We start from the raw sequence: 55,177 nt of genomic DNA on the forward strand, positions 1-55,177 counted from the left end.
AAACGAAGTCGAACTGGTTATAGGTTTCGACCATCATGCCATCCTTGAACCGCGCCATGACCTGGCCGGTCACCTTCAGGGGGGCTCCGTTGTCCGCTCGCGATGTGCTGACATGCAGGATGGCCGACACCCAATCCCCGTTTTCCATGATCTTGGGCAAATCCACCTTGATATCCCCCAGCACGTGCCGGAAGGCCATGACCAGATCGCGAAAATCATCTGCTCCGACCTGCATTTCGGGGATCAAACCCTCAGCCACCGTGTCCGGGGCGAAAAACCGATCGATTGCGTCGGTGTTCCCCTTCTCCCAAACCTCGGAATACCACGCCCTGAGTATGTCTGAATTCGTCATCCCGGCTCTCCTGTCTGTCCGATGCGACATTGGCAAACAGGGGTGAACAAACCCTGAATACGAACACAAAAAGAGTTAAGCTCAGACAAAATGGGGAGAGTGCAGGTTTCTGTTGCCAGGTACCTGCGAACCCCGCCTTACGCGGCTAGGCGCAAGGGCTTAAGTTTCGGTCTTGCTACTGCTTACGCAGCAACTGCAACCGGAGCACGATTGTCATTTGCAATTGTACTGTTTTCGCCGGTAACGGTGGCAGACCGCCGAGACAAAGCTAACCCCTTTAGACGTTCGTCGATCCTGTTTCGGCCCCCCGATTCTGACGAGATCCTCAAATGAAGGATACCTCCAGAAGGTATATGGTGGAGCCGCCGGGTACCGCCCCCGGGTCCGATCCGCTTATTACGAGCGCGTTTATGTCCATAGTCCCGAAGGACAAGACTTATATAGGTGAGGTGATGGCCGGATGCAAACCCGGATTGATGCCAGTCAGTGTGTTGAATACCAGTACTTTAGGTGGTTCTGTTGATGTTTGCCGCAATCAGCCAGACGGCCAGAACAAGTTCGATTCCACCAAAGGTCAGCGCTTTGACCAGTGGCGGGTTGTCCAGAGCGACCGAGACAAACCGGCCCAGGGCTGCCCCGGCGTAGACGACCCCAAGCATGGTATAGGCCATCGGGGCATTGAGCCACAGAACCGCGACGCCGGTGACAACGAACAGGCCACCGACCGAGGCGCGCATTTCACTCAGCCCCATGGTGCTGTTTGTCGGGGCAAGGTCCAGCGCCGAGGCGGTGTAGGCCGGTGCCAGAAAGCCGAACATCCCGAAGCCTATCGTCAGAAGTGCCGCAATCACATTGAGGGCTGTAACCATTCTATCCTCGCCTCCTCCGGTTCGACTGTGAACGTAATCCACTGACGAATAAAGAAAAGCACCTAAATCGCCGACCACAAGCCCAATACGCCGACAAGGATCAGGCTCAGTGCCCAAACCAGCTCCAGATTGAACCAGCTGCGCGACAGGAATTGCAGACCAAGCCAGCGGTAGACGGCATAGGCCAGAACGCCACCGCCCAGGACCATCGCCGCCGTGTGGATGGCCGCGACCGCCAGAACCAGCAGGCCATTGGTGGTCATGATCTCCGACACGGCGCGGTGCCCGGTGTCCAGTTCATCCAGCCCGCACAGACCCAGATAGATCGGCACCAACATCAGGGCGGCACCATGCGCCAACGCAACGAGAAATGACCACAGGGCCAGTTTGCTGGGCGGGATGCGGGACAGCATACGCGGATGGCGGCGCGTGATGGCGATGTAGAGGCCCATGGCAATGACGATGAGGGCGGCGCCGATGCGGATTTCCTGTTGGTAATCCACCAGTACCGTCATCAATGCAAAGGGTAGCAACACACCCAGCATTGCCACAAAATGCCCGCCTGCCAGGGCGGCCAGCGCCCGCCACAGGGCGGACTGCCGTTGCTCCATCAGCGCTGACGACACCGCCAGCGGCCAGCCCATTCCGGGGTTTAACCCGTGATAAGCTCCGCTGAGCACAACGGCCAGCCAGAGGCCGGCCGTCGATGTCATCAGCCATTCCAAATCAGACGGACGGGTAGCAGAAGCTGTCCGTCGAGCAATCGCCGCCTTCCAGACGGATCTGGTGCGCGCGGTACCCGTCCGGGAAATCGACCCAGAACTTCGGGTCCAGTGTCAGCCCACCGTTCTCGCCCACATCCGCCTTGACCATGGCTGCGCCACGCTCGCCGGGATAAAACTGATCATCCCACGTGGAATACAGCGAGTTGGTCCAGTAGACCCGTTTGCCATCGCGGCTGATCTCGACCATCTGCGGGCCGTAGCCAAAATCCTGACCATTCGGATGCTTGGTTTTCTTGACGATGCCGCCGATCTCGACCTTGCCCGCAAGAGTCGGGTTCATCGGGTCCGAGACATCATATTGATGCATCTCACCGGTGCCCCAGCACGCGACATAAAGGTACTTGTCATCGAGGCTGAGGTCGATGTCGGTGACCAGGGGAGGCACCGCAGAGAACCCTTTCAGCAGCTCTGGCAGGTCATCCGGATCGGCAGGTTGCGGGTCGATTGTGATCGTCTTCTTGGCCTCGAACGTGCCGTCATCATTGCGCCACCAGGTGAAGATCGCGCCCTGCAGGTTGGTCGTGTCGACAACCACGCCGCAGAACCCGTATTGCTTGACCGGATCATGCGCGGGCCGGATCTCCAAGGCCATCTGGTGGTTTTCCCCAAGGTCGATGGTCTGGATATTGGTGCGGCTGCGCAGGTTCCAGAAATGGATGCTGTGCCCGTATTTGTTGGACAGCAAGTCTTCGGCCACGATCCCATTCTCGAACTGAGGCGGAAGACCCCATTCCGAGCTGACCATGTAGTCGCGGGGCAAGTTCCACCAGAAATCATAATGCTTGTCCTGCACCCCGCGTTCGATCTCATAGCGACCGATGATTTCAAAGCTCTCGCAATCCATGATGAAGATACCCGGAGGCCCGTCGGTGCCGTCCTCGCCACCGCCGCCAAGGGTGCTGACATAGATCCCTTCGGGTCCGCAATGGATAGTGTGCGGGCGGGAATATCCTGTCTTTGCAAAGACTTCTTCGGGTTCGATGATCTTGTGGATCTTCGCCTCCAGCGGGCTCTTGACGTCAATGATGTAAATCCGGCTGGACCGTATGCCGGGGACGATCAGATACCGGCGCTCCAGAAACGCATGTCCGCTGAGCGGGGACAGAGACGAGGAACAGGCATTCCATCCGAAATGGTGAAACTCATCGCCTTTTTCGGGCATGATCACCTGATGCACGATCTTGCCGAAATCATCCGACGTCGGATCGACATTCACAACCGCCAGCCCGTCAGGTTGCGAAAAGTCAGGACTGAGCATCAGCGTGAAAGCAAGCGTCTCAGTCGGGCCCTCCATCGCCAGCTTGGCCGATGGATAAAAGGTAGGGTCCGGTCTTTGGTTCATAACGTCCTCCCGTAAGTATTTGATATTCAAACTATAGTGAGAGTTCCGATCTTGATGCCGGATGTCATGCTGCCTGCTCTTGCTTCCTTTTGCCTGTTGGTCTGCGTCAAGATCTCGGGGCTCGGCACCTACGCGGGTTTGCGCCGTCGCTGCGCCACGTCGTGGGCAAGTTGCCTTGTATAGGTTTCCAGTGCCGCCAGTGTGTCATCCACGGTTTGAGCGTCGCGGGCCTCCAACGCGTCGGCGATCGTGGTGTGAAGGGCGATGATTTCCTCGCGCGAGCGTGCGGTGAAGGTAATCATATTCATCAGCGGTTGCATGGCCTCGACCGCGCCGGCCAGTTGGTAGGACAGAACCGGGTTGCCGGCGCCGTCGACCAGCGCGCGGTGAAACGCCACGTCCGAGGCGCAGAACGCCTCATCCGTCAGCCCGGGCTGCGCCTGACGAAAGATTTCGGCCCGCATCGTGGCCAGTTGGTCCGCCGTCCGCCGCTCGGCCGACAACGGCGCGCAGGCGCGTTCCAGCGCATAGCGCGCCTCGCATGCGGTGTCGAAACTGACCGCGTTCATCGACAACAGCAACGTCGAGGTGGTGATCTGCTGAGAATACGCGTCTTCAAAGTTCAGCCGATTGACAAATGCGCCTCCCGAAGCACCGCGCTGTGTGCGGATCAGGGACTGCGCCGCCAGACGCTTGAGTGCTTCCCGCACGGTGGGGCGGGACACCTGAAATTGATCGGACAGTTCCGCCTCGGACGGCAGGCGCGCATCCACGATCAACTCGCCCGAAACGATCGCGTCCCGAATGGCCTGCGCAATTTGTGCAGAGAGGTCAGCAGGCTTCTGCGGGTCTATCTTCATCTGCCGGAGGCCTTCGATTACGATTTTATTTGTCTGACATTTAAAAGTCTGACATTTGAAAAGCAAGAGATGAGTCGGGAGGATCACGTGAGTCGCGCCATTCTACGCAGCGGTTTATGGCTGGGCTTTTATGTCCTGATCCTGTGGGCATGGTGGCTCATGTTCTCGATGAGCCGCGACATGGACCTCGACTGGATCGGTCGGCCAGGCCCGATGGGACAGGCGATGGCGGCGATGGATCCCCGCATGGACATGTACATGCCGATGGCCGAGTTTGGCCCGCTGTTCTGGATGTGGGCCATCATGATGGCGGCCATGATGTTGCCGACACTGGTGCCGACTTTGCGCAGCTACGACGATCTGATCCGCAGCGCCGATGGCACGCGGGTGGGGTGGCTGGGCGCTCTAACCGGATACTTCATCGTCTGGGTCGGATTTGCCGCGCTGATCACCGGCGTCCAACTGGCGTTGTTGTTCGGTGGGGTTGTGGACATGCTCGGCATTGCAAAGTCTTCGCTGGTTGCAGGCGGTCTGCTGATTGTTGTGGGTGCTTTCCAGTTCACCCGCGTGAAAGAGGTTTGTCATGGCGTCTGCCATGCCCCGATGACGTATTTCCTCGGTCACTGGAGAACCGGATTCGGTGGTGGTGTGCGCATGGGTCTTGGGCTGGGTGCATTTTGCGTTGGCTGTTGCTGGGGCTTCATGGCGCTTGGTTTTGTCGGCGGCGTCATGAGCCTGCTGTGGATGGGTCTCGCAACCCTTTTCATGGTATTGGAAAAGCTTCCCCAGGTCGGTCATGTTGTGACCCGACCGATGGGTTTCGTGTTGATTGCGGGCGGCGTCGCCCTGCTGATCTATCCTATTGCATTCGGAGGATAAGCCTATGGCCAAGAACAGAAAACCAGAAGCCGACAGGTTGCCCGTCAGCCAGCGGATCGACAGCCGCATGCCCAACCCCAAACGGCGTGAGATGAGCCCGACGGAATGGTCCATCAAGGGCGAGTTGATCCTGAACTGTTCCTGCGATGTGTTCTGTCCCTGCGTGGTGTCCTTGGGTGCGCATCCGCCGACCGAGGGGCATTGCCATGCCTGGATGGGCGTGATCATCGACCAAGGCCATTTCGAAGGCGAGGATCTGTCGGGTCTGAACGTCGGCCTGCTGGTCGACATTCCCGGGCGCATGGGCGAGGGGCAGTGGAAAGTCGCGGCCTATGTCGATGAACGGGCCAGCGGAAAGGCCTATAACGGTCTGCTGCAGATCTTCAGCGGTCAGGCCGGGGGAACTACGGGCCTGTTCACCATGCTGGTCAGCGACATCATCGGAGCCGAACGCGCACCTGTCGAGATCGAGCGCGACGGCACCAAGCGCCGCATCATGATCGGGCGCAAGATTCAAGGTGAGATCGAAATGCTGGCGGGCAAGGACCCGGAACACCCGGTGATGGTGTCCAACTCGAAATACTGGATGGGTCCCGACATCATCGTGGCACGCGGCACCAAGTCCAGGGTGCGCGACTATGGCCGGGTCTGGGATTTCGGTGGCAAGTCCGCTGAAATCTGCCCCATCAACTGGCACGGGCCAAAGTGATGATCACCGGCGCCTATGCCCGCGAAATGGCACGTTACAACCGCTGGCAAAACAGTCAGTTGTCAGAATTTCTTCAAGCATTAACCACCGAAGAACTGACCCGCGAACGGGGTGCTTTCTTTGGATCAATTCTCGGCACGGCAAACCATCTGCTGTGGGGTGACTGGATTTGGATGTCGCGCTTTGACAAGGGGCCGGGACCGGAAAGCAATACGCACCGGCCTGGGGGTGGCATTCACGAGAGTGTTTACCTTTGCGTCGATCTTTCCGCGTGGTTACCGCTGCGTGAGACGGTTGACACCCGGATAGACACCTGGGCCGATACACTTGGCGATGCCCCTCTGACCGGCCCGTTCACATGGTATTCTGCCGCGAAAGAATCCGATATTACATTGCCTTACGCGCAATGCGTGATGCATTTTTTCAACCACCAGACCCACCACCGGGGACAGTTGCACAAGATGCTGACAGAGACCGGATCGCAAGCCCCGGTCAGCGATCTTGTCTTTATGCCAAGGGGGAATTGAATGCCGCAGATTTCCTTGTCGCGCCGCCTGCGACGCACCCCATTTTCCGACGGGGTCGAGGCCGCAGGGGTTAAGGCATATACGGTCTATAACCGCATGCTCTTGCCCACGGTGTTCGAAAATGTCGAAGCGGACTACCGGCATCTGAAAACCCACGTTCAGGTCTGGGACGTGTCTTGCGAGCGGCAGGTCGAACTGCGTGGTCCGGATGCGGCACGCCTGATGCAGATGCTGACACCGCGCGACCTGCGGGGCATGTTGCCCGGCCAGTGCTACTATGTGCCGATTGTCGATGAAACCGGCGGCATGCTGAACGACCCGGTGGCAGTAAAACTGTCCGAAGACCGCTGGTGGGTCTCGATCGCTGACAGTGATCTGTTGCTGTGGGTCAAGGGGTTGGCCAATGGCTATCGCCTGGATGTTCTGGTCGATGAACCGGATGTCTCACCGCTTGCGATACAGGGGCCCAAGGCTGACGAGCTGATGTCGCGCGTATTCGGGGATCGGGTGCGGGATATCCGTTTCTTCAAGTTCGACATGTTCGAATTTGAAGGGCGTGATCTGGCGGTTGCCCGGTCGGGGTACTCCAAACAGGGCGGGTTTGAAATCTATGTCGAAGGCAGCGATATCGGAATGCCGTTGTGGAATGCCCTGTTCGCAGCAGGCGCGGATCTGCAGCTGCGCGCGGGATGTCCGAACCTGATCGAGCGGATCGAGGGGGGGCTGTTGTCCTATGGCAATGACATGACAGACGACAACACGCCGCATGAATGCGGTTTGGGCAAATTCTGCAACACGCACACGGCCATCGGTTGCGTCGGTCGGGACGCGTTGCTGCGGGTTGCCAAGGAAGGTCCGGTCCAGCAGATCCGCCCGATTTCCATCCAGGGCGACCCGGTGCCACCTTGTGAACAGCCCTGGCCCGTATACGCTGACGGCAAGCGCGTGGGGCAGGTGACCTCGGCGACCTGGTCGCCGGACTTTGGGACCAATGTCTCGATCGGCATGTTGCGCCTGAGCCATTGGGATCCGGGCACGGCACTGGAGGTTGAAGCGCCGGATGGCATGCGCTCTGCGACAGTGCAGAAGCAGTTTTGGATTTAACAGGCAGCAGGGTGGCCCCGCAGCCGTCAGTTTTTGGCCAGGCACGTATCTGAACTGGTCGCCTCGGAACGAAAGGAATGTGCATATGTTCAACGCATTGGTGATGGAAAAAGACGAAGAGAGCGGTCTGGCGAGCGCCTCGGTGCAGCAACTATCGCCGGACGCCCTGCCGAATGGTGACGTGACCGTGGCGGTCGAATATTCCACGGTGAACTACAAGGATGGCCTGTGCCTGTCGCCCAAAGGTGGCGGGTTGGTGCGCTCTTACCCCCATGTGCCGGGTATCGACTATGCCGGCACGGTCGAGGCGTCCTCGGACGATCGATACAAACCCGGTGACAAGGTTGTTCTGACCGGCTGGCGCGTGGGCGAGGCCCATTGGGGGGGCTATTCGCAAAAGGCCAATGCGCTGGCGGACTGGCTGGTCCCATTGCCCGATGGGCTGGATGCACGTCAGGCCATGGCCGTCGGCACCGCCGGGTTCACAGCAATGCTGGCTGTCATGGCGCTTGAGGATCACGGTCTGACGCCGGATCATGGTCCGGTGCTGGTCACCGGCGCTGCGGGTGGTGTGGGATCGGTTGCCACAGCGATTCTGGGCCATCTGGGGTATGAGGTGGCCGCCGTCACCGGGCGTCCGGAAACCGGCGATTACCTCAAGTCTCTGGGTGCGACCACAATCGTTCCGCGCGAAGACCTGAACGAGACGACAAAGCGCCCGCTGGAAAGCGAAAGCTGGGCCGGCTGCGTCGATGCGGTCGGTGGCGCAATGCTGGCCCGTGTTTTGGGACAGATGAAATACGGCTGTTCGGTTGCTGCGGTTGGTCTGGCCGGCGGAGCGGCACTGCCCGCAACCGTGATTCCATTCCTTCTGCGGGGTGTGAACCTGTTGGGGATCGACAGCGTCATGCAACCCTATGACAACCGCGTCCGCGCATGGCAGCGGATCGCCACCGATCTGCCCATGGACAAGCTTGAAGCCATGATTCAACCCGCCACCTTGTCCGATCTGCCGCAACTGGGCGCCGATATCCTGCAAGGTCACGTCAAAGGCCGGGTCGTTGTCGATGTAAACGCCTGACGCAAGGCTGGATTGACAGGGGCCGACCGATGCACTGCAGCGGTCGGCCCACACGTTTTCCGGATGGCGCGAAATGGCCGAAACAACCGTGGCCATTGCCACAATTCCTGACCAAGATTGCTATACATCCCATTTGTGATGGCTTATGACCCATCCAAACATCACTTGAATACGGGGAGTGAGCAGCATGTCTGACGATTTCGAACTCGACACCGATGATCTGAAACGCCGCATGGACGGCGCGATGGCCAACCTCAGAACCGAATTTGCCTCCCTGCGGACCGGACGTGCCTCGGCCTCGATGCTCGAGCCTGTGATGGTCGATGCCTATGGCGCAATGACCCCGATCAATCAGGTCGGCACAGTCAACGTGCCCGAACCCCGGATGGTAACCGTCAATGTCTGGGACAAGGGGTTGGTTGGAAAGGTTGAAAAGGCGATCCGGGAAAGCGGATTGGGCATCAACCCGCAACTGAACGGCACGATCATCATGCTGCCGATCCCTGAGTTGAACGAAGAACGCCGCCGCGAGCTGGGCAAGGTCGCCGGGCAATATGCCGAAAGCGCCCGCGTTTCGATCCGCAACGTGCGCCGCGATGGCATGGACCAGATCAAGAAGGCCAAGGCCGACGGCCTGTCCGAAGACGATCAGCATTTCTGGGAAAGCGAAGTCCAGGAACTGACGGATGAGATGATCAAATCCGTTGACGCCGCGCTTGAGACCAAGCAGGCCGAAATCATGCAGGTCTGAGCCGTCAGCATGCCCGATGATCCCCAAACCGCACCGGGTGCCGGCCCGCGTCACGTCGCCATCATCATGGACGGGAACGGCCGCTGGGCACAGGCGCGTGGACGGCCCAGGCTGTTCGGCCATCATGCCGGTGCGCGCCGCGTCCGCGAGGTGGTCGAGGCTTGTCCGGGGCTGGGCATCAAGTACCTGACCGTGTTTGCGTTTTCGACCGAGAACTGGAAACGCACTCAGGTCGAGGTGGCCGGTTTGATGAGCCTGTTCCGCCGCTACATCCTGAAAGAAACCAAGACACTGGCTGAAAACGGCATCCGGGTGCGGTTTATCGGGGATCGGGTCCGCTTGGATGCTAAGCTGACCGACCTGATGGACACGCTGGAAGAGGCCACAAAAGGCAACGATCTTGTCCACCTGACCGTTGCGTTGAACTATGGCGGCCGAGACGAAGTGGCGCGGGCCACCAAGAGACTGGCCCGCGACGTGGCCGAGGGGCGTTTGCGCCCGGAAGATGTAGACGAAGAAACCCTGCCCAAATACCTGGACACACGCGTCTTGCCGGATCCGGACCTCGTCATTCGCACCAGCGGCGAGGCACGGATTTCAAACTTTCTGCTGTGGCAATCGGCCTATTCGGAATACGAGTTTATTGACACGCTGTGGCCTGATTTTACGGCGGCCGAGTTGGAAAAACTGTGCCACAGTTTCGGCTCTCGCGATCGGCGGTTCGGAGCGGTTCCGGCATGAGCGACGGCCGATGGTCTGATCTGACCACGCGGGTTCTGTCTGCTGTGGTTCTGGTTGCAATTGGCTCGGTCGAGGTCTGGCTGGGCGGTATCTGGTTCGAAATCTTCATCGCTGCCGCCTGTGGCCTGATGGCCTGGGAACTGGTGCGCATGATCGACCCTGACCGGCCCGGTGTCGCCATTCAGCTTGGCCTTCTGACCGGCGTGGCCGTCATCCTGAGTTATCATCTGCCACCCCTGTACACCGTGCCGGTTTTGCTTGCACCAGCGCTGGTCGGGGCAGGGCAGGTCAGTCGCGCGCGCGGGCTTTATACCCTGTTCGCCCTCTGGATTGCGGCCGCAGGTCTGGGTTTCATCTCGATCCGCGAGAATATGGGATTCGGCTGGATGGTCTGGCTGATCACGGTGGTGGTGGCCACCGATGTGGCGGGGTATTTTGTGGGCAAGACCTTTGGCGGCCCTAAGTTCTGGCCCAAGGTCAGCCCCAAGAAAACATGGTCGGGCACGGCGGGGGGATGGGTGGCCGCCGCTGGTGTCGGACTTGTATTCGCTGTTCACGGCGGTTTTGGCGCGGCGTTCGTGCTGATCTCGGTTCTGGCCTCGATGGCCAGTCAGGCCGGTGATATCGTGGAAAGCGCCGTCAAACGGAAGTTCGGGGTCAAGGACAGTTCCAACCTGATCCCGGGACATGGCGGTTTTCTGGACCGCTTTGACGGCATGATGGGCGCCGCCCTGTTCGTCCTAATCGCGGGGCTGTTCTATGCGCCCGGGGCGATGTGATGCGTAAAGTATCGATATTCGGGGCAACCGGTTCGATCGGGCAGAACACCATCGACCTGATTGCCCGGAACCCGGCAGATTATGATGTCGTGGCCCTGACTGGTGGCACCAATATCGGCAAGCTCGCCGAAGATGCCAGACGTCTGCAGGCCGATCTGGCGGTCACGGCCCATGCGGACCGGTTGCCCGAACTGCGTGATGCGCTTGCCGGCAGCGGCGTTGAGGCCGCTGCAGGTCACACGGCTTTGATCGAGGCCGCGGCCCGTCCGGCGGATTGGGTCATGTCTGCGATTGTTGGCGCTGCCGGGCTGGCGCCGGGGATCGAAGCGCTAAAGCAAGGGGCCACACTGGCGCTGGCGAACAAAGAGACGCTGGTCTGCGCTGGCGCTTTGGTTCTGGACACGGCGTGCACCCATGGCGCACAGCTTTTGCCCGTCGACAGTGAGCACTCGGCGGTGTTTCAGGCACTGGTGGGCGAAGATATGCGCGCGGTTGAGCGTGTGATTATCACCGCAAGTGGCGGCGCGTTCCGCGATTGGCCGCTTGAGGATCTGGGCACCGCCACCGTCGAGCAAGCCTCAAGCCATCCCAACTGGAACATGGGTCAGCGCATAACCATCGACAGCGCATCAATGTTCAACAAGGCGTTGGAAGTGATTGAAACCAAGGAATACTTTGGCATCCATCCGGATCGGATCGAAGTGTTGGTTCACCCGGAATCCATTGTGCACGCCATGGTGGGGTTTCTGGACGGCGCGGTGATGGCCCACATGGGTGTCCCGGATATGCGTCATGCCATTGGGTACGCCCTGCATTGGCCCGAACGACGCGACCTGCCGGTGCCGCGACTGGACCTTGCAGAACTCGGTCGATTGCATTTCCACACGCCGGATGAAGCGCGCTATCCGGCCCTGAAACTGGCCCGTGAGGTCATGGGGCGCGGAGGACTGGCGGGGGCGGTCTTCAACGCGGCCAAGGAGCGCGCGCTGGATCATTTCATAGAACGTCGGATCGGATTTCTGAACATGGCCGACAGTGTGGCTGCGGTTCTCGACCGGTTCGACGCCGCGGAAGGCCTTATTGACGCCCCTTTGACACTTGATAACGTGCAGCAAACGGACCATCTGGCACGTAAGTGGGTAGATGAAGCCGTGGTTGAACGAGCAGGATAGACACTTGGATTTACTTTCTCTCATTCCACAATTCGGCAACTTGCTTTACACGATTGTGGCCTTTGTGATTGCACTCTCCGTCATTGTGGCGGTGCACGAGTACGGCCATTACATCGTCGGTCGCTGGTCCGGCATTCATGCCGAGGTTTTCTCGATCGGGTTTGGCCCGGTGCTGTGGAGTCGAACGGATAAACGCGGAACCAAGTGGCAGATCGCGCTTTTGCCCTTTGGCGGCTACGTGAAGTTCCTTGGTGATGCCAACGCCGCATCCGGGAAAGACCAAGATGCGATGGCCGAGATCGTCGGACAAAGCCCCGAGGAGTTGCGCCGAACCATGCACGGAGCGCCACTGTGGGCACGGACGGCCACCGTTGCCGCAGGCCCCGCATTCAATTTTGCCATGTCCATCCTTGTCTTTGGCCTGATCTTCTGGTCGCAAGGCGTGTCACGGGAACCGCTGACCGTTGGCGAGCTGCATCCATTGCCGGGCACGGTGCAGGAGTTGCAGGACGGTGACGAGATCGTGGCCATAGCCGGGATACCGACGCCCGATTTCGACCAGGAAGGCGCGTGGAGCGATTTCACCGACGCTCTGCCGGTCGAACCCGTTCTGGACTACACGGTGATCCGCGACGGTGTCACCCTGGATGTTGCTGCACCCTGGCTGTTTCCGCCATTGATTCAGCAGGTTGCTCCGCGCAGCGCTGCAATGGATATTCAACTGGCCTCGGGCGATGTGATCACTGCGGTAAACGGTGAGCCCATTTTCGCGTTTGAACAGCTCAAGGAGTTCGTCGAAGGGTCTGATGGCCGTGTCCTTCTGCTGAACGTATGGCGCGATGGTGCGGATCTGGAATTCGCGCTGGCCCCACGCCGCACGGATGAGCCGCAACCGGATGGCGGATTTGTAACGCATTGGCGGATAGGCATTGTCGGCGGAATGATGCTGGACCCTGCGACTGAGCCGGCCGGGGTTTTGGACTCGTTGTCGGGCGGCGTTCAGCAGACGATGCGCATCATCGAAGGATCGCTTTCGGGGCTCTGGCATATGGTGACAGGGGCGATCAGCACCTGCAACATCTCTGGACCAATCGGCATTGCTGAAACGTCGGGTGCCATGGCCAGCCAGGGTGCCCAGAACTTCATCTTTTTCATTGCCGTTCTGTCTACGGCGATTGGCCTGCTGAACCTGTTTCCCATTCCGGCGTTGGACGGCGGTCATCTTGTGTTTTATGCCTATGAAGCGATCGCCGGGAAGCCGCCCAGCGACATGGCATTGCGGGTTCTCATGGGGGCGGGAATCACCCTGATACTGGGGCTGATGCTGTTTTCGGTCACCAACGATCTGTTCTGCTGACTATGGCAACCCGCCCACATTAAAGCCGCAATATCGCCGCATTCCGGAGCTATGTTGTTGACGTAGTTTCCAGGGGCAAACCATGACCAAAGCGCTTCAGAAATCATACGGTGGCTTCAGCTGCCTGCTGATGCTGAACTGGGATGTGCTTTTGAGCTTTGCCGTCACCGCCCTGGCACTTGGCATTGGCGCCTATCTGGCCGGCTTCTGATTCTAAAATCTGTACTTTGAGGGTCCAAGCGCAGCCCATTCATTGGGTGTGCCTTTTGGCCTTTTGACAAGCCCATCCATTCCCGCTACTCAGCATAAAAGTTCTAAATTCTAGGTAGAGAACAAAATGACTGACCGGCGAGGCGCGGGCACATCCTGCGGGGGGCAAAAGTCGACAAACAAGATTTTGTGGCGGACGCTGACTTTTCTTTTCCTTTTTGCTGCCGCGAGCTTAGTGGCATTACCACATGCGGCACAGGCGCAGAACTTCACCATCAATTCGTTTGAGGTCGACGGCAACCGGCGCATCGAAACCGGAACCATTATCGCGCGCACGGGGATCGAGCCGGGACAGACCGTTACCGCCGGGCAATTGAATGACGCCTACCAGCGTTTGCTTGACAGTGGTGTTTTTGAGACAGTCGAACTCACACCGCGTGGAACCACGCTGGTTATCGAGGTTCAGGAATACCCGACGATCAATCAGATCAGCATCGAAGGCAATCGCCGCGTCAAAGATGATGTACTGATCGAAGTGATCCAGTCCCAGCCCCGGCGCGTCTTCACACCGCAGGTGGCCGAAGCGGACGCAGATCTGATCGCCGAAGTGTATTCGGCACAGGGCCGCGTGTCGGCCACCGTAATCCCGCGCATTATCCGCCGCAGCGAGAACCGTGTCGATCTGGTCTTCGAAGTGGCCGAAGGCACAACCATCGAGGTTGAGCGGGTCAGTTTCGTCGGCAACCGGGCGTATTCCGACCGGCGCCTGCGTCGCGTCCTGGAGACCAAGCAGGCCACGTTTCTGCGCACATTCTTTCGCAACGATACATTTATCGGAGACCGGATTGAATTCGACAAACAGGTCATTCGCGATTTCTACCTGTCCCGCGGATACATCGATTTCCGCGTCAACAGTGCAAATGTGGAATTCACCCGCGAACGGGATGCCTTCTTTCTGGTGATGAATGTCACGGAAGGGCAAAAATATTCTTTTGGCAATATCACCACCGTCAGCGAGATCCCGGGTGTGGATGCCGCACCCTACCAGCAAGCGCTCAAGATCAAACCGGGCGTCACATACTCTCCCACATTGATTGAAAACTCCATCGCCCGTCAGGAACGGCTGGGTTTGAAACAGGGTGTGGACTTCCTGCGGGTAGAGCCCCGCGTGACCCGAAATCCCCGCAATTTGACGCTGGATATTGAGTTTGTTCTGACAAAAGGTCCACGAATTTTCGTGGAACGTATCGACATTGAGGGCAACACAACCACGCTTGATCGCGTGATCCGCCGCCAGTTCGATACTGTGGAGGGGGACCCGTTCAACCCGCGCGAAATCCGTCAGGCCGCTGAACGCATCAACGCTCTTGGATTTTTTGCTACTGCAGACGTTGAACCCCGAGAAGGATCTTCACCCAGTCAGGTTATTCTGGATGTGGATGTCGAAGAACAGCCAACGGGCTCCCTGAGTCTTGGCGGTAGCTACTCGGTATCCGATGGTTTTGGGATCGCAATTGGTTTGAACGAGTCCAACTTCCTTGGACGCGGACAGAATCTAGGTGTTACACTGAACACATCTCAGGACTCCGAGCAGTACACGATCAATTTCACTGAACCCTATCTGCTGGGACGAAAGTTGAGATTTGATCTTGGACTTGGCTTGGCAAACACGAACTCAAGCTTTGCGAGCTATGACACCGAGAGCATCTTCTTCAATCCTCAGTTAACCTACGCAATTGGCGAATTGTCGTCAGTCCGACTGCGGTACGGCTGGAACCGCAGCGAGATGAAACAACAGGACAACGAAGTGAACGGCGCCGTTATCGCTTCGGAAATCGCGCAAGGCGAACGGGTCAGCAGTACATTGGGTTTGTCTTACATTTATGACAGCCGTTTGGGTGGCCTGAATCCTAATGCCGGTGTGTTGTTTGAAGTCGGGGTGGATGCCGCTGGCCTGGGTGGCGACAACGAATTTTTCAAGACAACCGCACGCGGTATTGCACAAACTCGTGTTTGGAATGAAGAGGTTATTTTGCGGGCTACTCTGGAACTCGGCGCGTTGCATTGGAGCGGCAATGATTTCAGCCGAACCTTGGATCGCTTCGTTCTGGGGCCGAACACCTTCCGCGGGTTTGAGCCCGCCGGCCTTGGTCCGCGCGATTTGTCCAACGGTCAGGATGACGCAATCGGCGGCAACTATTACTGGGTCGCCCGGTTTGAAACCGACTTCCCGCTGGGCCTGCCCGAGGAACTGGGACTGCGGGGTGGTTTGTTCTATGACGTGGGCAACCTGTACAATATCGATAATGTGAACACGGCCGGTGCGGACATCGTCGGCGCAAATGGATCGATCCGTCACGTTGTCGGGCTTTCAGTGCTGTGGGAAACACCTTTTGGTCCTTTGCGCTTCAACTTCTCGAAGGCTTTGAAAAAGGAAGACTTCGACAAAGAGCAGAACTTTGACCTGACCATTCAGGCGCGGTTCTGACCAACGATGCTGAGTGTTTCACGGTCGAGAAGACAGGGCCCGATCCGGGCCCTGTGTTTTTTGTTTTGCATGATCGTCGCATCGCCGGCGCTGGCGCAACAACTCGGCGTGACGCAGTCAGGTGTCATAACGATATCCAGCGAACGGCTGTTTACCGGCTCTGATTTTGGTCAGCGGGTCCTGAGTGAAATCGAAAGTGAAAGCGCTCTGCTGGCTGAGGAAAACGAGCGTATCGTCGCTGAACTCAGCAAAGAAGAAAAAGACATCACCGAAAAGCGCGCCGATCTTGAACCGGACCAGTTTCGCCCGCTGGCCGAAGCCTTTGACAGAAAGGTGCAGTCCCATCGCGAAGGTCAACGGGCCAAGCTTGATGCCCTGGCCCGGCGCAGCGAAGAGGCTCGGCAGACGTTCTACGAACTGGCGCGCCCGGTCCTGATTGATCTGCTGCGGGAAACAGGCGCCTCGATGATTCTGGAACGATCGAGTGTCTTTCTGAGCTCGGACACATCGGACGTGACCGACCTTGCGATCACGCGGATCAATGCGGCGATTGGCGATGGCAGCGGGTTACAGGACGGACGAGGCGAATAGCTTCGCTTGCCCTCGGGTTCCGGTGTTGCTAACCACGCTGAAAATGAGAAATCCAAAACGGGACATCGACACTATGACGACGGATACAAAAAGCGCCGACATTCAGCTGATCCAGCGGATATTGCCGCACCGCTATCCGTTCCTGCTGGTCGACAAGGTGGTCGATATCTCGGGTTACCAATCGGCTGTCGGCATCAAGAATGTTACCATGAACGAGCCGCATTTTCAGGGGCATTTTCCGGGCACGCCGATCATGCCGGGCGTCACGATTGTCGAGGCGATGGCACAAACCGCTGGTGTAATGCTGGGGGTTGGCATGGATGTCGTCGACACAGAGCTGCTGATTTACTTCATGAGCATCGACAAGTGCAAGTTCCGCCGCAAGGTGGTGCCGGGCGATGTGCTCGAAATGCATGTTGAGACCCTGCGCGGCAAGAAGGGCGGCAAGCTCTTCAAGTTCGGAGGCCGTGCGACCGTAGAGGGTGAGGTGGCCGCCGAAGCCGAGTTTTCGGCCTATGTCGACTGGGAGATGGAAAAGACGACATGAGCGGTATTCACCCCAGCGCAATCATCGAAGACGGTGCGCAGATCGGCAATGACTGTGCAATAGGGCCGTTCTGCTACATTGGCGCGCAGGTCAAGCTGAGGGACCGGGTTGAACTGAAATCGCATGTTGTCGTGACCGGGGATACGTCGGTTGGCGAGGACACCGTCATCTTCAATTTCTCGGTCATCGGTGAGATTCCTCAGGATCTCAAGTTTGGCGGTGAAAACACCCGGCTGGAGATCGGCAAACGCAATCGCATCCGCGAGCATGTGACCGTCAATACCGGCACGGATGGCGGCGGCGGCGTGACCCGGATCGGTGATGACTGCTTGTTGATGGCCGGGGTGCATGTGGCGCATGATGTTCAGATTGGCGACCGTGTGATCATGGTCAACCACGCTGGCGCGGCCGGGCATTGCATCATCGAAGACGACGCCATCATTGGCGGTATTTCCGGACTGCATCAATTTGTTCGGGTGGGCCGCGGCGCGATCATTGGTGCCTTGACCATGGTGCCGAATGACGTGATCCCATATGGCCTCGTTCAAGCTCCGCGCGGAGAGTTGGACGGGCTGAACCTGGTCGGCCTGAAACGCAAGGGTGTTCCGCGCGAGGATATCTCGGCGCTGCGCGCAGCCTTCCGTGAATTGTCCGACGGCGACGGTACCTTCATGGATCGGGCGGAAAGAGTCGGTCAATCCAATAACAGCGAATACGTGCAGCGGATCGTTGATTTTGTGACCGGGCACAGTGATCGTTCATTCCTGACACCGGGGAAGTAAACCATGCTGGCGCTGATCGCAGGAACCGGCGCACTGCCGACCCAATTGGCGACCGAATTGTCCGAGCGCCCGGTGATCTGTGCAATGGAAGGGTTCCTTCCTGATGACCTGACAGCGGATCTGGTGTTTCCAATTGAACAGCTGGGCAGCTTCGTCGCCGATCTTCGCGCGCGCGGCATCACCGAAATCTGCATGGCGGGTGCTATACAGCGCCCCCCGATTGATCCGAGCCGCATTGACGCAGCAACACTGCCGCTGGTCCCGGTTCTGCAAAAGGCGATCCAGGCCGGGGATGATGGCGCTCTGCGCGCCGTGATCCAGATTTTCGAAGAGGCGGGTTTGCAGGTGCGGGCTGCGCATGAGATCGCGCCGGGTCTGCTGCCGCCATTGGGATGTCTGACCGAAGCGCAGCCATCGCAAAGTGACCTGTCGGATGCGGACCGGGCCGTGGGAATTCTGCGCGCGATGGGGGCCGCGGATATTGGCCAGGCCTGCGCCGTATCCAAAGGGCAGGCGGTGGCCATCGAAGGTATCTTTGGGACCGCGTGGATGCTGCAGTCGCTCACGCAGCGCCCCGATGCGGGCGGCGGCATTCTGTTTAAAGGGCCAAAACCCGATCAGGACCGACGCGCAGATTTGCCCGCCATTGGACCCGACACGGTGACGGGTGCGGTGGCCGCCGGATTATCCGGGATAATCATCGAGAAAGATGGCGTGATTGTTCTGCAGCGCGACCGTGTTGTCGCGGACTGCAACCGTCTTGGCCTGTTCCTTTACGTGCGCGAGCGGGCCGTCTGATGCGCGTGTTTCTGGTCGCCGGGGAACCCTCGGGGGATCGGCTGGGCGGCGCGCTGATGGACGGGCTCAAAACCCTTGTTCCGGGGATCGAGTTTGACGGCGTTGGCGGCGCTTCGATGCAGGCGCAGGGGCTGGTCAGCCGATTTCCGATGTCGGAACTCAGCGTCATGGGCCTTGTCGAGGTATTGCCCAAGTTCTTTCATCTCAAACGTCGGATTGCCGAAACGGCGCAGGCCGTCCTCGACACCAAACCGGATGTGCTGATCACCATCGACAGCCCGGATTTCTCTCTGCGAGTTGCCAAACTGGTCAAAGCCGGCAGCGATATTCGCACCGTCCACTATGTCGCCCCCAGTGTTTGGGCCTGGCGGCCGGGGCGCGCGGATAAGATGGCCAAGGTCATCGATCACGTTCTCGCGTTGCTGCCGTTTGAGCCCCCCTATATGGAACGCGCCGGGATGGAGTGTGATTTCGTGGGCCATCCGGTTGCCAGCGAACCCGTCGCAACACCGCAGGAAATCGCGACGTTTCGGACAATGTTCGATCTGGGGGACGCGCCGATCCTGCTGGCCTTGCCGGGGTCGCGCCGCGGTGAAATTGAGCGTCTGTCGGAGTGTTTTGGCCAAGCGCTGCACCGGTTTTGCGCAGAGCGGCCCGAGGTCCGTGTCGTTGTTCCCACCGTTGGTGCGGTGACCGATCTGATCAACACCATCGTGCCGGGATGGCCCGGTGACCCGCTGGTCTTGGACCCACGCCATATCGGGGAGGTTCAGGCCAACGCGTACAAACGGGCCGCGTTTGGTGCCGCTGATCTGGCTCTTGCAGCGTCGGGAACCGTGTCCTTGGAACTTGCGGCGCAGAGCACACCGATGGTGATTGCCTACAAGCTGAATTGGCTGACCCAGAAAATGGCTGAGCGGCTGGTCAAGCTGGACACCGTGACGCTGGTCAATCTGGTGTCCGAAACCCGGGCGGTTCCGGAATGCCTTTTGGATGACTGCCAGCCCGACAAGATCGCCTCTGCCCTGAAACAGGTGGCAAACGACCCGGATGCGCAACGTCAGGCGATGGACCTGACAATGGAGCGTCTGGGGCGGGGTGGGGAGGCTCCGGGCCTGCGGGCCGCCAAGGCGGTTCTGGCGCGGATGCAGCACTGATGCTGGACTATGCGGTCTTTGCGTTATCCGCCTTCATGGCGCAGGTTTTGACAAACCTGGACAATCTGGCCGCGTTGCTGGCCCTGATGCTTGTATCAGGCCCAAGACGGTCGGTTCTCGGCTTTCTTCTGGCGCAGATCCTGATCATCGCCGCCGCCTACTTCGTCGCCATGGGTGTTGACGATGTCATTCCCAACTGGGCCGGGTATCTGGGGCTGATCCCTCTGTCCCTCGGGCTATTCGGGGTGATCAAACAGCTTCGCGGAACCGCAGTGGACACCGAGCCCAGGATTGAAACCGGTGCGTCGGCCATCGTGATCTCGATGCTGTTTGTCAGCCTGTCGATGGACACATTCGCGGTTCTTGCGCCGCTGCTGGCCGACTCGGCCCCCGGGTTCCGGATGGCCGGGCTGATCGGGGCCGGGGCCGCCGCGCTCGGGCTGGCGTTCGTGGCGTTGCTGGGATCCAGAGCGCCGTTCATGACCGGGGCGCTGGCGCACAGGCTGGAACGGTTGGTGCCCTATGTGATGATCTGTGCCGGGCTATACATTCTCAGCAATTCCTGGACCGACGCGGTTTAGTAACCGCGCCAGATCCAGCCGCCGCCGAAAATGCGACTGCCGGTGCTTTCATAAAACACGCAGGCCTGACCGGGTGAAATCCCTTCCTCGGGCGTCAGCAACTCGACCTCTGCCGTGGTGTCCGACAGGGGCCGAACAATCGCTTCGCGCGGGGGGCGGGTCGAGCGGACTTTCACCGACAGGTGCCATTCGGATTGCGAGGTGAAGGGGTCATCCCCCAGCCAGTTGATCTCGCGCACGGGAATGGTCCGGGTGGCCAGCATCTCCTTGGGCCCGACGACGACCTGTTTCTTGTCGACATCCAGCTTGACCACATAGAGCGGCTCGCTCAGCCCGCCGATGCCCAGACCGCGCCGCTGACCGATCGTGTAGTGGATCACGCCATCGTGCTGTGCCAGAACGCGCCCGTCAGCATGAACAATCTCACCCGGTTCCGCCGCGCCCGGACGCAGTTTCTCGATCACGCTGGCATAGTTGCCGTTGGGCACAAAGCAGATGTCCTGACTGTCCGGCTTGTCCGCCACAGACAGGCCGTACTGCGCCGCCATCTCGCGCGTTGCGTCTTTTGACGGCAGATGTCCCAGCGGGAAACGCAAAAACGACAACTGCTCGGGCGTCGTCGAGAAAAGAAAGTACGACTGATCCCGATTGGCATCCTCGGCGCTGTGCAACTCGGGACCATGAGTACCGATCTTGCGCTGGATATAATGACCGGTGGCCATGCAATCGGCTTCGAGGTCCTTGGCCGTTTCCAACAGGTCCTTGAATTTCACACGCTCATTGCAACGAATGCAGGGCACCGGTGTCGCGCCCGCCAGATAGCTGTCGGCAAACTCGTCGATCACTGCATCCTTAAAGATGTTCTCGTAGTCCAGAACGTAATGAGGAAACCCGCGTTCCTCGGCCACGCGGCGCGCGTCATGAATATCGATCCCTGCGCAACAAGCCCCTTTCTTGGCCAGCGCTGCGCCATGGTCATAGAGCTGCAGAGTGACACCCACGACATCATAGCCCTGATCGGCAAGATGCGCCGCGACCACGGAACTGTCGACCCCCCCGGACATGGCCACAACCACCCGCGTTTCCGAGGGAGGTTTAGCAAAGCCAAGCGAGTTCAGCGGTGTCTCGGCATCGAGGGCCATTCGTGATTCCAGTGCGGGTTAAAGAAGACCGGCAGAATATAGGAAAATTCTAAGCACTCTCAAGAGGCGGTTTCACCGGGAATTAAGTAGGCTGATGACAGCTTTGTCGCAGCAGGAAAAGGGTAGAAAGATGTATTTGCACAAAGTCGAGGGCCCCAGGTCCGTTACCTTGCCGGACGGAACGGTTTTGTCCCGCGCCGATCTTCCACCGGCAGACACCCGACGGTGGGTCGCGTCCCGAAAGGCGGTTGTCGTACGCGGCGTGCTGTATGGGCTGATCACATTGTCGGACGCAAAAAAACGCTATGGCATCAGCGATGAGGAATTCAACACCTGGGTCGCGGCGGTTGCCGAATACGGCGTGGACGCATTGAAAGTGACGGCACTAAAAAAATATAGACAACCAAAAGTAGAAAGCGAATAAATGAATCAATGGTAACGTCAGATTAACCATTCTTGGTCAGGGTCATTTCAGAATGGAATAGTTGACCCGAATTGGAGCAGTGAAATGCGAATACTTCTTGTCGAGGATGATCCGACCACGTCTAAAAGCATCGAATTGATGCTGACGCATGCGAATCTCAATGTTTACGCAACGGATCTTGGCGAAGAAGGAATCGATCTCGCAAAACTCTATGACTACGATCTGATTTTATTGGACCTGAACCTGCCGGATATGAATGGGCACGAGGTTCTGCGTCAGTTGCGCATTGCACGCGTTGAGACACCGATTTTGATCCTGTCCGGCGCGGACGACACAGAAAGCAAAATCAAAGGGTTCGGCTTCGGCGCGGATGATTATTTGACCAAGCCGTTCCACCGGGAAGAACTGGTTGCCCGCATTCACGCCATTATCCGGCGCTCGAAAGGGCATTCTCAGTCCATTATCCATACCGGCCGGGTCGCGGTGAATCTCGATGCCAAAACGGTTGAGGTCGATGGACAAACCGTGCACCTGACCGGCAAGGAATACCAGATGCTGGAACTGCTGAGCCTGAGAAAAGGCACAACGCTGACCAAAGAGATGTTCCTGAACCATCTCTATGGCGGTATGGACGAACCGGAATTGAAAATTATCGACGTGTTTATCTGCAAACTCCGTAAAAAGCTCAGCAATGCAACCGGTGGCGACAATTACATCGAAACCGTCTGGGGCCGGGGCTATGTATTACGCGATCCTCAGACAAATTCAGTCGACGAAACCAGAATGGCTGTCGGCGCCTGACGCAAACTTGCTGCCGTTGGTCCAGGGCAGCACACTCACTCACGGCTCAGCACGACTGGACCTGACCATGACCTCGCCCTATCACTGAAAGTCCAGACGACGTGATTGGGCGAGGCCATGGGCGAAACCGATTCAATACAAGACCTGACAGAAGACCAGGCGCGGCAGGAACTGGCACGCCTGTCTGACCTGTTGCAGCGCGCCAACAGGCTGTATCACGCCGAAGACGCACCCGAGATTTCGGACGCGGACTACGACGCGCTGAAGCGCCGAAATGCAGGTATCGAGGCGCGGTTTCCGCATCTCAAACGCGCTGACAGCCCATCCGACCAGGTGGGTGCCCGAGCCGCAGACGGGTTTGCAAAAGTGACCCATGCGGTGCGCATGATGTCGCTGGGCAACGCGTTCGATGATGAGGATGTGGCGGATTTCGACCGATCCATCCGAAAATACCTTGGGCTGGCTACAGATGAACCTCTGGCGTTTACGGCAGAGCCCAAGATTGACGGCCTGTCCCTCTCTCTGCGGTACGAGCAGGGGCACCTGATACAGGCCGCGACGCGGGGCGATGGGGAAGTCGGTGAAAACGTGACCGCCAATGCACTCACCGTTTCGGACATTCCAAAACAGATCACCAACGCCCCGGACATTCTGGAGGTTCGGGGCGAGGTCTACATGTCGCATGCCGATTTCGATACGTTGAACGCGCGTCAGGCAGAGACCGGCGGCAAGCCGTTTGCCAATCCCCGGAACGCCGCTGCGGGGTCCTTGCGCCAGCTGGATGCCAGCATCACCAAATCACGCCCGCTGCGTTTTTTTGCATATGCCTGGGGGGAGCTCTCCGAACCTCTGGCCGACACGCAGATGAGCGCGCTTGAGCGCCTCGCCGGGTTTGGGTTCTCGACAAATAACCTGACCAGGGTCTGTGACACTATACAGGACATGCTTGCCCACTACCGGGATATCGAGGCACAGCGTGCGACCCTTGGGTACGACATCGATGGCGTTGTCTACAAAGTGAATGATCTGGCATTGCAGTCGCGGCTGGGGTTCCGCTCGACCACTCCACGCTGGGCGATTGCGCATAAATTCCCGGCCGAGCTGGCCTGGACCCGGCTGGAGGGGATCGACATACAGGTGGGTCGCACTGGTGCGCTCAGCCCTGTTGCCCGCCTGCACCCGGTGACCGTGGGGGGCGTGGTGGTGTCAAACGCCACCCTGCACAACGAGGATTACATTGTCGGGCGCGACGCAAAGGGCGGGTCCATTCGCGACGGCAAGGACATTCGCGTCGGCGACTGGGTTCAGGTGTATCGGGCCGGCGATGTGATTCCAAAAATTGCAGATGTTGACCTGTCGAAACGCCCTGACGACGCCACGCCATATGTGTTTCCAACCCGATGTCCTGAATGTGACAGCGATGCGATCCGCGAAGAGGGTGACGCGGTGCGCCGGTGCACGGGCGGCTTGATCTGCCCCGCCCAGGCGGTCGAGAAACTGAAACACTTTGTGTCCCGCAAGGCCTTTGACATCGAAGGGTTGGGCGCAAAACAGATCGAGATGTTTTACGACGACCCCGATCTGCCCATCAAAACGCCGGTTGATATCTTTACGCTTCAGGATCGCGACGCGGGCAATCTGAACAAACTGGCCAACCGAAAGGGCTGGGGCGCACAGAGCGCGGGCAACCTTTGGGCCGCGATTGAGGAAAAGCGGTCAATCCCGTTCGGGCGATTGCTGTTCGCCCTGGGAATTCGGCATATGGGCGAGGCCGCCTCCAACCTAATCGCAACCCACTATGGCACCTGGGACGAGTTTGAGCGGGCCATCACAACGGCCTGTGCGTTCCAGGGTCCGGAATGGGAGGATTTGCTGGGCATTGACGGGGTCGGAGAGGTCATGGCGCGCGCGCTGGTGTCGGCCTTTGCTCAATCTGCCGAACGGGCAAGCATCGACGCGCTGATCGACCAGTTGCAGGTCCAGGAGGCGAAAAGACCGGATGCGTCAGACAGCCCGGTCGCTGGAAAGACCATTGTTTTCACGGGCACGCTGGAAAAAATGACCCGCGCCGAGGCCAAGGCGCGGGCCGAAGCTCTGGGCGCCAAGGTATCCGGGTCGGTCAGCAAGAAAACCGATTTGCTTGTGGCCGGGCCGGGCGCGGGATCAAAGGCCAAAAAGGCGGCGGACCTGGGCGTCGAAACCCTGGATGAGGATGGCTGGCTGCAGCTGATCGAAGGCACATGAGCGGGCGGCCGGAACAGCTTTTCCCGCTGTTTGCCAGTCTCGAAACCCTGGATGGGGTCGGCCCAAAGACAGCGCAGGTGCTGGCCCAAACCGGGATCGAAAGCCCGCGCGACGTTCTGTTCGGCCTGCCATATGCGGTTGTCGACCGGCGTCGGCGTGACACGATTCGGGGGGCGGATCTGCCAACGACGCTGACCGTCGAGGTCACCGTCGGTGCCCACACCCCACCGCGCAACAAGGGTGGGGCGTACCGCGTACATGTCGAAGACCGTCAGGCGGATTTCCAACTGGTCTTTTTCCACGCGCGCGGGGACTACCTGAAAAAGGTGCTGCCACCGGGATCGCGCCGGGTGATCTCGGGCAAACTGGAGTTGTTCGACGGGATGGCGCAGATGGTGCACCCCGATCACATGCTGCCGGTTGAGGAGGCCCGCGAGATCCCGGACTTTGAACCGGTGTATCATCTGACGCAGGGGCTGACGCAAAAGGCGGCTTTCAAAGCGGCGCGAAGCGCGCTGGCGCGGGCACCGGAACTGGCGGAATGGATCGATCCGGCGCAGGTTGCTCAGCAGAGCTGGCCGAACTGGGCCGCGGCTGTCCATGCTGCGCATAGTCCGAAAGGGGCTGATGATGTGGCCCCGCATGCCCCGGCGCGCACGCGTCTGGCCTATGACGAGTTTCTGGCCCACCAACTGACGCTCGCTTTGGCCCGCCAAAGGGAACGTAAATCGCGCGGTATCGTCAGCATCGGAACTGGTACCTTACAATCCAAAGTGCTGGGAAACCTGCCGTATCGCCCGACCGGAGCGCAAACCCGGGCGATCGAGGAGATTTCGGCAGATATGGCGTCGGACCTGCGCATGAATCGTTTGCTTCAGGGCGATGTCGGCGCAGGCAAGACGCTTGTTGCGTTCATGGCATTGCTGGTTGCGGTCGAAGCGGGCGGGCAGGGCGTCATGATGGCCCCAACCGAAATTCTGGCACGGCAACATCTGGAAGGGTTGCGACCGCTGGCAGAAGAGGCTGGTGTGGTTCTCGAGATCCTCACCGGACGCGACAAGGGCACGGAACGGCGGGCCAAACTGGCTGCGTTGAAACAGGGCGACATTCAGATTTTGGTCGGCACGCATGCGGTGTTTCAAAGCGATGTCGCGTTTCAGAACTTGCGCCTCGCCATTGTCGACGAACAGCACCGGTTTGGCGTGCGCCAACGGATGGAGTTGTCGGAAAAGGGACAGGGCGCGGACGTTCTGGTGATGACCGCCACACCGATCCCGCGCAGTCTGGCGCTGGCACAGTATGGGGACATGGATGTGTCGGTGCTGGATGAAAAACCGCCCGGACGCAAGCCGATCAAAACCGCCATCGTCAGCACGCAACGCATGGACGAGGTCGTCGCCCATCTCAGGGGCGCGATCGACGAGGGTCGGCAATGTTACTGGGTCTGCCCCTTGGTGGACGAATCCGAGGTGTCCGACCTGACCGCCGCCGAGGAGCGTTTCAAGCGCCTGCGCGCGATACTTGGGGACGATATCGTTGGCCTTGTGCACGGCCAGATGCCGCCTGCAGACAAAGACGCGGCCATGGCCGCTTTTCAGACCGGTCAAACCAAGGTTTTGGTCGCGACCACCGTCATCGAAGTCGGCGTGGACGTTCCCAACGCCTCGATCATGGTTATTGAACGCGCCGAGATTTTCGGCCTCGCCCAGCTACACCAGTTGCGTGGGCGAGTGGGGCGGGGAGATGCCGACTCAACCTGCCTGCTGATGTACCAGCCGCCATTGAGCGAGGGGGGACGCAAACGGCTGGAAGTTCTGCGGGAAACCGAGGACGGGTTTCGTATATCTGAAACCGACCTCGAGATGCGGGGGGCGGGCGATCTGATTGGCACCGCGCAATCGGGTTTGCCAAAGTTCCGCATTGCGGATCTGGAACGGCAGGCCGGTCTGATGGCTGTGGCCCAATCCGATGCGCGGGCATTGCTGACTGCAGACCCGAAACTGACCTCGGATCGGGGGCAGGCAGCGCGTGTTCTACTCTGGCTGATGAAACAGGATCAGGCAATCCGTTTGATTTCAGTGGGTTAACCAAAAAGTCGCCAATTAGTTCACAAATGTTCTCAAAAAGTTCTTTACCGACTCGGGGAAATATGAGAACAAAAGGTCAACAAAGGATTAAACCTGACCGGAGTGGAACTCATGCTGGCCCAGATCAAAACCGTCTTTTCCCGTTCGCAATCCACGATTTTGCAGGATGCGGCAGGTGTGGCGTCTCTGGCCGTCATGCTGATGGTTGCCCTTCATCTTCCGGTTGGATTTTAGGCCTTTCTGCCTGCGCTCTCGTGCCGACTGACCCGCGCTTGTCATCCCCATTACGGTCAAGGGTGACCTGCCTGTCCCAAACCCCTTGAGGGGCCATGCCTCGGCCCCGCGCGGATATCCGGACCCCACACGAGAAACGCATTACCTGCCGCCGCCCTTTCTGCCCGGAAGGAGCGGCGGCTTTTTTGTTAGAGTTGCCCGGTTTTGATGATTTCCAGCATCGCGGACAGCACCGAGTTGACCGCAACCGAGGCAAGGATCATGCCCATCACCCGGCTGATGATCGCCGCGCCGGAATGGCCGATCAGACGGATGATCGGCTCAGCCAGCAACATCAGGATGAACGCAAACACAAGCACGGATAGCATGACCAGGGCCGTGATCCCCTGATCCACAGCGCTGTAACGGTGGTTGTCGGTCAGGATCACGACGGCCAGCATCGCACCGGGCGAGGCCAGGGATGGAACCGCGAGCGGAAAGATCGCCGGGTTATGTTTGTGAATCTTGTCTTCCTTGTCGTCTTCGGCCTGGCGCTGCTCCATCTCTTGTTTGCTTTCGCCAAAGATCATCGTCAGGGCGAACAGGAACAGAATGATACCGCCGGCCACCTGAAACGAGTTCAGGCCGATATCCAGGGCCTCGATCAAAAGCTGGCCGAACACGAGAAAGAACACCAGAACCCCGGCGCTGATCAGCGAAGCCAGCAGGGCCGTCTTTCGCCGGGCCGAGGCCTCAAGGCCTGCGGTGACCGCGATGAAAACGGGGATTGTGCCAATCGGGTCGATCACAACCCACAGCGTCACAAAATGTTCGAGCAGATTATTCATACCCATCCTTCCCCGAATTTTGCCTGAGGTTAGACGGGTTTGCGCTAAAACGCCACGGTCACGCGCAATTGGCCTGTTCGGCCTGTTCCATCGCTTCGGTGGTGGCGTCCAGCGCCAACAGGATGGATGCGTGGCGGTTCTTGTAGTCCCGTGCCGGCATCAGAACTTCGAGTCCGTCAAACGGTGCATCCGGGGCAGGGCCATCCTTTTTGAGCATGGCAGCCAGTTGATCACGCGCGGTTTCAACCTGCGCCCGTGTCGCTCCGATCACCGCAGAGCCCACGACCGAGGCCGAAGCCTGGCCCAATGCACAGGCTTTGACATCCTGACCAAAATCCGACACGCGCCCATCGTGAACTTTCACGTCCACCGTCACGGTCGAGCCACACAGGGGCGAGCGTTTTTTCACCGTGGCATCGGGATTGCTCAGCCGGTCCAGATGCGGAATGTCGGCTGCCAGTTCCAGAATTCGGCCGGAATAGAGCTTTATCAGGTCGTTCTCGCCGGACATGGCTTTCCCTCGTTGCGTGTTCCCCATACATAGTGGCCAGCCCCCGGGATGCAAAAGGTTTTTGTCATGTCTGACCCCGTCGTGTTTGACCCGTCGACCCTGAAATTCAATGAGGCCGGATTGGTCCCGACCATTGCCCAGGATGAAGAGACCGGCGAGGTCCTGATGATGGCGTGGATGAATGCACAGGCTGTGCAGCGTACGCTGGAAACAGGTCGGGTGACCTACTGGTCGCGCTCGCGCCAGGCGTTCTGGGTCAAGGGCGAAACTTCGGGCCATGTTCAGGAACTGGTCGATTTTCGCGTCGATTGCGACAGGGATTGCCTGTTGGTTCTGGTTCGTCAAACCGGGCCGGCCTGTCACACGAACCGCAGATCCTGCTTTTACACCGCCGTTCGGGATGGGGAAGAAGTCGAACTGATGGCACCCATGCACTGAGTTGCGCGTATCAGAGACCGACCATCCTGCGAATATCCTGAGCTGTGGCGCCCTCGGCCCGGAACTTTGCAATCGCCCGGGCGTCATCGCGCTTTGCAAGGCGTTTGCCCGCTTCGTCCCGGATCAGGCGGTGATGAAAATATGCCGGTGTCGGAAGATCCAGCACGTTTTGCAGAACCACGTGAATGCGCGTCGCCTCGAACAGGTCTGCGCCGCGCACCACGTGGGTGATCCCTTGCGCGGCATCGTCCAGAACCACGGACAAGTGATAGCTGGTGCCCATATCGCGGCGCGACAACACAACATCGCCAATGGTGGTGCATAACTCATCCGGCGTAAACGCGATGCGGCCTGTCTCAGCGCCGGGGCCGGAGCCCAGCTCTTCGAAGCATCCGGTTGATTGGGTGTGGTCAAAAACCAAGTGGGCCGCTTTGGCCATGTTCAACCTCAACGGCAGGTCTCTTGGGCGAACATGCTGGCTCAGGTCCTCGTTTTCCCAGCGAATACGGCAGGTTCCGGGGTAGACGATCCCGTCAGGCCCAAGCATGGGCACGCCTTCCTGGGGCGCGCTGGCCGCAGCGGCTATGTCCTTGCGGTTGCAGGTGCACGGATAGAGCAGCCCACGCGCCCACAGCTCATCAAGCGCCTGATCGTAGACACTCTGGCGTTCCGACTGGCGCAGAACCGGTTCAGGCCATTTCAAACCAAGCCATGTCAGGTCCTCGTAGATTTGAGATTCCCAATGCGCCCGAGACCGGGATTGGTCGATATCCTCGATCCGCAGCAGAAACACACCGCCTTCCGTTTGAGCCATGTCATAGGCAACAAGCGCCGAAAACGCATGCCCCAGGTGCAGCGGCCCGGTTGGAGACGGGGCAAACCGTGTGGTAAACGTCACGACTTTTCTAGGACATATACGTCGGACTCGAGGTCCAGTCCGGGCAGATGCGGACCATGTTCACGAAACAGCAGACGCGCGGCCCCCATATCGACCCAGTCTGTCAGACGACAAGTATAACTATGCTCTGCAAGCGTATGATCGTTGAGGGAAAACGCAAGAAGACCTCCCTTTGGCAGCGCCTTCATCAACAGATCAAAGGTTTCTGGCGGGGCCGCGCCAATACCGATCACCCCGATCGCGGTGATCGCCGCATACGCATCCTGAGTCAGCGGATTGGGATCGGCAATGTCAAATCCCGACAGGGTGCGGTACACCCCTTTGGCCGCTGCGACCTTCAACATATTGGGTGTCGGGTCCATCCCGTCAATCACCTCGAACCCAGCGGCATGCAGGGCCCGTCCGGACAGCCCGGTGCCGCAGCCATAGTCCAGAACAGGCGTTTGAGCTTGCGGCATTTGCGCCCATAGCGCCTTGGCGACACGGCCCGGTGTGGCATAGCCCTGCGCCGCGATCTCGTCTTCGTAGGTGGCCGCCCATTTCTGATAGTGGTCCTGAGTATCCTCAGGCGTTTCAAGGTCGTAGGTGCTTTTAAGATACTTGTCGCTCATGATCCCATGGTAGGCCGAGGAGGCGTGCCGCGTCCAGTCAGCTTGCCGCCAACCAGCTGGTCCATTCCGCCTTGGCCCGATCTGTGTACGCCTTGTATCGATCCTTGCGCCCCCGACGCCCGCCTTTCAGACCGTCCACAGGGCGGAACAGGCCAAAATTCACATTCATCGGCTGAAAGGTTTTCGCCTCGGCACCGCCGGTGATGTGATGGATCAGGGCGCCCATGGCGCTGTCCTGCGGCACATCGGGCAACGAAATCCCCAGTATCTCGGCTGCCGCCAGACGTCCTGCCAACAACCCCATGGCCGCGCTTTCGACATAGCCTTCGACACCGGTGATCTGACCGGCAAACCGGATATTGGGCTTTGACTTCAAGCGCATCTGCGCATCCAGCAGAGTGGGCGAATTGATAAACGTGTTGCGATGGATACCGCCCAACCGGGCAAAGCTGGCGTTTTCCAGACCGGGGATCATCCGAAACACCTCGGTTTGTGCGCCGTATTTCATCTTGGTTTGAAAGCCCACGATGTTGAACAGCGTTCCCAGGGCGTTGTCGCGGCGCAACTGGACCACTGCGTGCGGCTTGATATCCGGCTGGTGCGGATTGGTCAGCCCGACCGGCTTCATCGGCCCGTGGCGCAGGGTTTCACGGCCGCGTTCAGACATGACCTCGATCGGCAGGCAACCGTCGAAATACCCGGCTGTTTCGCCTTCGTGGAATTCGGTCTTGTCCGCCGCCAGCAGGGCATCGATGAACGCCTCATACTGATCGCGATCCATTGGGCAGTTGAGATAGGCGGTCCGCTCTTCCTCGGTCTCGCCCTTGTCATAGCGCGACTGCATCCAGGCCCGGCCCATGTCAATGCTGTCTGCGTAGACAATGGGTGCGATGGCGTCGAAAAACGCCAGCGCGTCCGATCCGGTTTCAGCCCGGATCGCATCCCCCAGCGCCGGTGAGGTCAAGGGGCCCGTCGCAAAGATCCAGTGACCTTGATCGGGCAGGGCGGTGACCTCTTCATCCGTGACCGTGACGCGGGGGTGTGCACGCAATCTGGACGTGACGTCTTCGGCAAACGGGTCCCGGTCGACGGCCAGTGCACCACCTGCGGGCAGGCGATGGGCGTCTGCCGTCGTCATGATCAGACCGTTGGCGGCGCGCATCTCCCAATGCAGCAGGCCGACGGCGTTCTGTTCATCATCATCGGACCGGAAGGAATTTGAACACACCATCTCGGCCAGGTTGCCGGTCTGGTGCGCAAATGTGCCAATTTTGGGTCGCATTTCGTGAATCACGACATTCACGCCCATTTCAGCGGCCTGCCAGGCAGCTTCGGAGCCGGCCATGCCGCCGCCGACGATATGCAAAACTTGTGTCATGCGCTGCCACATAGGGCAGAGCACAGGCCGACGCAACTCAAGTGAGCAAGGCGAATCGATGCTTTTTCAGGGTGGGAGTCTTGGGGTCGCCGCTGCGGGAATGTCTGCGCCGGTGAGAGAGACCAGCTTGGAGGGACCTTCCGCCCACGGCGACCCAAAAGTGTATCCGAGACCTCAGCCTCGTCCCACCATTGCCACAGTGTGGCCCTTTTGAAAAGTGCAAAAATGCGAACAGTGACGAAAATCGTAGCTGACAATTGCGTTATTGGGTCCAATTTGGCGGGCGTTTTTCGATAAAGGCGGAAATCCCTTCCTCGGTGTCCCGATGCAGCATATTCTGTGCCATTACGTCGCCCGTATAGTCATAGGCCTGCCCCAATGGCATCTCAAGCTGTTGATAAAACGCCTTTTTCCCAATCTTGACCGCGGTCCCGAGCTTTGTCGCAAGCTGTTCCGCCAGCGAGATCGTTTCGTGCTCCAGCAGCATCTCCGGCACGACACGGTTGACCAGACCCAGTTCGGCGGCCCGCTCTGCTGAAATGAAATCACCTGTCGTCAGCATCTCAAAGGCATGTTTTCGCGGGATATTCCGGCTGAGCGCGACCATCGGGGTCGAGCAAAACAGCCCGATATTCACGCCGTTGACCCCAAACCGGGTGCCTTCGGCGGCCACTGCCAGATCACATGTGGCAACCAACTGGCATCCGGCGGCCGTGGCAATACCGTGGACCTGTGCGATGACGGGTTGGGGCAGGGACTGGATGGACATCATCATTTTGGCGCAGCGGGCAAACAGATCCTGAAAATACGCCTGACCGCCATCCTCGGACTGCCGTCCCGCCGTCATCTGCTTGAGATCGTGGCCCGCGCAAAAGGCTTTGCCGGAACCCGACAGGGTTACGGCGCGAATCCTGTCGTCTTCACGCAGCGCGTCCAGTTCCGTCTGCAACGCGGCCAGCATCTCGTCGCTGAGGGCATTTAGCCGATCCGGCGCATTCAGTTTCAGCTGCGCGACGGCGCCTGTGTCGTTACGTTCCAAAATTGCCATCTTGCCCTCCTGCTGGCTGTCGGGCCAACTCTAGGCCGGGACGTGAAGGAGGGGAAGCATGGCTTTGGCGATGAACAAGGACGAACTGTCACAATACCTGACCGAGGTATTTCCACAGGTGCACAAGGATTTTGTTGTTGAGGACCTGACCGAAGACACCATAACCGTTCGTCTGGTCGTCGAAGATCGTCATCTCAGACCCGGCGGAACAGTGTCCGGTCCGTCGATGTTCGGGCTGGCGGATGTCTGCGTCTATGCCATGGTTCTGGCGCGCAAAGGGCGACAGTCGCTGGCCGTCACAACCAGCAGTTCGCTGGATTTCCTGCGAAAACCCAAAGGTGCGGCCGATATGCTGGCCAAATGCCGACTTTTGAAACTCGGCAGAACTCTGGCTGTTGGGGATGTGCTTTTGTATTCCGAAGGCTCGGACGATCCGGTCGCGCGGGCCAGTATGACCTATTCCATACCCCCCGAAGGGTCCGCAGCAGCCAGTTTTGGATGAAAAAAGGCCGGGGACAAGCCCCGGCCAGGGAAGAGGTCCCAAAATGGGACTGGGGATGTCTTAACTCAGCCAGAAATAACGTTTGACTTCGCGTTGGGCTTGATGCGGGGTCAAACCCACATCCTCGAGCAGTCTGTCATCCAGCTTTCCCAGATTGATGCGACTGCGACGACGGCGTTCCCATTGTGTGACAGCCGCCGCAAACCGCACGGCCAGCGCGGCGATCAGCGGCAGTCGGGGACTGTCGTTCAGCAGCATAAGGGCGGGGTTGTGCATTGCGCGTGTCATCTCAGTAGTCCTTTCAAATTGTATTGACACAAAGCATAAATGTTCGGTATATGTGTTTGATACATTCGAAATTGTGTCAAAAGCAAAGGAAGAATTGTAATGGATACAATTTGGCCGGAAACGCTGCCGAAGTCCAAGGGACCAAAATACACGCTGGTCGCTGACACAATACGAAAAGCTATTGAAAACAAAACACTGGAGATTGGCGTGAAACTGCCACCGGTGCGGGATCTTGCCTATCGGTTACAAATCACGCCGGGCACCGTCGCGCGGGCCTATACGATTCTCACCGACGAAGGATTGTTACAAGCCGAGGTCGGGCGTGGTACATTTGTCGCCCCTCCAAAATCCCCGATTCTGGACGATGTCTGGTCCAGACAATTGCATCTGGCCGAAGCAAGGAATGACAAACATGTCAGCCTCTTCAGCCCTCGGTTGCCGGATGTGGGGCAGGTGGCCCTGATCCGGGAATGTCTGCAGAAGGTTGCGAAATCAGACCCCCGCCTGTTCATGAATTACCCGACCCGGGACGCGTACAAACCAATGCGCAGCGCCGTTGTGGACTGGCTGTCCGACCTGCCGCTGGGTCCGCTCACCCATGACGACGTTGTCCTGACACATGGCGGTCAGAATGGCCTGTGTCTTGTATTCCAGACAATTTTGCACGGTGCCAAGCCGGTTGTTCTGGTCGAGGACCTGTCTTACGCGGGCTTTCGACGGGCGGGGGAGCTTATGCGCGCTGACGTCGTCGGCATCAAAATGGACAAGTGGGGCATCGATCCGGGTGCGATGGACCATGTGCTGCGCCAGACCCCGGCGCAGGCCGTCTGTGTCTCACCCGAAGTGCAGAACCCGACCGGGTTCCATACGCCGCTGGAGCGTCGAAAAGAGATTGTCGAAATCGCGCGTCGTTACGATGTGCAGATTGTCGAAGACGACTGTTACCGGATGGGCGATGCCCGCGAACCCAGCTATCGCGCATTGGCGCCCGAGCGGGGATGGCATGTGTCTTCGATTTCTAAAACCCTGACACCGGCCTTAAGGGTGGGATTCGCAATTGCGCCCAAAGAGCGCAGCGTGGACCTGCGGCGTTCGGCGGAATACGGCTATTTCGGCCTGGCACAGCCCCTTGCGGAACTGACCCGGCTTCTGTTGTCCGATCCTCGAACGCGGCAGATTGCCAAGGATGTGCGCTCGCGGATGGGCGAGTATGTCCGGGTCACGGTCAACGCGCTGGGTGGGTTCGACCTGAATTGGGCGTCGGAGGTGCCGTTTGTCTGGCTCAACCTGCCGTCCGGCTGGCGGTCGGCGGCGTTCAGCCGTGCGGCGGAACGTGAGGGGATACAGCTTCGGTCCGCAGATGAGTTTGCGCTGCGGGACGGGCGCGCCCCAAATGCCGTGCGGATTGCCATGAACGGGCACGTATCCCTCAGTCGATTTGAAGAGGCGATGATGCGCCTGCGTACCTTGCTGGACAACCCGCCCGAGCAGATCAGCGTCTGACCCATCAGGTCAGTGGCTCGGGGCTGCCAAAGAAACCCGCCAGATATTCGATCTTTCCGTCCGCATCGAGCCGAGCAAAATCGTGGCCATCCACCATTTTGGACCCGTCGGCTCGCACCATATGCCAGGTGAAATGCACCACATCGTGGTGAGACACCGGAGCGCTGGTGATTTCAACACGCCCGCGGGAGCCTTCCAATACCTCACCGATATGTGCGCACAGATCCTCGCGCCCCGCCACTGCGGCCGTCGGATCCACATACCGGCCCTGCGCTGCAAAGCAACGGTTCAAGAGTTCGGACCGCTTGTTCGCGTCACTTTCCTGCCAGGCAGACCCGTAATCGGCTATTAACTGGTTTAGGTTTTGCACTGGAGCCTCCCTCAACTGTGAAACACGCGATAGCGCCCAGTGTAGCAGGCTGTTTTGCAATCGGCCAATTGGGCTGATTTTATGGGGTAAAATAATACCTATTTCATAAGGCATTGATAATGCTAAATTATATTAAGCTTTGTGTTCTTGACGTGTCATTCCCGCCCCTCTAGATACGCAGCATCGAATTCGGGCCGCTCTGTCTTGGGGCGGTCTTTCACATCAAACAGGACTATCCTGCCATGAAAACCTTTTCTGCAACACCTGCAGACATCGACAAGAAATGGATCCTGATCGACGCCGAGGGCGTTGTTCTGGGCCGTCTTGCCTCGATCGTCGCCATGCGCCTGCGTGGCAAGCACAAAGCGTCGTTCACCCCGAACATGGACATGGGCGACAATGTCATCGTGATCAACGCTGACAAGATCCAGATGACCGGCAAGAAGCGCGACGAGAACTTCTACTGGCACACGGGCCACCCGGGCGGCATCAAGTCGCGCACCAAGCAGCAGATCCTCGAGGGTGCACACCCCGAGCGCGTCGTGACCCAGGCGGTCAAGCGCATGCTGCCGGGCAACCGTCTGGCGCGCAAGCAGATGACCAACCTGCGCGTTTACGCCGGTGCCGAGCATCCCCATGAGGCGCAAGCGCCCGAAGTTCTGGATGTTGCATCCATGAACAAGAAAAACACCCGGAGCTAATGACCGATGGCTGATCAGATCAATACTCTCGAAGAGCTGAGCGCCGTCGCAGGCGTTGAAACCGTGGCCGAAGAAGTTGTTGCACGTGAGCCCGTGCGCGACGAACTGGGCCGCTCCTATGCCACCGGCAAGCGTAAAGACGCTGTTGCCCGTGTCTGGATCAAGCCGGGTTCCGGCAAGGTCACCGTGAACGGCAAGGACCAGGACACGTATTTTGCACGTCCCGTTCTGCAGCTGATCCTGCGCCAGCCGTTCCAGGTTGCCGGCGTGGAAGGTGAGTTCGACGTTGTCGCAACCGTCAAGGGCGGTGGCCTGACCGGTCAGGCCGGTGCGGTCAAGCACGGCATCTCGAAAGCGCTGCAACTGTACGATCCATCGCTGCGTGGCGCATTGAAAGCCGCTGGCTTCCTGACCCGCGACAGCCGCGTTGTGGAACGTAAGAAATACGGAAAGCGCAAAGCGCGTCGTTCGTTCCAGTTCTCGAAGCGTTAATCTCTTTTCGCTTCTGGAGCACAGAATTCGGGGCGTCCGTTTCCACGGGCGCCCTTTTTGCATTCTGGGTGAGCAACAAGACGCCACCTCCGGAGATTTTTTCAAACCCACAATCGAATGCCGGTAGAATAGCAGGCAGTGCAGGACGATCCGGCGCCGGTTAGCCAAACACGAATAATCTTTCACCAAAGCCGCGGCTCCGGGCCGTACAGATATTGGAGTCTCCATGCGCGCAGACACAGTTGACGGGATTGTCGAACAGGCCATACGCACCAGTGCAGACCGGCACCAGTTTTGGGTCAATCTGATCACGGCTCTGAAGTGCAGGTCACTATGTGAGGTGGGGGTGTGGAAGGGCCAGTTTGCCGAAACCCTGTTGTCTCAAATCCCGGACATCGAACGCTATACGCTTATTGACCCGTGGCGAAACCTGCCGGACTGGAACAAGCCGGCAAACAAGTCGGACATCGAATTCGAAGAGATCCGGACAGAGGCACTGAACCGCGTCAAACCGTTTCAGGACAAGGTGTTCGAAATCCGCAATACAACCCGTAACGCGCAAACGCAGATTCCGGATCGATCACTGGATTTTGCCTATGTCGACGGCGACCACACGTTGCGCGGAATCACCATCGACCTGTTCTCGATGCTGCCCAAGATCAAAGAGAATGGCTTTATCGGTGGCGACGATTTCACCAGGACAATCTGGCAACATGACGAAGACTTCAGCCCCAGCGAAGTCTTCCCATATGCGATTTACTTTTGCGAGGCTCGGGGGCTGCCGATCTACACATTGCCGTTCAATCAGTTTCTGATTGTGAACGCACCCGGCAACTTTCGCGTGATCGATCATGGGGGCTATGCAGATCTGACACCGGCCCAGATCTATGCGCGCCCCAAACCCCGATCATTGCGGAAGCGATTGAAAAAGATATTAAAACTCTGAAGCATCCGAAAGGGGCCGCAGCCCCCTTCGGTCGGGAGAGAGGGCTGGTTACTCTTCGTAGACCAGGTTCCAGGCGCCGTTTTCCACGACGTTGACAAAGACGGTATCGGCCCCCTGGTGATCATCGGGACCATAGGTGATGTGGTTGCCAACCAACTCGTCCTGATAATCAAGGGACTCCATTGCCGCGATAAAGCTGTCATGGGTCAGGTCAGGACCGGCAGCCTCCAAGGCTTTGACCATCATCTCGGCGGCGGCATAGCCCAACATCGAAAACCCAACCGGGTCTTCACCGGTTGCGGCCTTGTATTCCTCGATAAAGGCTGCTGGGACGGGCTCGTCGGCGCGTGCCCACAGGTCCTGCCACGAGGCAGCCGCATAAAAGCCATCGGTCACACCACCCGGGACCTGTGCAACCACGGTCAGAAAGCTGGCGGATGTGCCCAGGAACTTCATGTCCTCAAGCCCCATTTTCTTTGCTGTGCCGACGACGGTGATGGCCTGACGGACGCCCAACGCAATCGTGACGATGTCACAGCCTTCTTCCTTGAGCTTGCTCAGCGATCCGACGAAATCTGTTTCGTCCGGCTTGTGCGTGGTCTCTGCGACAAAGGAAATACCGGCTTCCTCGGCACCTGTCTGGCTTCCCTCAAGGATCTCTTCGCCAAAATCCGTTGGCAGATACATGGTACAAACGGCCTGCGATCCGAATTCTCCAGCCAGGTATTTCACGCCCACCCGCGCCTGATCATAATAGGTCGAAAAAGAGGTGAACTTGTTCCTCACAGGTTCCTGCAGCATCTGACGGGCCGCGGTCAAAGGCGCGACGTTTGGGATGCCTTTGGGATCCAGCAGCTTGAACCCGGCCAGATTCATCGGCGTGCCAAGCGACTGCATCATGGCAAAAACCTTGTCGCGGTTCAGCAGCTTGTTATAGCCCTGCATCGCGCGCGGCATTTGATAGCCATTATCCTCAACAACATAACGAATGGTTCGGCCGTGCACGCCGCCAGTAGCATTCACCCGGTCAAACACCACATTTGCGCCCTTGGTGGCTGGTACTCCGACGGCAGCAAAAATGCCGCTCAGATCGTTGACCGCTCCAAGCACGATCTCGTCATCGGTGACCCCTTGGGTTTCAGCCCAGCCAAGCGTCGCCGATGCCGTCAAAGCAGTGGCTGCAGCCAACCGTGTGAGTATGTTGTTCATCTTTCTCCTCCCAATTTGTCCCAAGTCTAATTGTACATGTCTTCAATGAGATGTCCGTGTTTCTTTTCGACCAATCCGCGTTTCAGTTTCATCGTCGCGGTCAACTCGTCATCTTCAGCGGTCAGCAGAACGTCGATCAGCCGGAAATCCTTGATCTGTTCCACGCGCGCAAACTCGGCATTCACGGCGTCGACTTCGGCCGCGATCAGGTCCTTGATATCAGGCGCCGCGCAGAGTGAGGCAAAATCTGAGAACGGTATCTTTCTGTCCTGGGCCAGTTTCTCGACATTCTCCTGGTCGATCATAATCAGAGCCGTCAGGTATTTGCGCCGATCCCCGACGATCACGGCGTCCGAAATGTAATGGCTGAACTTCAGGCGACTTTCTATCTCGGCGGGAGTGATGTTTTTACCGCCTGCCGTGATGATGATGTCCTTCAGACGACCCGTAATGGTAATGTAACCGTCCTCGTCAATATGTCCCATATCCCCGGTGCGCAGCCAGCCATCCGATGTAAAGGCGTCAGCGGTTTTTGCATTGTTGCGCCAATAACCCTGAAAGACATTCAGGCCCTTCAACTGGATCTCGCCATCCTCGGATATGCGGATGTCATTCCCGGCGACGGCCCGGCCAATTGTCCCGATCCGGTTGTCTTCGGTCGTGTTGAGCGATGCGAGACCCGCAGTTTCCGTCATCCCGAACCCCTCGACCAGCGGTACACCAATGGCCCAATACCACCGCAGCAGGTCGGTCGAGATTGGCGCCGCACCCGTGCCGCCCCGCCGCATCCGGTCCATGCCCAGCATGCGCCGCAGGTTCCTCAAAACAAGATGGTCCCAGACCCAATACCAGGCGGCGACGCCAGCCGGGACCGGTCTTCCGGCGTTCAGGTAACCCGCGCGCGCAAACCCGGCTTTAAGTGCTAAACCAAAAGCCAACCGCCCCAGCGGCGTCGCGTCCTGCGACAGAATCTGTACCTGGGCATAGATCTTTTCCCAGACACGCGGCACCGCTGTGAAGGTCGTGGGCGACACCTCCTGCAAATTGGCAAACACCGTCTCGGGGCTTTCCGCAAAATTCACGGTGCACCTCGCCGCAAGCGGAAAATAGACCGAGACATCGCGTTCCAGAATGTGACAGAGCGGGAGAAAACACAGTTGCTCATCGCTTGCGAAAACCGGCAGGGATCGTGCGCCGGATTCCATGGCCGCAAGGATGTTTTCATGGCTCAGCATCGCGCCCTTGGGCTGCCCCGTGGTTCCGGATGTGTAGACCAGCAGCGCCGTATCCTGCGGTTTTGCCAGCGCAATTTCCTCTTCAAACCGGCCCGGGCTTTCCGCCTCGGCCTGTTTGCCCAAGGCGTAGAGGTCATCGATCATCATACATCTGGGATGATCGAGGTCGTGCAGGCCTTCGTCCTCCAGAATGATAACCTTGACCAGATCGGGAACCTCGCTTTCGATCTCGAGAAACTTGTCCAGATGCTCTTCGTCCTCGACAATCAGAAACCGGCTGCCGCTGTCGTTGATCAGGTACTGCAACTGGCTGGCCGCGTCGGTGGTGTAGACGCCCGAGGCGATCCCGCCCGCACCCTGTATGCCCATGTCGAACCAGGCCCATTCCTTGCGGTCTTCGGACAGGATCGAAACCACATCGCCCCGCTCCATTCCCAGTTTGCGCAGGGCCAGACCGATCCACTTGGCATGTTGCCAGTAATCGGCCCAGGAATAGGATTTCCAGATACCTAGGTCTTTTTCGCGATGCGCCGTTCGGCTCCCCAATTCCGCGCAGCGGTTCTGGAACAGCTCACAGATTGTCAGGCACCCATCTACGCGCAGCGGGCGCTGTCCCGGCGTTGCATTGAACCGGACGCCATTCAGCGTGATTTGCGGGGGCAGGGGGCTGCTGTCCATCCTGTTCACCTCCACGTCTTTTTCCGCTTCCAGCGGCGGTTTTCTCGGGCACCTTCTTCCTGAACGCCGAGGTAGAAGTTCCGGATGTCCTCGGATTGCAGCAGGACGTCCGCCGCCCCGTCCATGACAATGCGACCGACCTCCATCACATACCCATGATGGGCCAGTTCCAGGGCCGCATGCGCGTTTTGCTCGACCAGCATCATCGTCATGTTCTGCTCGGCATTCAGGCGCTTGAGGATGCCAAATATCTCCTGCACCAAAAGCGGTGACAGGCCAAGCGAGGGTTCGTCCAGCAACATGATCTTTGGGTTGGCCATGAGCCCGCGCCCGATGGCGAGCATTTGTTGCTGTCCACCGGATAATGTTCCTGCCTCTTGCGCACGCCGGTCTTTGAGAACAGGGAAATACGAAAAAACAAGCTCGCGGTCCCGTTCGATCTGCGCCTTGTCCTTCAAGGTATAGGCCCCGAGGCTCAGATTTTCGTTCACCGTCAGCAGGGGAAAGACCTCGCGCCCCTCGGGAACGTGCACGATCCCTTTCTGCACGACTTTATGAGGTTCCGAACCTTGAATCTCGTGCCCTTCAAAGGTGATCTTGCCCTTTTCCGGGTCCATCACGCCCGACACCGTTTTCATCAGCGTTGTCTTGCCGGCCCCGTTGGCTCCGAGAATCGAAACAATCTGACCGGGATACACATCGAGCGAGACGCCGCGAATGGCCATGATCGGTCCATAAAAGCTCTCGACGTTGCGGATTGTCAGGACCGGTTCGTTCATGAGGCTTTCCCCAGATAGGCCTCGACCACCGCAGGGTGCGATTGCACCTCGGCCGGGGTGCCCAGTGCCAGCTTGGCCCCGTCGGCCATGGCCAGAACCCGGTCGGACACGCCGGACACCAACCCCATGTCATGTTCGACCATCAAAACGGTGATCCCCATCTGCCGCCGGATATCGTCGATCCACCACCGCATGTCCGTGGTTTCCTCGACGGACAACCCAGAGGCGGGTTCGTCCAGCAGCAACAGCTTGGGATCGGTGGCCAGCGCCCGGGCTACCTCGACCACTTTGCGCACACCGTACGGCAGACCCGAGATCATCTTGTCGCGAAACGCCTGCAGATCCAGAAAGTCGATGATTTCTTCGACCTTTTCGCGGTTGTCCAACTCCTGCCGTCGCGCGGACGGAGTAAACAGGATCTCCGAAATCAAGTTGGTCCTGCGATGCCGATGACGCCCGACCAGCAGGTTTTGCAGGACGGTGGCATGCTCAAAAAGCTCGATGTTCTGGAACGTGCGCGCCACGCCATAGGCCGCCACGCCCGAGGGTTTCACCTGCAACAGGTCATGCCCGTCAAACCGGATCGCCCCGGTATGGGGATCGTAAAACCGCGAGATCAGGTTGAACACGGTCGATTTGCCCGCACCGTTGGGGCCGACAATGGCAAAAACCTCACCGTCCTCGACCTCAAAGGACAGATTGTCCACCGCCGTCAGGCCGCCGAACTTGAGCGTGACATTCTCGAACTCCAGCAGGCTCATCTCAGACGCTCCGTCTTGAGATAGGATTTCTGTCGTTTGAACATGTCCTTGCGGTAGAACGGGAACAGTTCGAACCAGGTGCGAATTTTCAGCCAGCGGCCATACATACCCATCGGTTCGAACAGGATAAAGGCGATCAGGATCATGCCGAAGATACCAAACTCGAGGCCGGGAATGGCGACGGTGTTGCCGCCGAAAATGGCGCCGACATATTCCTTTGAGATCGAAAGGAACTGCGGCAGAAATCCAATCACGATGGCGCCCAGGAACGCGCCATGGATCGACCCCAGCCCGCCGATCACGATCATCATCAGCAACTGGATCGAGATCAGAACGCTGAACGTCTCGTTGTTGAAAGCCCCGGCATACATTCCCATCAGGGCACCGGCCCAGCCGGTCACGGCGCAGGACAGGGCAAAGGACACGGTTTTGGTTCTGGCAATGTCGATGCCCATTGCCTGCGCTGAAACCTCGGAATCGCGCACGGCGATGAAGCTGCGGCCCAGCGGTGCACGCAGCAGGTTGATATAGCCAAGCGCCACCAATACGGCGACAGCCAGCACCAGCCAGAAGAACTCATCCGGCGTCGCCCAGCGGTCAACAAGGTGGCCGAAGATTTCGACGCCGCCAAGATATTTACCCGCCACACCGCCTGTCAGCGGCTCGGCCAGCACGATGACGTCATCCATCAGAATGGACAGGGCCATGGTGAAGATCGCCAGGTAAATGCCGTGCAGGCGCAGGGCAGGGATGGCCACGGTTACGCCGGCGATCCCGGTCAGGACACCGGCCAGCGGAAAGGCGATCAGAAACGGCACCCCCGCCTCGATCAGGATCACGTTGGCATAGCAACCGAAGGCCAGAAATGCGGCATGACCCAGACTCACCTGGCCCGTATGCCCGGTCAGGATCATCAGCCCCATACCGGCGATCGCCCAGATCAGCACATTGGTCAACTCGCCCAGATAGAACGCATCCAGCCACCATGGCGCGGCGGCGGCGCCTCCCAAAAGGATCAGATACAGGCTCAGCTGATACCGATCTTTCCACGGGCGGATATCCTGCATGTAGTTGGTTTTGAAAACGATCCGCATGACTCAGACTTTCTTGACCCGGACCTGACTGAACAGCCCGTTTGGTCGGAAAATCAAAACGGCCAGCAGCAGAGCATAGGGGGCGATCTGGCTGTACCCCGCTGCAATGTACCGGCTGGCAAAAGGTTCGATGACGCCGACGATCAAACCACCCGCCAGCGCGCCGGGCAGGCTGCCGAACCCGCCGATCACCGCAGCGGCGAAGGCTTTGATCCCCAGCAGGCTGGTGGTCGGGTCCACCGACCCTTTGGCCGCAAACAGAATGCCGGCGATACCCGCGACCACCCCCGCCAGCGCCCAGATGAACCCCTGCACGCGCTTGACCGGGACACCCATGTAATAGGCGGCCAACTGATTTTGCGACGCCCCTTGCATGGCCAGCCCCAGCTTGGTCCGGCTGAAAAAGACGTACAGACCCCAGGTCAGCAGGACGGTGACAACAATGACCGCCACGTCCTCCATCCCCAGCACCAAACCGCCGAACCGCACCTCTTTCCCGGCCAATGGGTTTTGCAGGGTTTGCGGCTCGTGTCCCCAGATCAGACCAGCCGCGAACCGGATGACAAAGCCCAGTGCAATGGTAAGGATGACAACGGCGGTCTGACTTTCTCCGAACAGGCGGCGGATGATCAGACGATCCAGCAGATACCCCAGCGCCCCCATGATCCCCAGCGAGATCGGCAGGGCCAGCCAAAAGGGCAGGCCCATGTATTCGGTGTTGGTCAGGCCGATGGTCACAAAAGCGCCCAGCATCATGAAATCGCCCTGCGCGAAATTCACTGCTTCGGTTGCCTTGTAAATCAGCACAAAACCCAGCGCGATCAGGCCATAGACACACCCGTTCGCCAGCCCGCTGATCAGCAGCTGCGCGTTATCCAAACTCACCTCCCCATGCCGGTTGTCCGGCGTTTTGAATGACCCGCGGCTTTCTTCCGGTGCGCGGGGTTGGGTCTACTATGGCGTGATAATCACCTTTCCGTCACTCTTTTTCAGCGCACCTGCGAGGTCCGGGATCAGGTTTCTGAGCGTAAGCCGTTCTGAGACATCGGTTTTCCATCGGCCATCCGCAAACCGCGCCTGCACCTCGGCCACGACACGCATCTGGTCGGTCGGCGGTGTGGACATCATCCATTGCGTCAGCCAGAACCCTTCGATCCGCTTGCCCATGAAGATCAGTTGCCCGGTCTGGGTCAGCGTGGGCGCTTCGCTTCCCAGTTTGCCATAGCAGACCCAGCGTGCCCGGTTGGGCATGGCGCAGAAGATCTGCTCGGAGAGCTGGTCCATCACGGCATCCAGAAACACACGCGGTTTCATCGTGGCGCTCAGCTCGGCGAACTGCTTGGTCACGTCCTCGTCAGTCGTGACCAGCACTTCGGCGGCGCCGAGGTCCTTTAGCGTGCCCGCTGTCTCGGCCCGTCGGACCAGAGCGATGGGTTTCAGCCCCAGATCCCGCCCGAGGCTGCACATCAGCTTGCCCAATTGGCTGGTTGCGGCAGAGATTACAAAAGCCTCGCTATCCGCTTTGGCCATGTCGACCATAGCCATGGCCGTCAGCGGGTTGACGATCTGGGCGGCCCCGTCCTCGTCCGAGATATCAGGGCGCAAAGGGATGCACATCTGCATCTGCGTCACCACATATTCCGCCCAGGCGCCGGAACCGGCCGCGACGAAGGCAACGCGTTGATCTTGCAGGGCTTCGGCACCCTTGCCGGTTGCCACGACATCACCGCAGCCCTCAAACCCGGCAGGCGCCCCCTTGGTGCGTGGCTGCCCGTATTCTCCCTTGATGAAATGCAGGTCGGACGGGTTGACCGAGGCGGTGCGCAACCGGATCAGAACCTGTCCGGGCCCGGGCTCCGGGACCGGCAGTTCAGCGCCGGCCAGCCATTCGCCCGCGTCCTCGATCACCGGACCGGTCATGGTTCCGGAATACCCGTCATGTTTCAGGATCGTGGCGAACATCGTGTGGGGCAGGGCGGTCATTTCGGCATCCTTGTTACAGCTCAGATGGAGCGCGCAACCGCGACAGGGACAATCCTGCTGATGTCAGGGGAGGTCTGTGGCGGGGCGGGCTGTGGCATTGACCCCAGCCAAGCAAATGCCGCACGTGGCGTCAATTGGACTTGGGTCTAACGTAACGGCAGCCCGGTCATCACCGGGTGCAAGGGGCCGGCCCCGGCAGGTCGGCCCCCAGATTTTTATTGCTGTGTCAGAAGGTTGCGCAGTTCCTGAACCTTCTCGACAATCATTTCCGGCGATGCCTGAATGTCATCGATGATCTGGATCGCCTGGGTCTTGAGCTCTTGGGTCAATTCGCTGTCCTGAACGGATGCCACCATGGCGTCATAGTCGAACTGCTGTGCGGTCAGCATGCCATCCTGAACCCATGAATTGAACAGGTCCTGACCCTGGTTTGCCAGCGCGGCAACCTGCTCCCCCGCCTGATTGGCGAGGTCGGCGGCGGTTTCGCCTGCCTGTTCAACAGCCTCCGAGGCCTGATCCGCCACTGACGAGGCGGCTTCGCCCGCCTGTTCGGTTGCTTGATCAACGACATCCGAAGTTGCCCCGTCCACAGCCGATGCCGCCTCGTCCATGGCATCACCTGCGTCTTGCGCTGCGGTGTCGAGCTGTTCGGACGGGGTGGTTTCAGATTGGTTGAGATAGAAATATCCGCCAACGCCGATCACGGCGATGACAATGGCAAGAATAAGTGTGCGCGACATGAGGGACTCCTTTGGAAAATGTGCCGCCGAGATGGTTCAAAACTAACTGTTCGCAAAGGGAAATTCGCAGAGAATCTTTTTAGTTCCGGTGCATGAGCCATGGTACGCTGATCCCGCATGCGCCGCATGGCGATAACACGCCAACACGTCAGATCAGGACGGGTTTTTTGCCGCAGACCACTTGCACATGTCACATGCGGAAAAACACCCATTCTCTGACGCTTAAGCAGCGTCTTGATGCGCCCAACGGCACCGCCAACCCGAACCGGAAGGCTAATTACGCCTCAATCGGTGCGACATCAGGCTGTTGACAATATAAATAGGATTCCTATGTATATAAGCAACGCGAATTGGAGCACCGGATGTCGGCGGACTTTCACATCGTCACAGGACTTGCCAAGATCGGTATCTATTTGCGTTCAGAAGGATGGCGCCAGTCCGAGACCGCTTCCTTAACGCCGACCCAGGCACAAATTCTCGTTCAACTCGCCGAGCGTGGCCCGGCCAGGGTGACAGCACTGGCAAGTGAACTCGCCGTCACCCAGCCAACGATCAGCGACGCTGTTTCGGCGCTCGCCCGCAAGGGCCATGTCGATCGCCGCCCGGACCCCTCCGACGCGCGCGCATCATTGTTGCATCCAACTCGAAAGGGCCAGCGCGCAGCAGAAGCGATGGCCGCATGGCCGGACGCGCTTCTGGGGGCCGCACATGCCTTGGAACCGCAAGAGCAGGCGATCTTCCTCAGGGCGCTGACGAAAATGATCCGCTCGCTTCAGGTTAAGGGGGCGATCCCGGTGCAGCGCATGTGCACCAATTGCATGTTCTTCCGACCGAACGTGCACGATGACCCGGCTGCACCTCATCATTGCACTTTCGTGGACGCCGCTTTTGGAGATGCTGACCTGCGTCTTGATTGTGGCGAGTACGAAGCGGCCCCGGACCGGCAAGCCGCCGCCAATTGGCAGGTTTTTCAGTCTGTCGAAGCCAAATGAGCGGTCGCCTCGACCGCGGCAACGGACGAGGCGACCTAATGTCCAACCCACCTCTGAAAAAGACAGGAGACAGAACGATTATGGCACAGAAAGCAACCTTCTACCACGCCGGCTGCGCAGTCTGCGTGGCTGCCGAAGACAAGATCACAGAAATCATCGACCGTGATCGCGTCGATCTTGAGATCGTTCATCTGGGCGAAGCCCCCGGCCGGATCGACGAAGCCAGCGCGGCCGGGGTCACCTCCGTACCCGCCCTGGTTGTCGATGGTTCTGCGCTGCACATCAATCATGGTGCCGACCTCGCGGCATTGCGCTAGATGGGACCTGTCTTGCAATTCGAGCAAGCTCCGGTCCTTGAGGCGGCTCAGTGGTTGAACACCGCCGAGCCGCTGAGCATCGAGACACTTCGTGGGCGGATTGTCGTCATCGAGGCTTTTCAGATGCTCTGTCCAGGATGCGTCAGCCACGGCTTGCCACAGGCCAAACGGGTTCGGGAAGCATTCAGCGAAACGGATGTCGTCGTGATGGGCCTGCACAGTGTCTTCGAACATCACGAAGTACAGACACCAACCGCGCTTGCAGCGTTCCTGCATGAATATCGTATCAGTTTCCCGGTCGCCATCGACGCGCCGGGCACGGATCGCGGAATACCCAGGACCATGATGTCTTACCGTATGCAGGGCACACCCACTCTGGTTTTGATAGATCGCTTCGGCCAGCGACGTGCCCAGCATTTCGGGCAGGTTTCCGATCTTCAGCTAGGGGCTGAAATCATGGCCCTGATCGCAGAGGCGCCGTCTGATCGGCAAGCCGCCAACACCGGATAGGATGCGGCATGCGAAACAAGCGCAGGAAGAAAATATAAAATGAAATCAATATTTTATATGAGTGATAATGCACTCAACGTCGATGAAATGACTCTGAGGCACCGTATATGCCAAAGCGGCGGTCGATGCGGCTGTAGGGACAGCTGAAGTCACACTGACTCTCGACATCCTCACCCCCCCAGGAAACTCTTTCGAACTTCGGGATCAGCCAACAATTCCTTACCGGTACCGCTATATGCATTCCGACCCTGCACCAGCACATATCCCTTGTCGGCGATCTCCAAAGCCTGACGGGCATTCTGTTCGACCATCAGGATCGGCAGGCCGGTGCGGGACACCTCGATAATCCGGTCGAACAGCTCGTCCATCACGATGGGTGAAACCCCGGCGGTTGGCTCGTCCAGCATCAGCACCTTGGGCTGAGTCATCAGCGCGCGGCCCACGGCGACCTGCTGGCGCTGACCGCCCGACAGTTCTCCCGCCGCCTGCCCGCGTTTGTCGCGCAGGATCGGGAACAGCTCAAAGACCTGCTCCATCGTGGCCGAAATATCATCGCGGCGAATGAAGGCGCCCATCTCGAGGTTTTCCTCGACGGTCATCGAGGTGAAGATATTCTGCGTCTGAGGCACGAACCCCATCCCTTTGATCACCCGATCCTGAGGGCTGAGATTGGTGATATCTTCTCCATCCAGCCGCACCGAACCGGCGCGCACGTCCAGCATGCCGAACACGGCTTTCATGGCGGTGGATTTGCCCGCACCGTTGGGTCCGACTATGACCGCAATCTCGCCCTTGTCCACGGCGATGGTGCAATCGTGCAGGATGTCCGGCCCCTTGCCATATCCACCGGTCATCGTGTCCCCGATCAGAAAGGGGCCACCGTCAACCTTGTGCGTCTTACCACTTTTGGGGTGAGCAGGGGTCATGGTGCCGACACCGTGCGTGTTGGTGATCGAGGCGTCCTTGTTGCCCTTGTCGTCCTGATAGGGATTGTCGCTCGCGCCGGCTGTCATGATTGGGCCTCCAGCTTGTCCTTGTTCTTCAAGCCGGTGCCCAGATAGGCTTCGATCACGTGCTCATTGGCCTTGATCTCGTCCAGAGTGCCTTCGGCCAGAACCTTGCCTTCGGCCATGCAGATGACCGGGTCGCAGATCTTGCCGATGAAATCCATGTCATGCTCGATGACAACAAAGGTATAGCCGCGTTCCTTGTTCAGGCGCAGGATGGTGTCGGCAATGGTCATCAGCAGCGTGCGGTTCACGCCGGCGCCGACCTCGTCCAGAAACACGATCTTGGCGTCGACCATCATGGTGCGGCCGAGTTCCAGCAATTTCTTCTGCCCGCCCGAGACCTGGCCGGCCTTGTGATCAGCCAGATGTTCGATGGTCAGGAACTCCAACACTTCATCAGCCTTGGCTTTCAACGCGCGTTCCTCATCTGCGATGCGCTTGCGCCCGAACCACGTGTTCCACAGCGATTCCCCCGATTGCGCAGCGGGCACCATCATCAGATTCTCGCGGCAGGACATCGACGAGAATTCGTGCGCAATCTGAAACGTGCGCAACAGGCCCTTGTGAAACAGATCGTGTGGCGGCAACCCGGTGATGTCCTCGCCGTCCATAAAGACGCGTCCGGATGTTGGGGGAAGAACCCCGGCAATCACATTGAAAAGAGTGGTCTTTCCGGCCCCGTTGGGTCCGATCAGCCCGGTGATCGATCCTTTTTCGATTTCCAGCGATGCCCCATCCACCGCGTGAAAACCGCCGAAATGCTTATGCACGTCTTCGACGACGATCATGTTTTCCCCTTGCCTTATCCCCGAAAACGAGGTGCAGCCTTTTGTCATTGAAACAGCCCGGGCACAAGGTCCGGGCTGTTTAGTATCGTGGGTTCTGACGTCAGATCAGCGGAAGTTGACGGTCTTGTTTTCGCCGTCTGTCACTTCGATCTCGCGATAGGATCCGGCGCTTTCGCCCGGGCCGATCAGCTCGACCCCCGACGCACCGACATAGTCGATGTCCTGACCTGCAGCCAGCAGCTCCAGACCCTTGGCCAGTTCACCCGGGTAGATCTTTTCGCCCGGTGCGTTGGCCACATCCATGACTTTGGCGCCGTAATCCGCCGGGTTGCTGGATCCGGCGGCCTGCATCGCAAACATCAGCAGCGCGGCGGCGTCATAGGATTCAGGCGAGTAGGGGGACGAGCCGTCGAAACCTGCCGCTTCGGCCATGGCAAAGTACTTTTCAGCACCCTCGCCACCGGAACCCGCGATCTGACCGAAGGATCCGTTCAGATCGGGGCCGACATTTGCCGGCAGCGAGTCACCGATCATGCCACCGGGCAGACCGAACGTGTCGAACGCACCGCTGTCCAGCGACGACTGGATGATGCCCAGGCCGCCCTGGTCCAGATAGCCTGCAACCACCAGAATGTCGCCACCGGCCGAGGCCAGAGCGCCAACTTCGGCCGAGTAGTCGGCCTTGCCGTCTTCGTGCGCGGCGACGATGGTCACTTCGCCACCGACCGCCTCAAACGACGACTGGATCGCGTCCGCCAGACCCTTGCCATAGTCGTTGTTGGTGTAGGTCAGCGCGATCGAGTTGATGCCACGATCCTGCAGGATGTCCGCCATCACCTGACCTTCACGCGCGTCCGACGGGGCGGTGCGGAAGAACAGGCCATTGTCTTCCATGGTCGACAGACCGGGTGACGTGGCCGACGGCGAGATCATGACCATGCCGTTCGGAATGGCAACGTTCTGCAGGATGGCACCGGTTACGCCCGAGCAGTCACCGCCGATGATGCCGTTGACGCCATCCGCGATCATGCGCTCACCGTTCGATGTGGCCAGACCGTTGTCGATACATCCCGTGTCGGCGCGCATGCCAGACACCGTCGCGCCGTCCAGCAGCTTGCCGGATTCCGTGACTTCGGCAATCGCCATCTCGGCGCCGGATCCCATGGAAGGTGCCAGCGATTCAATCGGACCGGTGAAGCCGAACAGAATGCCCAGTTTGACGTCCTCTGCCATGGCCGTGCCGGCCAGCAGAGCGGTTGCTGCAGTCGCAGTAAGCAGCTTTTTCATATGGTTACTCCCTTATTGGAACGTGTTCGTTCTGCGCACGACCCTAGGCAAGCTGTTCAGAAAAGAAAAGTCCAAACGGAAAAGTGCTTTTGCAGTCCGCAATCCTATTTGATCTGATAGATTTACTGGGCTGCGGTGGTGCCGTACCGATGGATGGAGGACTGGATGATCCGGGTTTTTATGATTCTCATTTTATCATGGGCAGGCACGGCTGTTTCAGCGGATAGATTGCAAACGGCTGACGGCCCGGTGCGTGTGACCCAGATGCTGGGCGGCCTGGATACGCCTTGGGCCGTTGGCATCCTGCCGGATGGCAGCTTTTTGGTTACGGAACGCGATGGTGACGTGGTCTATGTCAAAAATGGCGCCGCGCAACGCGTTTCGGGTGCGCCAAGGGTTGCGGCGAACGGGCAGGGCGGATTGCTGGATATCACGGTCGCCCGCGACTTTGATCGCTCGCGCGAGGTGTTCCTCACCTTTTCCAAACCTCAGCAGGGCGGCGCGGGCACGGCGGTGGCAGTAGCACGTCTTTCTGATACCGGAGACCAACTGACGGATCTGCGCGTGATCTTCGAAGCCGTGCCCGGAGGGTCCGGAGGGCGGCACTTTGGGTCGCGCGTCGTTGAGGCCGAGGATGGGACACTGTTCATTACTATCGGAGATCGGGGCGACCGACCTTCTGCACAGGACAGGTCAAACCACATGGGATCGGTGATCCGGATTGCGCGCGACGGCTCTGTTCCGGCGGACAACCCGTTTGTCGGGCAGTCAGACGTGCGCCCGGAAATCTGGTCCTACGGTCACAGAAACCCTCAGGGCGCCGGGTTTGACTCGCGCGGCAGGCTGTGGGTGTCGGAACATGGCGCCAGAGGAGGGGATGAGGTCAACCTTGCGCGCGCCGGGTCAAATTACGGCTGGCCCGTGATCTCGTATGGAACCCATTACTCGGGGCAGAAGATCGGCGAGGGAACATCGAAGCCCGGGATGGAACAGCCCGAGTTCTACTGGGACCCGTCCATCGCCCCGTCGGGATTGCTGGTGTATTCCGGAAAGCTCTGGCCGCAGTGGCGGGGTGATATCTTTGTCGGATCGCTGAAGTTCAACTATATCGCCCGGCTGGCCGGATCACCGTTGCGCGAGGTGGAACAGATCAAGGGGCCGGAAACCGAGCGGGTTCGCGACATTGTCGAAGCCCCCGATGGATCGATCTGGTTCATTTCGGTCGGGCAGGGCGCGGTCTACAGGATAACGCCCGGCTGATCTGCGTCAGATCGACAACCGTCCGCCTTGGGCGCCGCGCTCCCGGTACGGCGTGGTGTTGTAATGTGCCCTGTAGCATTTTGAGAAATGCGAGGGGCTGGCAAAACCGCAGGCCAACGCCACGTTGATGACGCTCATATCCGTCTGCATCAGCAGATTGCGCGCTTTGTGCAGGCGCAGCTCCATGTAGTACCGCTTGGGTGAGCGGCTGAGGTAGCGGCGGAACAGACGTTCCAGCTGCCGGGTCGACATACCAACATCCTTGGCGAGGATCGACGGCGAAATCGGTTCTTCGATGTTCTTTTCCATCATCAGGATGACCTGGCTCAGCTTGGGATGGCGCACGCCGATGCGCGTCGGTGTCGACAGCCGCTGCGTGTCCTGATCCGTTCTGATGGAGGAATAGATCATCTGATCGGCCACCGCGTTGGCGAGGTCTTCGTCAAAATCGTCGGCAATCAGTTTCAGCATCAGGTCGATGGAGGAGGTGCCGCCGGCGGTTGTCATCCGGTTGCCGTCAATCAGAAACACCGATTTGGTCAGCTCGACACTGTCAAATTCCTCGGCAAAACTGTCGGAGTTTTCCCAGTGAATCGTTGCGCGTTTCCCATCCAGCAGACCGGCCTTGGCCAGCGTATAGGCCGCCGTGCACAGCCCACCGATGCGCAGCCCCTTGCGTGCCTCGCGGCGCAACCAGTTCAACACTCTTTTGGTGGTGGCGGTCTGCACGTCGACGCCGCCGCACACCATGATGACCTCGTCGCGCTGCAGCTCGCGCAGGTCGCAATCCAGTTTGAACGTGGTGCCGGCCGAGCAGGACACGACCTCGCCGCCTTCCCCCGCGAGTGTCCAGGAATAAATCGTGCGATCCGCCATGCGATTGGCGATCCGCAGGCTGTCCAGAGCCGACGCAAATGACAGCAGCGAGAACTTGTCCAGCAGGACGAAAACGAAGTTAACCGGCTTGTTCGTGCCGCCGTCCGCTATGACAACTTTGCGTTGCTCTTGCATGGCGATTTGTCCTTAATTCGGCGACGGCTGCACATACGTCGCGGCTGATTTGCCAGACACCATGCTCAAAGCTTGTTTGCGGCGTCAAGAGGTGCAAATCGGATATGGTCCTTCATCCACGCATTTTGTATAGAGACCCCCTAAAATACCTCAGCGGAGATCAAGGCTATGACCGAATGGCAAAAATCGAACTGGCGCAACAAGCCCCGGGTTCAGATGCCAGACTATACCGACGCGGCCGCGCTGGCCAAAGTCGAGGCTCAGCTTTCGCAGTATCCCCCGCTGGTCTTTGCGGGCGAGGCGCGGCGTCTCAAGCAACATCTGGGTGCCGCTGGTCGCGGCGAGGCCTTTTTGCTGCAGGGCGGGGATTGCGCTGAAAGCTTTGAACAATTCAGCGCGGATGCCATCCGTGACACGTTCAAGGTCATGTTGCAGATGGCGATGGTTCTGACCTATGGCGCCAAGGTGCCGGTGGTCAAGGTGGGTCGTATGGCCGGCCAGTTCGCCAAGCCGCGCAGCGCCCCGACCGAGGTGCTGGATGGGGTGGAACTGCCCAGCTACCGCGGCGACATCATCAACGAACTGGCCTTCACCCCTGAGGCGCGTATTCCGAATCCCGGCAAGATGCTGCAGGCCTATACCCAGGCAGCGGCCACGCTGAACCTGTTGCGGGCGTTCTCGACCGGTGGTTTCGCGGATATGAGCATGGTGCATTCCTGGACTCTGGGCTTCACCGATGAACAGGACGTTCAGAAATACTCGGAAATTGCCGACCGCATTCAGGACACGATCGACTTCATGGAAGCGGCGGGCATCACGGCGGACACCACGCATGAATTCTCGACCGTTGAATTCTACACAAGCCACGAAGGCTTGCTGCTGGAATACGAAGAGGCGCTGACCCGCCTGGATTCTACCTCTGGCAACTGGCTGGCCGGATCCGGGCACATGATCTGGATCGGAGATCGCACCCGCCAGCCGGACGGTGCCCATGTGGAATTCTGCCGCGGAGTGCTGAACCCAATTGGTCTGAAATGTGGTCCGACGACCACGGCAGAAGACCTCAAGGTTCTCATGGCCAAGCTGAACCCCGAAAACGAAGAGGGCCGTCTGACGCTGATCGCCCGGTTCGGGGCCGGCAAGGCGGGCGAGCATCTGCCCCGTCTGGTCAAGGCGGTGAAGGAAGAGGGCGCCACGGTCACTTGGGTCTGCGATCCGATGCATGGCAACACGATCAAGTCGGCGACCGGGTACAAGACACGGCCCTTCGAGTCGGTCCTGCGCGAGGTGCGCGACTTTTTCGGTGTGCATCAGGCCGAGGGCACCATCCCCGGCGGCGTGCATTTCGAGATGACCGGTCTGGACGTGACCGAGTGCACGGGCGGCGTACGTGCCGTGACCGAAGAGGATCTGTCCGATCGCTACCACACGGCCTGCGATCCGCGCCTGAATGCTTCGCAGGCGCTGGAACTGGCGTTTTTGGTTGCCGAGGAGCTTACGAACCTGCGTCGCGACCGGTCAAAGCGCGAAGCGAGTTGAAAACTATCAGAGCACCAAGAAACGGCGGGTCACTGGCCCGCCGTTTTTTTGGGTCATTCGTCCCGGGATACGACGAG

General features: G+C 59.1%; 60 protein-coding genes, 1 other RNA gene and 1 pseudogene (2 of these 62 only partly in view). 34 read left to right on the plus strand and 28 right to left on the minus strand.

Features of this window, described 5'->3' with window-relative positions:
• The 6 genes from ACR3E0_RS10905 to ACR3E0_RS10930 form a co-directional block, all read right to left on the minus strand.
• Positions 1-352: the 5' portion of an ester cyclase gene (locus tag ACR3E0_RS10905; protein WP_480478793.1), read on the minus strand. 80 nt of this gene lie to the left of the window's left edge; 352 of the gene's 432 nt are visible here — the first part of the coding sequence; it begins with the start codon at positions 350-352; the stop codon falls past the left edge of the window.
• A 98-nt stretch (positions 353-450) separates the two neighbouring features.
• Positions 451-822: a transfer-messenger RNA gene (gene ssrA, locus ACR3E0_RS10910) on the minus strand.
• A 36-nt stretch (positions 823-858) separates the two neighbouring features.
• Positions 859-1,221 (minus strand): DUF4345 family protein, encoded by a 363-nt coding sequence (locus ACR3E0_RS10915; RefSeq protein ID WP_480478794.1) that lies wholly within the window; start codon positions 1,219-1,221, stop codon positions 859-861.
• A 62-nt stretch (positions 1,222-1,283) separates the two neighbouring features.
• Entirely contained in the window at positions 1,284-1,934 is a 651-nt protein-coding gene (locus tag ACR3E0_RS10920) for a hypothetical protein (protein ID WP_480478795.1), read from the minus strand.
• 13 nt (positions 1,935-1,947) lie between these two features.
• Complete coding sequence (locus ACR3E0_RS10925) at positions 1,948-3,348, minus strand: selenium-binding protein SBP56-related protein (RefSeq protein WP_480478796.1); 1,401 nt, start codon at positions 3,346-3,348, stop codon at positions 1,948-1,950.
• A gap of 128 nt (positions 3,349-3,476) precedes the next feature.
• Entirely contained in the window at positions 3,477-4,208 is a 732-nt protein-coding gene (locus tag ACR3E0_RS10930; protein WP_480478797.1) for a FadR/GntR family transcriptional regulator, read from the minus strand.
• A 69-nt stretch (positions 4,209-4,277) separates the two neighbouring features.
• Here ACR3E0_RS10930 and ACR3E0_RS10935 point away from each other — a divergent pair, with 69 nt between their 5' ends.
• The 18 genes from ACR3E0_RS10935 to ACR3E0_RS11020 all read left to right on the plus strand — a co-directional run bounded on the left by ACR3E0_RS10935 (position 4,278) and on the right by ACR3E0_RS11020 (position 20,462).
• The gene (locus ACR3E0_RS10935; RefSeq protein ID WP_480478798.1) at positions 4,278-5,087 is read left to right on the plus strand and encodes a DUF2182 domain-containing protein; all 810 of its coding nucleotides are present in this window, start codon (positions 4,278-4,280) and stop codon (positions 5,085-5,087) included.
• 4 nt (positions 5,088-5,091) lie between these two features.
• Positions 5,092-5,796, plus strand: a complete 705-nt coding sequence (locus ACR3E0_RS10940) for a DUF1326 domain-containing protein (RefSeq protein ID WP_480478799.1) — start codon at positions 5,092-5,094, stop codon at positions 5,794-5,796.
• Complete coding sequence (locus ACR3E0_RS10945) at positions 5,796-6,323, plus strand: DinB family protein (RefSeq protein WP_480478800.1); 528 nt, start codon at positions 5,796-5,798, stop codon at positions 6,321-6,323. Before ACR3E0_RS10940 ends, ACR3E0_RS10945 begins: the two co-directional genes overlap by 1 nt.
• Positions 6,324-7,427 carry a dimethylsulfoniopropionate demethylase gene (locus tag ACR3E0_RS10950; protein ID WP_480478801.1) on the plus strand — a complete coding sequence of 368 codons (1,104 nt, stop codon included), beginning with the start codon at positions 6,324-6,326 and terminating at the stop codon, positions 7,425-7,427.
• Positions 7,428-7,512: 85 nt separating this feature from the next.
• On the plus strand, positions 7,513-8,508 hold the full coding sequence (gene acuI / locus ACR3E0_RS10955) for an acryloyl-CoA reductase (RefSeq protein WP_480478802.1): 996 nt from the start codon (positions 7,513-7,515) through the stop codon (positions 8,506-8,508).
• 187 nt (positions 8,509-8,695) lie between these two features.
• Positions 8,696-9,259 carry a ribosome recycling factor gene (frr, locus tag ACR3E0_RS10960; protein WP_480478803.1) on the plus strand — a complete coding sequence of 188 codons (564 nt, stop codon included), beginning with the start codon at positions 8,696-8,698 and terminating at the stop codon, positions 9,257-9,259.
• A gap of 9 nt (positions 9,260-9,268) precedes the next feature.
• Entirely contained in the window at positions 9,269-10,000 is a 732-nt protein-coding gene (locus tag ACR3E0_RS10965; protein WP_480478804.1) for an isoprenyl transferase, read from the plus strand.
• On the plus strand, positions 9,997-10,779 hold the full coding sequence (locus ACR3E0_RS10970) for a phosphatidate cytidylyltransferase (RefSeq protein ID WP_480478805.1): 783 nt from the start codon (positions 9,997-9,999) through the stop codon (positions 10,777-10,779). The genes ACR3E0_RS10965 and ACR3E0_RS10970 overlap by 4 nt, the downstream gene beginning before the upstream one ends.
• Complete coding sequence (gene dxr / locus ACR3E0_RS10975) at positions 10,779-11,951, plus strand: 1-deoxy-D-xylulose-5-phosphate reductoisomerase (protein ID WP_480478806.1); 1,173 nt, start codon at positions 10,779-10,781, stop codon at positions 11,949-11,951. Before ACR3E0_RS10970 ends, dxr begins: the two co-directional genes overlap by 1 nt.
• A 4-nt stretch (positions 11,952-11,955) precedes the next feature.
• Entirely contained in the window at positions 11,956-13,308 is a 1,353-nt protein-coding gene (rseP, locus tag ACR3E0_RS10980; RefSeq protein ID WP_480478807.1) for an RIP metalloprotease RseP, read from the plus strand.
• 82 nt (positions 13,309-13,390) lie between these two features.
• On the plus strand, positions 13,391-13,519 hold the full coding sequence (locus tag ACR3E0_RS10985; protein ID WP_480478808.1) for a hypothetical protein: 129 nt from the start codon (positions 13,391-13,393) through the stop codon (positions 13,517-13,519).
• 126 nt (positions 13,520-13,645) lie between these two features.
• Complete coding sequence (gene bamA / locus ACR3E0_RS10990) at positions 13,646-16,006, plus strand: outer membrane protein assembly factor BamA (RefSeq protein WP_480478809.1); 2,361 nt, start codon at positions 13,646-13,648, stop codon at positions 16,004-16,006.
• A 69-nt stretch (positions 16,007-16,075) separates the two neighbouring features.
• Entirely contained in the window at positions 16,076-16,597 is a 522-nt protein-coding gene (locus ACR3E0_RS10995; protein ID WP_480478810.1) for an OmpH/Skp family outer membrane protein, read from the plus strand.
• A gap of 73 nt (positions 16,598-16,670) precedes the next feature.
• The gene (gene fabZ, locus ACR3E0_RS11000; RefSeq protein WP_480478811.1) at positions 16,671-17,144 is read left to right on the plus strand and encodes a 3-hydroxyacyl-ACP dehydratase FabZ; all 474 of its coding nucleotides are present in this window, start codon (positions 16,671-16,673) and stop codon (positions 17,142-17,144) included.
• On the plus strand, positions 17,141-17,926 hold the full coding sequence (lpxA, locus tag ACR3E0_RS11005; protein WP_480478812.1) for an acyl-ACP--UDP-N-acetylglucosamine O-acyltransferase: 786 nt from the start codon (positions 17,141-17,143) through the stop codon (positions 17,924-17,926). Before fabZ ends, lpxA begins: the two co-directional genes overlap by 4 nt.
• 3 nt (positions 17,927-17,929) lie before the next feature.
• The gene (locus ACR3E0_RS11010; protein WP_480478813.1) at positions 17,930-18,724 is read left to right on the plus strand and encodes an LpxI family protein; all 795 of its coding nucleotides are present in this window, start codon (positions 17,930-17,932) and stop codon (positions 18,722-18,724) included.
• Positions 18,724-19,881, plus strand: a complete 1,158-nt coding sequence (lpxB, locus tag ACR3E0_RS11015) for a lipid-A-disaccharide synthase (RefSeq protein ID WP_480478814.1) — start codon at positions 18,724-18,726, stop codon at positions 19,879-19,881. The genes ACR3E0_RS11010 and lpxB overlap by 1 nt, the downstream gene beginning before the upstream one ends.
• A complete protein-coding gene (locus tag ACR3E0_RS11020; protein ID WP_480478815.1) occupies positions 19,881-20,462 on the plus strand; it encodes a hypothetical protein in 582 nt (193 codons plus the stop codon). Before lpxB ends, ACR3E0_RS11020 begins: the two co-directional genes overlap by 1 nt.
• Here ACR3E0_RS11020 and mnmA read toward each other — a convergent pair.
• Positions 20,459-21,604 (minus strand): tRNA 2-thiouridine(34) synthase MnmA, encoded by a 1,146-nt coding sequence (gene mnmA / locus ACR3E0_RS11025; RefSeq protein WP_480478816.1) that lies wholly within the window; start codon positions 21,602-21,604, stop codon positions 20,459-20,461. The genes ACR3E0_RS11020 and mnmA overlap by 4 nt on opposite strands.
• Positions 21,605-21,734: 130 nt before the next feature.
• On the opposite strand from mnmA, the gene sciP reads away from it, so the two are divergent.
• From sciP to ACR3E0_RS11050, 5 genes are all read left to right on the plus strand, one after another.
• Positions 21,735-22,028, plus strand: coding sequence for a CtrA inhibitor SciP (sciP, locus tag ACR3E0_RS11030; protein ID WP_480478817.1), 294 nt, complete (start codon positions 21,735-21,737; stop codon positions 22,026-22,028).
• 84 nt (positions 22,029-22,112) lie between these two features.
• Positions 22,113-22,829, plus strand: coding sequence for a response regulator transcription factor CtrA (gene ctrA / locus ACR3E0_RS11035; protein ID WP_480478818.1), 717 nt, complete (start codon positions 22,113-22,115; stop codon positions 22,827-22,829).
• A gap of 117 nt (positions 22,830-22,946) precedes the next feature.
• On the plus strand, positions 22,947-25,073 hold the full coding sequence (gene ligA, locus ACR3E0_RS11040) for an NAD-dependent DNA ligase LigA (protein WP_480478819.1): 2,127 nt from the start codon (positions 22,947-22,949) through the stop codon (positions 25,071-25,073).
• The gene (gene recG, locus ACR3E0_RS11045; protein ID WP_480478820.1) at positions 25,070-27,160 is read left to right on the plus strand and encodes an ATP-dependent DNA helicase RecG; all 2,091 of its coding nucleotides are present in this window, start codon (positions 25,070-25,072) and stop codon (positions 27,158-27,160) included. The genes ligA and recG overlap by 4 nt, the downstream gene beginning before the upstream one ends.
• A gap of 111 nt (positions 27,161-27,271) precedes the next feature.
• Positions 27,272-27,394, plus strand: coding sequence for a hypothetical protein (locus ACR3E0_RS11050; protein ID WP_480423755.1), 123 nt, complete (start codon positions 27,272-27,274; stop codon positions 27,392-27,394).
• A 188-nt stretch (positions 27,395-27,582) separates the two neighbouring features.
• Here ACR3E0_RS11050 and ACR3E0_RS11055 read toward each other — a convergent pair whose 3' ends face one another.
• Complete coding sequence (locus ACR3E0_RS11055; RefSeq protein WP_480478821.1) at positions 27,583-28,221, minus strand: MarC family protein; 639 nt, start codon at positions 28,219-28,221, stop codon at positions 27,583-27,585.
• 58 nt (positions 28,222-28,279) lie between these two features.
• Positions 28,280-28,732 (minus strand): iron-sulfur cluster assembly scaffold protein, encoded by a 453-nt coding sequence (locus tag ACR3E0_RS11060; protein WP_480478822.1) that lies wholly within the window; start codon positions 28,730-28,732, stop codon positions 28,280-28,282.
• A gap of 48 nt (positions 28,733-28,780) precedes the next feature.
• Here ACR3E0_RS11060 and hisI point away from each other — a divergent pair, with 48 nt between their 5' ends.
• Entirely contained in the window at positions 28,781-29,170 is a 390-nt protein-coding gene (gene hisI / locus ACR3E0_RS11065) for a phosphoribosyl-AMP cyclohydrolase (protein ID WP_480478823.1), read from the plus strand.
• A gap of 10 nt (positions 29,171-29,180) precedes the next feature.
• Here hisI and gluQRS read toward each other — a convergent pair whose 3' ends face one another.
• The 4 genes and pseudogenes from gluQRS to ACR3E0_RS11085 form a co-directional block, all read right to left on the minus strand.
• The gene (gene gluQRS / locus ACR3E0_RS11070; protein ID WP_480478824.1) at positions 29,181-30,068 is read right to left on the minus strand and encodes a tRNA glutamyl-Q(34) synthetase GluQRS; all 888 of its coding nucleotides are present in this window, start codon (positions 30,066-30,068) and stop codon (positions 29,181-29,183) included.
• A complete protein-coding gene (locus tag ACR3E0_RS11075) occupies positions 30,065-30,679 on the minus strand; it encodes a class I SAM-dependent DNA methyltransferase (protein ID WP_480478825.1) in 615 nt (204 codons plus the stop codon). The genes gluQRS and ACR3E0_RS11075 overlap by 4 nt, the downstream gene beginning before the upstream one ends.
• A 37-nt stretch (positions 30,680-30,716) precedes the next feature.
• A complete protein-coding gene (gene trmFO / locus ACR3E0_RS11080; RefSeq protein WP_480478826.1) occupies positions 30,717-32,057 on the minus strand; it encodes a methylenetetrahydrofolate--tRNA-(uracil(54)-C(5))-methyltransferase (FADH(2)-oxidizing) TrmFO in 1,341 nt (446 codons plus the stop codon).
• 262 nt (positions 32,058-32,319) lie between these two features.
• Positions 32,320-33,114, minus strand: a pseudogene (locus ACR3E0_RS11085) (enoyl-CoA hydratase); the annotation flags it as partial.
• 49 nt (positions 33,115-33,163) lie between these two features.
• On the opposite strand from ACR3E0_RS11085, the gene ACR3E0_RS11090 reads away from it, so the two are divergent.
• A complete protein-coding gene (locus ACR3E0_RS11090) occupies positions 33,164-33,607 on the plus strand; it encodes a PaaI family thioesterase (protein WP_480478827.1) in 444 nt (147 codons plus the stop codon).
• A 60-nt stretch (positions 33,608-33,667) separates the two neighbouring features.
• Here ACR3E0_RS11090 and ACR3E0_RS11095 read toward each other — a convergent pair whose 3' ends face one another.
• Positions 33,668-33,895 carry a DUF1127 domain-containing protein gene (locus tag ACR3E0_RS11095; protein WP_480478828.1) on the minus strand — a complete coding sequence of 76 codons (228 nt, stop codon included), beginning with the start codon at positions 33,893-33,895 and terminating at the stop codon, positions 33,668-33,670.
• A 99-nt stretch (positions 33,896-33,994) separates the two neighbouring features.
• Here ACR3E0_RS11095 and ACR3E0_RS11100 point away from each other — a divergent pair, with 99 nt between their 5' ends.
• Positions 33,995-35,398 carry an aminotransferase-like domain-containing protein gene (locus ACR3E0_RS11100; protein ID WP_480478829.1) on the plus strand — a complete coding sequence of 468 codons (1,404 nt, stop codon included), beginning with the start codon at positions 33,995-33,997 and terminating at the stop codon, positions 35,396-35,398.
• Positions 35,399-35,402: 4 nt separating this feature from the next.
• Here the strand turns inward: ACR3E0_RS11100 and ACR3E0_RS11105 are convergent, their stop codons facing one another.
• Positions 35,403-35,768: a nuclear transport factor 2 family protein gene (locus ACR3E0_RS11105; protein ID WP_480478830.1), complete on the minus strand. Its 366-nt coding sequence runs from the start codon at positions 35,766-35,768 to the stop codon at positions 35,403-35,405.
• A 242-nt stretch (positions 35,769-36,010) separates the two neighbouring features.
• Between ACR3E0_RS11105 and rplM the strand changes: the two genes are divergently transcribed.
• The 3 genes from rplM to ACR3E0_RS11120 all read left to right on the plus strand — a co-directional run bounded on the left by rplM (position 36,011) and on the right by ACR3E0_RS11120 (position 37,907).
• Positions 36,011-36,469 (plus strand): 50S ribosomal protein L13, encoded by a 459-nt coding sequence (gene rplM / locus ACR3E0_RS11110; RefSeq protein ID WP_039530611.1) that lies wholly within the window; start codon positions 36,011-36,013, stop codon positions 36,467-36,469.
• 6 nt (positions 36,470-36,475) lie between these two features.
• Positions 36,476-36,961 carry a 30S ribosomal protein S9 gene (gene rpsI / locus ACR3E0_RS11115; RefSeq protein WP_480478831.1) on the plus strand — a complete coding sequence of 162 codons (486 nt, stop codon included), beginning with the start codon at positions 36,476-36,478 and terminating at the stop codon, positions 36,959-36,961.
• Between the two features lie 226 nt (positions 36,962-37,187).
• Positions 37,188-37,907, plus strand: a complete 720-nt coding sequence (locus ACR3E0_RS11120) for a class I SAM-dependent methyltransferase (protein WP_480478832.1) — start codon at positions 37,188-37,190, stop codon at positions 37,905-37,907.
• Positions 37,908-37,955: 48 nt separating this feature from the next.
• On the opposite strand, the gene ACR3E0_RS11125 is transcribed toward ACR3E0_RS11120, so the two are convergent.
• The 8 genes from ACR3E0_RS11125 to ACR3E0_RS11160 form a co-directional block, all read right to left on the minus strand.
• Entirely contained in the window at positions 37,956-39,116 is a 1,161-nt protein-coding gene (locus ACR3E0_RS11125; protein ID WP_480478833.1) for an ABC transporter substrate-binding protein, read from the minus strand.
• Positions 39,117-39,142: 26 nt separating this feature from the next.
• A complete protein-coding gene (locus tag ACR3E0_RS11130) occupies positions 39,143-41,029 on the minus strand; it encodes an AMP-dependent synthetase/ligase (protein ID WP_480478834.1) in 1,887 nt (628 codons plus the stop codon).
• Positions 41,030-41,034: 5 nt separating this feature from the next.
• Complete coding sequence (locus ACR3E0_RS11135) at positions 41,035-41,808, minus strand: ABC transporter ATP-binding protein (RefSeq protein WP_480478835.1); 774 nt, start codon at positions 41,806-41,808, stop codon at positions 41,035-41,037.
• A complete protein-coding gene (locus ACR3E0_RS11140; RefSeq protein ID WP_480478836.1) occupies positions 41,805-42,569 on the minus strand; it encodes an ABC transporter ATP-binding protein in 765 nt (254 codons plus the stop codon). The genes ACR3E0_RS11135 and ACR3E0_RS11140 overlap by 4 nt, the downstream gene beginning before the upstream one ends.
• Entirely contained in the window at positions 42,566-43,663 is a 1,098-nt protein-coding gene (locus ACR3E0_RS11145) for a branched-chain amino acid ABC transporter permease (RefSeq protein WP_480478837.1), read from the minus strand. The genes ACR3E0_RS11140 and ACR3E0_RS11145 overlap by 4 nt, the downstream gene beginning before the upstream one ends.
• Before the next feature lie 3 nt (positions 43,664-43,666).
• Positions 43,667-44,542 (minus strand): branched-chain amino acid ABC transporter permease, encoded by an 876-nt coding sequence (locus ACR3E0_RS11150; protein WP_480478838.1) that lies wholly within the window; start codon positions 44,540-44,542, stop codon positions 43,667-43,669.
• A gap of 75 nt (positions 44,543-44,617) precedes the next feature.
• On the minus strand, positions 44,618-45,646 hold the full coding sequence (locus ACR3E0_RS11155; RefSeq protein WP_480478839.1) for an alcohol dehydrogenase catalytic domain-containing protein: 1,029 nt from the start codon (positions 45,644-45,646) through the stop codon (positions 44,618-44,620).
• Positions 45,647-45,861: 215 nt separating this feature from the next.
• Complete coding sequence (locus ACR3E0_RS11160) at positions 45,862-46,386, minus strand: hypothetical protein (RefSeq protein ID WP_480478840.1); 525 nt, start codon at positions 46,384-46,386, stop codon at positions 45,862-45,864.
• Positions 46,387-46,748: 362 nt separating this feature from the next.
• On the opposite strand from ACR3E0_RS11160, the gene ACR3E0_RS11165 reads away from it, so the two are divergent.
• The 3 genes from ACR3E0_RS11165 (at position 46,749) to ACR3E0_RS11175 (ending at position 48,205) form a co-directional block, all read left to right on the plus strand.
• Positions 46,749-47,378: a MarR family winged helix-turn-helix transcriptional regulator gene (locus ACR3E0_RS11165; protein ID WP_480478841.1), complete on the plus strand. Its 630-nt coding sequence runs from the start codon at positions 46,749-46,751 to the stop codon at positions 47,376-47,378.
• A gap of 80 nt (positions 47,379-47,458) precedes the next feature.
• Positions 47,459-47,695, plus strand: coding sequence for a thioredoxin family protein (locus ACR3E0_RS11170; protein ID WP_480478842.1), 237 nt, complete (start codon positions 47,459-47,461; stop codon positions 47,693-47,695).
• Positions 47,696-48,205 carry a thioredoxin domain-containing protein gene (locus ACR3E0_RS11175; RefSeq protein WP_480478843.1) on the plus strand — a complete coding sequence of 170 codons (510 nt, stop codon included), beginning with the start codon at positions 47,696-47,698 and terminating at the stop codon, positions 48,203-48,205. It abuts the gene before it with no gap.
• Positions 48,206-48,375: 170 nt separating this feature from the next.
• On the opposite strand, the gene ACR3E0_RS11180 is transcribed toward ACR3E0_RS11175, so the two are convergent.
• From ACR3E0_RS11180 to ACR3E0_RS11190, 3 genes are all read right to left on the minus strand, one after another.
• Complete coding sequence (locus ACR3E0_RS11180; protein ID WP_480478844.1) at positions 48,376-49,218, minus strand: ABC transporter ATP-binding protein; 843 nt, start codon at positions 49,216-49,218, stop codon at positions 48,376-48,378.
• Positions 49,215-50,003: an ABC transporter ATP-binding protein gene (locus ACR3E0_RS11185; protein WP_480478845.1), complete on the minus strand. Its 789-nt coding sequence runs from the start codon at positions 50,001-50,003 to the stop codon at positions 49,215-49,217. Before ACR3E0_RS11185 ends, ACR3E0_RS11180 begins: the two co-directional genes overlap by 4 nt.
• Positions 50,004-50,108: 105 nt before the next feature.
• A complete protein-coding gene (locus tag ACR3E0_RS11190; RefSeq protein ID WP_480478846.1) occupies positions 50,109-51,290 on the minus strand; it encodes an ABC transporter substrate-binding protein in 1,182 nt (393 codons plus the stop codon).
• Between the two features lie 165 nt (positions 51,291-51,455).
• Here ACR3E0_RS11190 and ACR3E0_RS11195 point away from each other — a divergent pair, with 165 nt between their 5' ends.
• Positions 51,456-52,550 (plus strand): PQQ-dependent sugar dehydrogenase, encoded by a 1,095-nt coding sequence (locus tag ACR3E0_RS11195; RefSeq protein ID WP_480478847.1) that lies wholly within the window; start codon positions 51,456-51,458, stop codon positions 52,548-52,550.
• A 6-nt stretch (positions 52,551-52,556) separates the two neighbouring features.
• Here the strand turns inward: ACR3E0_RS11195 and ACR3E0_RS11200 are convergent, their stop codons facing one another.
• On the minus strand, positions 52,557-53,561 hold the full coding sequence (locus tag ACR3E0_RS11200) for a GlxA family transcriptional regulator (protein ID WP_480478848.1): 1,005 nt from the start codon (positions 53,559-53,561) through the stop codon (positions 52,557-52,559).
• 168 nt (positions 53,562-53,729) lie between these two features.
• Here ACR3E0_RS11200 and ACR3E0_RS11205 point away from each other — a divergent pair, with 168 nt between their 5' ends.
• A complete protein-coding gene (locus ACR3E0_RS11205) occupies positions 53,730-55,100 on the plus strand; it encodes a class II 3-deoxy-7-phosphoheptulonate synthase (protein ID WP_480478850.1) in 1,371 nt (456 codons plus the stop codon).
• Between the two features lie 53 nt (positions 55,101-55,153).
• On the opposite strand, the gene ACR3E0_RS11210 is transcribed toward ACR3E0_RS11205, so the two are convergent.
• Positions 55,154-55,177, minus strand: the end of a protein-coding gene (locus tag ACR3E0_RS11210; RefSeq protein WP_480478851.1) for a PAS domain-containing protein. 657 nt of this gene lie beyond the right edge of the window; only the last 24 of its 681 coding nucleotides appear in the window; its start codon lies off the right edge, out of view — the gene reads right to left on this strand; its stop codon occupies positions 55,154-55,156.

The organism is Ruegeria sp. AJ12 (assembly GCF_056536245.1).

Coding starts and splice junctions, on each gene's coding strand:
- ACR3E0_RS10915 (WP_480478794.1), bottom strand. CDS start 1,221: ATGGTTACAGCCCTCAATGTGATTGCGGCACTTCTGACGATAGGCTTC.
- ACR3E0_RS10920 (WP_480478795.1), bottom strand. CDS start 1,934: ATGACATCGACGGCCGGCCTCTGGCTGGCCGTTGTGCTCAGCGGAGCT.
- ACR3E0_RS10925 (WP_480478796.1), bottom strand. CDS start 3,348: ATGAACCAAAGACCGGACCCTACCTTTTATCCATCGGCCAAGCTGGCG.
- ACR3E0_RS10930 (WP_480478797.1), bottom strand. CDS start 4,208: ATGAAGATAGACCCGCAGAAGCCTGCTGACCTCTCTGCACAAATTGCG.
- ACR3E0_RS10935 (WP_480478798.1), top strand. CDS start 4,278: ATGAGTCGGGAGGATCACGTGAGTCGCGCCATTCTACGCAGCGGTTTA.
- ACR3E0_RS10940 (WP_480478799.1), top strand. CDS start 5,092: ATGGCCAAGAACAGAAAACCAGAAGCCGACAGGTTGCCCGTCAGCCAG.
- ACR3E0_RS10945 (WP_480478800.1), top strand. CDS start 5,796: ATGATCACCGGCGCCTATGCCCGCGAAATGGCACGTTACAACCGCTGG.
- ACR3E0_RS10950 (WP_480478801.1), top strand. CDS start 6,324: ATGCCGCAGATTTCCTTGTCGCGCCGCCTGCGACGCACCCCATTTTCC.
- acuI (WP_480478802.1), top strand. CDS start 7,513: ATGTTCAACGCATTGGTGATGGAAAAAGACGAAGAGAGCGGTCTGGCG.
- frr (WP_480478803.1), top strand. CDS start 8,696: ATGTCTGACGATTTCGAACTCGACACCGATGATCTGAAACGCCGCATG.
- ACR3E0_RS10965 (WP_480478804.1), top strand. CDS start 9,269: ATGCCCGATGATCCCCAAACCGCACCGGGTGCCGGCCCGCGTCACGTC.
- ACR3E0_RS10970 (WP_480478805.1), top strand. CDS start 9,997: ATGAGCGACGGCCGATGGTCTGATCTGACCACGCGGGTTCTGTCTGCT.
- dxr (WP_480478806.1), top strand. CDS start 10,779: ATGCGTAAAGTATCGATATTCGGGGCAACCGGTTCGATCGGGCAGAAC.
- ACR3E0_RS10985 (WP_480478808.1), top strand. CDS start 13,391: ATGACCAAAGCGCTTCAGAAATCATACGGTGGCTTCAGCTGCCTGCTG.
- bamA (WP_480478809.1), top strand. CDS start 13,646: ATGACTGACCGGCGAGGCGCGGGCACATCCTGCGGGGGGCAAAAGTCG.
- ACR3E0_RS10995 (WP_480478810.1), top strand. CDS start 16,076: ATGATCGTCGCATCGCCGGCGCTGGCGCAACAACTCGGCGTGACGCAG.
- fabZ (WP_480478811.1), top strand. CDS start 16,671: ATGACGACGGATACAAAAAGCGCCGACATTCAGCTGATCCAGCGGATA.
- lpxA (WP_480478812.1), top strand. CDS start 17,141: ATGAGCGGTATTCACCCCAGCGCAATCATCGAAGACGGTGCGCAGATC.
- ACR3E0_RS11010 (WP_480478813.1), top strand. CDS start 17,930: ATGCTGGCGCTGATCGCAGGAACCGGCGCACTGCCGACCCAATTGGCG.
- lpxB (WP_480478814.1), top strand. CDS start 18,724: ATGCGCGTGTTTCTGGTCGCCGGGGAACCCTCGGGGGATCGGCTGGGC.
- ACR3E0_RS11020 (WP_480478815.1), top strand. CDS start 19,881: ATGCTGGACTATGCGGTCTTTGCGTTATCCGCCTTCATGGCGCAGGTT.
- mnmA (WP_480478816.1), bottom strand. CDS start 21,604: ATGGCCCTCGATGCCGAGACACCGCTGAACTCGCTTGGCTTTGCTAAA.
- sciP (WP_480478817.1), top strand. CDS start 21,735: ATGTATTTGCACAAAGTCGAGGGCCCCAGGTCCGTTACCTTGCCGGAC.
- ctrA (WP_480478818.1), top strand. CDS start 22,113: ATGCGAATACTTCTTGTCGAGGATGATCCGACCACGTCTAAAAGCATC.
- ligA (WP_480478819.1), top strand. CDS start 22,947: ATGGGCGAAACCGATTCAATACAAGACCTGACAGAAGACCAGGCGCGG.
- recG (WP_480478820.1), top strand. CDS start 25,070: ATGAGCGGGCGGCCGGAACAGCTTTTCCCGCTGTTTGCCAGTCTCGAA.
- ACR3E0_RS11050 (WP_480423755.1), top strand. CDS start 27,272: ATGCTGGCCCAGATCAAAACCGTCTTTTCCCGTTCGCAATCCACGATT.
- ACR3E0_RS11055 (WP_480478821.1), bottom strand. CDS start 28,221: ATGAATAATCTGCTCGAACATTTTGTGACGCTGTGGGTTGTGATCGAC.
- ACR3E0_RS11060 (WP_480478822.1), bottom strand. CDS start 28,732: ATGTCCGGCGAGAACGACCTGATAAAGCTCTATTCCGGCCGAATTCTG.
- hisI (WP_480478823.1), top strand. CDS start 28,781: ATGCAAAAGGTTTTTGTCATGTCTGACCCCGTCGTGTTTGACCCGTCG.
- ACR3E0_RS11075 (WP_480478825.1), bottom strand. CDS start 30,679: ATGAGCGACAAGTATCTTAAAAGCACCTACGACCTTGAAACGCCTGAG.
- trmFO (WP_480478826.1), bottom strand. CDS start 32,057: ATGACACAAGTTTTGCATATCGTCGGCGGCGGCATGGCCGGCTCCGAA.
- ACR3E0_RS11090 (WP_480478827.1), top strand. CDS start 33,164: ATGGCTTTGGCGATGAACAAGGACGAACTGTCACAATACCTGACCGAG.
- ACR3E0_RS11095 (WP_480478828.1), bottom strand. CDS start 33,895: ATGACACGCGCAATGCACAACCCCGCCCTTATGCTGCTGAACGACAGT.
- ACR3E0_RS11100 (WP_480478829.1), top strand. CDS start 33,995: ATGGATACAATTTGGCCGGAAACGCTGCCGAAGTCCAAGGGACCAAAA.
- rplM (WP_039530611.1), top strand. CDS start 36,011: ATGAAAACCTTTTCTGCAACACCTGCAGACATCGACAAGAAATGGATC.
- rpsI (WP_480478831.1), top strand. CDS start 36,476: ATGGCTGATCAGATCAATACTCTCGAAGAGCTGAGCGCCGTCGCAGGC.
- ACR3E0_RS11120 (WP_480478832.1), top strand. CDS start 37,188: ATGCGCGCAGACACAGTTGACGGGATTGTCGAACAGGCCATACGCACC.
- ACR3E0_RS11125 (WP_480478833.1), bottom strand. CDS start 39,116: ATGAACAACATACTCACACGGTTGGCTGCAGCCACTGCTTTGACGGCA.
- ACR3E0_RS11130 (WP_480478834.1), bottom strand. CDS start 41,029: ATGGACAGCAGCCCCCTGCCCCCGCAAATCACGCTGAATGGCGTCCGG.
- ACR3E0_RS11135 (WP_480478835.1), bottom strand. CDS start 41,808: ATGAACGAACCGGTCCTGACAATCCGCAACGTCGAGAGCTTTTATGGA.
- ACR3E0_RS11140 (WP_480478836.1), bottom strand. CDS start 42,569: ATGAGCCTGCTGGAGTTCGAGAATGTCACGCTCAAGTTCGGCGGCCTG.
- ACR3E0_RS11145 (WP_480478837.1), bottom strand. CDS start 43,663: ATGCGGATCGTTTTCAAAACCAACTACATGCAGGATATCCGCCCGTGG.
- ACR3E0_RS11155 (WP_480478839.1), bottom strand. CDS start 45,646: ATGACCGCCCTGCCCCACACGATGTTCGCCACGATCCTGAAACATGAC.
- ACR3E0_RS11160 (WP_480478840.1), bottom strand. CDS start 46,386: ATGTCGCGCACACTTATTCTTGCCATTGTCATCGCCGTGATCGGCGTT.
- ACR3E0_RS11165 (WP_480478841.1), top strand. CDS start 46,749: ATGTCGGCGGACTTTCACATCGTCACAGGACTTGCCAAGATCGGTATC.
- ACR3E0_RS11170 (WP_480478842.1), top strand. CDS start 47,459: ATGGCACAGAAAGCAACCTTCTACCACGCCGGCTGCGCAGTCTGCGTG.
- ACR3E0_RS11175 (WP_480478843.1), top strand. CDS start 47,696: ATGGGACCTGTCTTGCAATTCGAGCAAGCTCCGGTCCTTGAGGCGGCT.
- ACR3E0_RS11180 (WP_480478844.1), bottom strand. CDS start 49,218: ATGACAGCCGGCGCGAGCGACAATCCCTATCAGGACGACAAGGGCAAC.
- ACR3E0_RS11185 (WP_480478845.1), bottom strand. CDS start 50,003: ATGATCGTCGTCGAAGACGTGCATAAGCATTTCGGCGGTTTTCACGCG.
- ACR3E0_RS11190 (WP_480478846.1), bottom strand. CDS start 51,290: ATGAAAAAGCTGCTTACTGCGACTGCAGCAACCGCTCTGCTGGCCGGC.
- ACR3E0_RS11195 (WP_480478847.1), top strand. CDS start 51,456: ATGATCCGGGTTTTTATGATTCTCATTTTATCATGGGCAGGCACGGCT.
- ACR3E0_RS11200 (WP_480478848.1), bottom strand. CDS start 53,561: ATGCAAGAGCAACGCAAAGTTGTCATAGCGGACGGCGGCACGAACAAG.
- ACR3E0_RS11205 (WP_480478850.1), top strand. CDS start 53,730: ATGACCGAATGGCAAAAATCGAACTGGCGCAACAAGCCCCGGGTTCAG.